The sequence below is a fragment of the Psychrobacter sp. AOP22-C1-C5 genome (assembly GCF_052378885.1).
In the GTDB taxonomy this organism is placed as follows: domain Bacteria; phylum Pseudomonadota; class Gammaproteobacteria; order Pseudomonadales; family Moraxellaceae; genus Psychrobacter.
Genome location: NZ_JBQSYC010000004.1, coordinates 230686 through 288356, shown reverse-complemented (window position 1 = coordinate 288356; position 57671 = coordinate 230686). Strand labels below are relative to the sequence as shown.

Genomic DNA, 57671 nt, shown 5'->3' with positions numbered 1-57671 from the left:
ATAAGAAGGGCTTTCTTATAATACTCAGCTTACACAGCGACTCGGTCAAAACAAGTTGTCAAGACACTATTTTACTTGCTCTATGCTGGAACATCTAATGAGACTGATATGGTCACGCTAACCGCAACACAAGATAAATATCTACCCTATGTACTCGCGGTAGCACTATTTATGCAAATCCTAGACGCCACCATTCTGAATACGTCATTACCGCAAATGGCCCAAGCACTCGGCGAATCTCCATTAAAAATGCAGTGGGCTGTGATCAGTTATGCGCTGACCTTGGCTATTTTTATTCCCATCAGTGGTTTTTTGGCTGATAAATATGGCACTCGCCGAGTATTTTTATCAGCGATTATCGTTTTTTGTATTGGCTCGCTATTGTGTGCCGCGTCCCCTACGTTAGATTTTTTAATTGGCTCACGGGTCATTCAAGGTATTGGCGGGGCAATGATGACGCCCGTTGCGCGTCTCATATTGGTCAAATCCTATCCGCGTAATAAGCTTTTGACGGTCATGAATTTTGCAGTGATACCTGCACTGGTAGCGCCCTTGGTGGGGCCAGTATTGGGCGGCTATATTGTGCAATATACCAGCTGGCATTGGATATTTTTGATCAACATACCGATGGGGTTGGTAGGCTTTATCATGGGTAAAAAACTGGTACCGGCTTTATTTGAGGATACCAAGCGTCTTGATTGGACCGGCTTCTTATTGTTTGCGGCAGCGGCTTGTGGGTTCACCCTAGCCGTAGAATTTGGCTCACAGACGGGTCGCGGACTGTATGGTTTACTACTGAGTCTTGGCGCAAGCATACTGATCGGTGCTTATATCTGGCATGCCAAGCAGCGATCGCAGGCTTTGTTCCCCTTAACTCTATTTGACGTTCGTACTTTTCGTACTGGCATCACGGGTAATCTCTTCACGCGCCTTGGTATCAGCGCAGTTCCTTTTTTGCTACCGCTCTTGTTACAAGTGGTGTTTGAGTACTCGCCATCGCAGGCAGGCTGGCTACTTGCACCCATTGCGGTGGGCGCCATCGGTATTAAACCATTTGTCAGTAAAATCATTCAGCGTTACAGTTACCGAAAGGTTTTGGTCTACAACACATCACTTATGGGTTTACTCATCCTTGTTTTGACACAGTTCGATGATCCAGCGAAGTGGCTTTGGTTCATTCCTATTTTGACTATAATGGGCGCTTGTAACTCTATGCAGTTTAGTGCGATGAACACGATTACTATTGGTGATTTGCAAGGCGCACAGACCAGTAGTGGTAATAGCTTGATGGCGGTCAATCAGCAGCTGGCTATTAGCTTTGGTATCGCTTTCGGTGCCGCTATATTAAATCTATTGCGTGAGCGCATGCAGCTCGATACGTTAACTGCATTTCAGACCACATTTTGGTTAATGGGCATTTTAACCATTCTATCAGGGCTGGTTTTCTTGCGCCTAAAACCTGAAGATGGACGCGGTTTGTACTAACTATGAAGACACTAACCATTAAAAGACCAATAAATTAACACTTAAATATTAGACATAAAAAAGCCAGCATGTGTTGGTATAGACCAAAACACATGCTGGCAAGTTTATAGCGTTGTTGCTATTCACATCACAACTAACTGCTTATAGCGCATCATCATCATTTATTTGCGATTGAATATATCGCTCTACACCCATGCTTTCGATCAGATCTTCTTGTGTCTCAAGCCAGTCTTGATACTCTTCATTACCGTCTTTTAGAGTGGTTAATAACTGACGAGAAACATAATCAGCTTGCGTCTCACACAAAGCGATAGCATCGGTGATAATAGAAAACTTTTGCTTCTCTAAGCGCAAATTGCAATCAATCACTTCTGGCACATCTTCGCCAACCAATACCTTACCCAATTCTTGTAAATTTGGTAGCCCGCCTAATAATAGGATACGCGCAATCAAATCGTCTGACCATTTCATTTCAGCGATAGACTGTTTGTATAACGAATCGTTTAGTGCTTCTAATCCCCAATGACGAGCGATACGCGCGTGCAAAAAGTACTGGTTGATGGCAATTAGCGACTGTCCAAGCACTTTGTTTAAAGCGCGGATGACCTCTTTATCCCCTTTCATTGTCTCTCTCCCTACTTATTTATTGTGTCAGCTGACGATATTGGCCAGCTATTAGTGCTAGTGTGATATTAAACAAGATTGGGAGTGACTTCAGCCATCTGGCTTTGTAGATAATTTGGCAGACCAATCATACCGATAAGGCGCAACTGTTGCTCAAGCCAATGAGCGTGATCCTCTTCAGTGTCTTTTAGCTGCTCAACCAACATCTCGCGTGTGACATAGTCGCGCTCTTCTTCACAAAGCGCAATGCCGTCTTTTAGATGCTGCTGCACTTGATACTCTAGATCAAGATCCAATTGCAACATCTCAGGTACAGTGATGCCAATCTTGATGGCGTTAACGGTCATTTTGGGCGTGCCGCTCAGCATCAAAATACGGCGAATGATCGCTTGGGCATGCAAGGTCTCATCATCCATCTCATGGTGGATGCGATCATACAATTTGCCATAATGCCATTCAGCATACATCTCTGAATGTATGAAATACTGGTCACGAGCAGCAAGTTCACCGCCCAATAAAAAATTCAAATAATCTATGACTTTCTGGCTACCTTTCATAACCCACACTCCCCTATATATATTTTACCCATTACCAGACATTTAAAATCAACCACATGATGCATGATAGCAATGTCAGTAATCTGATCCGCAAAGACTGAAATCAATAAAATATCTTACAATGTTAGACAGGTATAGTAGCATACAGGCACCATATAGCATGTAATGTTATGAACTAAGAATAAGATGCTAGTTGAGAATCATAATTAGCTAGCGTTTTGACAGGCAATAGCCATCAATGACCATGCTCAACAAGTATGGATAAAATGATACAGGTTTATATAAGATTTTATATAGAAGATTACCGATTGCCCTAGTTGCACAATAGACTAAAGGCAATGATAGAATATTGAACGTACTGTATTATATCAAAACGTGTTTAAATCGTTAGACACACAAAAAGATTAAGCTGTTAAAGCTCAAACAGCATAAGCTAAAACATCAAGTTTGGCATGGTGCTCATCTAAATAATCATTAACCATAGGCTCACAGCAGCCGCAGCAAGTCGCAACATCGAGCGTATCTTTTAGACCTTCAAGAGTATCAATGCCTGAAGCAATGGCGGCTTTGATTTGTTTTTCTTTTACGTCGTTACAGATACATACGTACATGGACTGGCTCCTCTAAATACCACTATTCGGTAACTACTTTTACTGTCTATGGATGTAAGGCGTTAATAATAAAACCACGAATAAATAAGTTGTTTTATCTCCTTACTATTCATAATCATGATTACTAATTCACTTATAATAACGATAATTATTATCATTTGCAATAGTATTTTACAATTGAATGCTAAGAAGAATGTCCTTGTATTACAGACAGTTAAATGGTGTAAGTCAACATAGTCGGGCATGTAACTGTATAGGATAAAAGGTAGTAAATTAACGATAAACTGTAATTTAGCTTATTTTTTAATCGATTTTGTGGATAACTGCTGTTATATTAAATCCCTATCAACCCCGCCTCATTGGAATTATTCTATGTCTGACAATAATTTTGCGATACGACCTATCGAGTTATTTAAAGTCTTATCAGATCCGACGCGCTTAAAAATATTTCAAATTCTATTCAAAAAAGAAGCACGCTGCGTGGGTGAACTGGTTGAAATACTGGATCAACCACAACCAACGATATCGCGTCATCTGAATCACTTGAAAAAACTGGGTATCTTAAGCTGTGTTCGTGATGGCACATGGATGTGGTATGAAGTCGCTGACGATCTACCAGAATGGTGCCAAAATATTTTAGACATCACCTATAAGCAGATATTGACCAAAGATATCGAAATGCCAGAAATGCCAGTACCTGCTTAGATGATGTAAACACTAAAATATAATGACTTCCGTTCCGATACCACTTAAAAAGAACTTCAAGCATTCTTGGATGCATAAAAAAGACCTATCACTAGTAGGTCTTTTTTATGCTTACTGATTGCACTACATGGTTTTACACCAAATCTAAAAAATCACTGATAAAGGCATTAGCTGGACGATGTATCAGATCCTCTGATGTACCTACTTGCTCTACTCGGCCTTGATTCATCACGACAATCTCATCAGACACCGCACGGGCTTCTTCTTGGTCATGAGTCACCATGATACTGGTGATACCCAACTCATGGTGGATGTTTTTTAACCAAGTGCGTAGCTCTTTACGTACTTTGGCATCCAAGGCTCCAAACGGCTCATCAAGCAGTAGCAATTTTGGTTTTACTGCGAGTGCCCGTGCCAACGCAATTCGCTGTCGCTGCCCACCTGACAACTGGTGCGGATAAGCATTGGCAACTTGTGGCAGTTGCACCAAGTCTAACAGCTCGGCGACGCGCTTATTGATTTCAGCCTTATTAGGTCGCTCGTTTTTTGGCAACAACGTCAGTCCAAAGGCGACATTGTCCGCGATATTTTTATGTCGAAACAACGCATAATGCTGAAACATAAAGCCGATATGACGTTTTTGGACAGGGGTGTTGGTCACATCTAGCTCATCAAACAATACTTGTCCAGAGTCAGCGTACTCTAAACCTGCAATGATACGCAGCAAAGTGGTTTTGCCGCAGCCTGACGGTCCTAGCAAAGTGGTCAGTTTGCCAGTAGGTACGGTGATATTGATATTGTCTAAGGCAGTGAAGTTACCAAATTTTTTATTAACGTTGCGAATCTCAATGCTCATAATGGTATCTCTTATTTTCTCTTTTAGCGTATCGTGGCAGTTCGTTTGAGCGATGATTGATTGACTAAAAATTAATGTATCAATCACTAAGTGATCAATTGCTTAAGCAATACTACTGACTCAAAAACTACTGTTTATGTCTTATCTTGGCTGGTAGGGACAGTCGCATTGGCACTCACAGGCAGCTCAGGCGCACTTGCTAACCGCTCAGACTTGGCGAATTTACGCTCTTGTAGCTTTGTCATGACTTGCTGGATAAGCAGGGTCACCAAAGCCAGCGCAGCCAGCAAGCTTGATAAGGCAAAAGCTGCGGTAAAGTTATAATCGTTATAAGCAATCTCAACCAATAGCGGCATAGTATTGGTTTCACCGCGGATGTGACCCGATACCACGCTTACCGCACCAAACTCGCCCATCGCCCGCGCATTGGTCAAAATCAAACCATAAAGCAGTGCCCATTTGATATTTGGCAATGTCACGTGCCAAAACGTCTGCCAACCTGTAGCACCTAAGGTCAGTGCTGCTTGCTCCTCACTATCACCTTGGGTCTGCATTAATGGAATCAGCTCACGTGCTACAAAGGGAAAAGTAACAAACAGCGTTGCCAAAACGATACCTGGCACCGCATAAATCACCTGAAAACCCATGCTTTCAAGCCAGCCGCCAAGAGTGGAGTTGAGACCGAACAGTAAGACAAACATCAAACCTGCCACAACAGGTGACACGGAGAAAGGTAGATCAAGCAACGTGGTAACCAGCTGCTTACCTTTGAACTGATAACGCGTGACCAACCAAGCAATCGCAATACCCATCACCATATTAATCGGTAGGACAATAGCGGCAGTAATCAACGTAAGCTTGATCGCTTCCAACGCTTCTGGATCGACAAGCGAGGCAATATACAGCTGCCAACCACTTTTAAAAGCCTCATAGAACACAGCCAGCAATGGTATCACCAACATAATCACCATAAACAGTACAGCGATGACGATAAAGGTGCGGCGTATCCATGGCGTATCTTTGGTGGCCGGATTGCTTTGGTAGTCGTAGCTATTGGATATTTGCATATTAGCGAGCTCCTACGCGGCGAGACAGCTTCCACTGTACGATGTTAATAGTCAATAGGATCACAAAGGAGATCAGAAGCATAAATAGTGCGACAGCGGAGGCACCTTGCACATCAAACTGCTCAAGCTTACTAATGATAATCAGTGGTAAAATCTCAGACTGCATCGGAATATTACCCGCGATAAAAATCACTGAGCCGTACTCGCCAGTGGCACGCGCAAACATCATACCTGCGCCCATTAACAGTGCTGGTAGCAGCTCAGGTAAAATAACCTTACGAAACGTAGTCAAACGATTGGCGCCCAATACCGCTGACGCTTCTTCAAATTCAACCGATAGCTCTGCTAATACAGGCTGGACAGCACGGACGATAAAAGGAAAACTGACGACCACTAAGGCAAGCCAAATTCCTATCGGCGTAAAAGCCACTTGAATATCAAACTTTGCAAACCACTGTCCAATCAAGCCATTCGGGGCATAAAGCGTGGCAAGCGAGATACCCGTCACTGCTGTTGGCAACGCAAAAGGCAGATCGACCAACGCATTGATTAGTGACTTACCCCAAAACTCATAACGTACCAGCACCCAAGCAACCAGTGTTCCAAACACCATATTGGTCAGCATGGCCAAAAACGACATCCATAAGCTCAGCTTAATAGCAGCGGTGACCTGCGGCTGAGTAATGGTTTCCCAAAACCCAGTCCAGCCCATCTGCGTTGTGGTATAGGCCATCATGGCAAACGGTAGCACCACCAATAACGATAAGCTAAAGACAGTAATACCCATGCTTAAACCAAAACCTGGCAACACATTGCGTTGACGCAAACGTGTCAGCCAACCTTTTTTAGGCGGTTTACTGGCAGAAGAAGATGTTGCACTCATAGTGATGTCCTATTGCCTATCTGATGGTACTTATCGTAAGACCATGTTATATCGATTTTATGGTTAGTACGTCTGTGTTAGAAAGCCTATGTTATAAAGGACATAGCGCAGAACGCCATGTCCTTTATGGTTGTTTATGACTTAATGCTCATATCTATTACATGACAAGACGTGGTCGAGTCAGCGCTAACATTGCCGTTAAACGGTAATTATTTTGGCGCTTTGATGGCCAATTGATCGAATAAACCGCCATCGCTGAAGTAAGTACTCATAATTTCATCCCATGACCCAAACGCATCATTTGGACGGAAGGTTTCAACTGGTGGCAACTTGTCACTGTTTTTATCAAGAACGCTTTTGACACTAGGACGTAGGTAGAGGTCAGCTGCCAACTGCTGAGCAGGTTCACTCCATAAATAATCAAGATAAGCCTTTGCGGCCTCAGTGGTGCCTTTTTTGTCCGTCACGGACTTCACAACTGCAACGGGGCTTTCTGATTTGATAGAATATTTCGGATAAACAATGTCGACTTTGCCTGCACCAAAGTCAGTGGCAGCAAGATTGGCTTCGTTTTCAAAAGTCACTAAGACGTCACCGATGCCGCGCTGCACAAAAGTAGTCGTGGCAGCACGTCCACCATTTTCATAAACCTTGACGTTTTTGAGCATGTCTTTTACATAGTTTTTAGCTTGTGCTTCGTCTTTATTAAAGGCATGTAAGCCATAACCGTAAGCACCCAAGAATGCATAGCGACCATTACCCGTCACTTTTGGGTTGGCCATGACAATCTCAACGCCTTCTTTGGTTAGGTCCTGCCAATCATTGATACCTTTTGGATTGCCTTTACGCACCAAAAAAACGATAGTACTGGTAAATGGCACTGCATTATCTGGGAATTTACTTTGCCAATCTGACTCAACCAACCCTTTTTTCTCAAGCAACTCAATGTCCGAGCCTTGGTTCATGGTAGCAACATCTGCTTGCAAGCCATTGGCTACAGAGAGCGCTTGCTTACTTGAACCACCATGCGACTGATTGATGTTGATGTTAGCATTTGGATTTTCTGCTTTATAATGTTCAATAAATAGCGGGTTGTAGTCTTTATAAAAGTCACGTGCCACATCATAAGAGACGTTTAACAGCTCGATATTTTGGTCTGTCGTCGCAGCCGTGCCATCAGCATTTGCTGTTGTGTTCGTCTGTTCACTGTTGCTACAGCCAACAAGGCCTAAGGTCATTGCAAAGCCTGCGATACCTAAGACTTTAAGTGAAACGTTAAATGTTTTGCTTCGTTGTTGATATCGCGCAGCGTATGTCATAAATTTCTCAAAGGTATCTGTTAAGTAATACCAGTATGCTAACAGTGCTATCTTATTATGTTTAATGATGAATATGCGTATGTTATTGCCAAAATGGAATATCACAATCGCAAGTTGTACGTTATCAAATAATTGGCAAAGTAAGTCAAATGGCTAACTGACCCGCTGTAAAATATATCATTAATACTTTTTTCTTATGTTATTGACAGCTGGTCAGTCAGGTACCTCATTACAGTCAGTCGTTACTTTACTCGTGCTAACTGATCAAAACGCGCACCATCTACAAAAAATGTGTCCATGATTTGATCCCAAGGTCCCAAAACGCTGACTGGCTCAAAGGTATTGATAGCAGGCAGAGTGTCTTTATGAGCGGCAAGAATTTGCTCATTGCTAGGACGCATGTACATCTGAGCCATAAGCTCTTGCGCTGGCGTGTCCCACAAGCCTTTTAGATACGCAGTTGCCGCCTCCGTTTTGCCTGCCTTATCGGTAACCGCTGTCACGACCGCCACTGGATTATTAATCAAGACAGAATAGCTTGGATAAACGATATCGACTTGTCCTTTGGCAAAGTCTTTGGTGGCGAGATGGGCTTCATTTTCAGTAGTGATGAGCACATCACCAAGCCCGCGCTGGGTAAAGCTGGTCGTCGCTGCTCGCGCCCCATTGTCATAAGTCACAACGTTTGCCAGCATATTTTTGATGAAGTTATCAGTTTTGACGTGACTTTCTGGGCTTTCGTTAAAGTGATGCAAACCGTAGCCATAAGCGCCCAAAAATGCATAGCGTGCGGTACCACTGGTCTTGGGGTTTGGCATGACTACCTTAATGTCATTACGTGCTAAATCTGACCAATCTTTGATGTTTTTTGGATTGCCATTACGTACGAGTAGCACCATGGTACTGGTGTAAGGCACGGCTTTGTTTGGCAGTGCTTCTCGCCATTTGTCAGAGACCAGGCCTTTTTCGACCAGCAGGTTCATGTCACTTTCTTGGTTAAAAGTCACTACATCTGCTTGCAGACCGTTGGCGACCGACAGTGCCTGCTTGCTTGAACCGCCGTGCGATTGATTGACCATTACTTTACTGCCTGGATTTTTCTTCTGATAGTCTTCACTAAACAAGCTGTTATAGTCTTTGTAAAAGTCACGCGACACATCATACGAGACATTTAATAAACCAATATTTTTTTGATCGCCTGCGGTGTTCGTTTTGGCTTCGTTTGAGCTACAGCCAGTCGCGAGCAGCGCCACTCCTAATAAACCACTCAGGCCAAGGGTACGCATCTGCACACCTTTATTATTGCTAGAATCATAGGTAGTAACGTTATGAGATACGGGTTCTTTGGCTGTTTTACTCATTTTTCTGCTCGCTGGTTGCATAAATGTTCTCAATAAAGTGAATAGAACCATTTTTTCAAAATACCGCTACAGGTATAAAACCGGTAACGACTTAAGTGCGGCTCTATGGATTATGAGAACCATGCTAGCAGTTTGTTTGATAAAGGCTTAATGATGAATCAGCTTATCGACTGATTAACTTGGCATAAGTAATCTGATTATTTATGCCAACGCAATTATTCTTAACGACCGCTTATGAAATATAGGAATAGACAAAGACTGGTAGTAATAGTGTCTTTTAATCCGTCAAGCATTTGAAGCCATAGAAAACAGCAAAAAAAGGGGTCAGATAATAAATCTGACCCCTTTTTAGTACTCAATACTGAAAACTGTTTTTATACAGCAGAGGCGCCCGTTAGCTTCACCTCAGCACGCTCCTCACGAGCGATACCAGCATAATAATCGCGTAAAATCTCTAAGACTTCTGGACGGCTAAAGTTTTCTGGTACTTCTTCATCTTCCGACAAAGCTTTGCGCAGTTTTGTACCTGAGACTTTGACATGCTCACTGGCATCATGCGGACAGGTTTTGTCCGACGCCATAGCGTTACAAGCATTACACCAAAAGGTCCAGCCAATCTTTAATGGCTGCGTAATCAAATCTTCTTTGCCAACCTGCTCAAAGATGGTTTGAGCATCAAAAGCACCATAGTAATCACCAACGCCGGCATGGTCACGGCCAACGATCAGATGACTACAGCCATAGTTTTGACGGAATACTGCATGCAATAGTGCTTCACGAGGACCAGCATAACGCATGTCTAGTGGATAACCTGCTTGGATAACCGTGTCTTTTCTAAAGTAGTTATCAATCAGCGTTTTGATCGCTTCTTGACGTACTTCGGCTGGGATGTCACCGGGTTTCAATGCGCCGAGCAATGAGTGGATTAACACCCCATCGCAAATCTCGATAGCGATCTTCGCCAGATATTCATGCGAGCGGTGCATTGGGTTACGAGTTTGGAATGCAGCAACCGTTTTCCAGCCTTTGGCATCTAAGATTTCACGCGTTTCAGCAGGCGTTTTATAAATCTCTGGGTATAGTTCTGGGAACTCCCCTTCACTTAATACTTCAACGCTACCTGCAATGTTGACCGCTCCTTGATTTAATACTTGTTGCACGCCTGGGTGTTCAGGATCGGTCGTGGTAAATACTTTTTCACACTCATATGCTTTATCGATGGTATAGGTTTCTTCAACCGTGAGAATACCCATTACTTCGCCATCTTGTGCGACCAAGGCCACTTTGTCGCCTTGATTCAAGCTGTCAGCAGTTTCTTTGGGCGCAGACAAAGTGATCGGAATTGGCCAAAACAAGCCTGCGTTGTTTCCACTTTGCAGACGCATATTATCGACCACGCCTTGCCAATCGGCTTGATTCATAAAGCCATTCAACGGAGTAAATCCGCCGATACCAAACATAATCAAGTCACCGCGCTCACGTGAGCTTAAGGTAATCGTCGGCAAAGTGCTGGCAAGTTCCAGTGCTTGGGTGCAAGCCTCGCCGTTTAATAATAGTGGCTTAAGTGCTGAGCTACCGTGTGGAGGAACGAGTTTTGATGTGGTCTGATTCTGGGTCATGGGAATATTAAAACCTTAATAAAGAAAAGAAGGATCATGAAAAGTAAGAAATAACGCAAGAAGAAGCCGAAAAGTGAGTATAGCTTGCCTGTTATCAGACATTAAATGGAGTAAGCATAGGCTACCTAACTTTCTATATGAAAATTTATGCTGTGTTTGGATATGGATATGTCTGAAAGGAATTTATGTTTATAGAGGCAAGCTTATATGATGGTAAGCTGAATTATTCATAATGCGATTGGCAATAAAACCTATTACACACGCAAATCATTTTCGTCGCTGCCTTTAAGCTTAAAAACAAAATTGAGATTACGTCATGTATCAATACAATTACGCTGACCAAACCTTGGTAGAGGAACGAGTTGCCCAGTTTCGCGACCAAACCGAACGATTTTTGGCAGGCGAGCTGCCAGAAGAGCAGTTTTTGCCACTGCGTCTACAAAACGGTCTTTATATTCAGCGTTATGCGCCCATGCTGCGTATTGCCATTCCTTATGGCTTGTTTGCCACTTATCAATTGCGTAAGTTGGCAGAAATCACGCGCAAATATGACAAAGGCTACGGGCACTTCACCACCCGTACCAATATCCAGCTGAATTGGCCAAAACTTGAGGAAGTGCCCGATATTTTGGCGGAGCTGGCCTCAGTACAGATGCATGCGATCCAAACGTCGGGCAACTGTATTCGTAATACCACAACTGACCCTTATGCTGGTATTCATCAAGAAGAGATCGCCGATCCGCGTCCTTATTGTGAGATTATTCGTCAGTGGTCAACCTTCCATCCTGAGTTTGCTTTTTTGCCGCGTAAATTTAAGATTGCAGTCGTTGGCACAGCGAATGACCGCGCTGCGACACAAGTACATGACATCGGCCTACATTTAAAAACCAATGAAGAAGGTGAGCTTGGCTTTGAGGTGTTGGTTGGTGGCGGACTTGGTCGTACGCCTGTCATTGGTAAAGTAATCAATGAGTTTTTGCCACGCCAGCACCTGCTGAGCTATTTAGATGCGATTTTACGCGTCTATAACTTGCACGGTCGCCGTGATAATAAATTTAAGGCTCGTATTAAGATATTGGTTGAAAGCATGGGTGGCCCAGCTTTTGCCAAATTGGTTGAAGCCGAATGGCAAGCACATACCAAAGACGGCCCGCTTACCTTAACCGATGACAATTTCGCGACTGCCAGCAGCTTTTTTACTGAGCCTGATTATGCGAGCTTCGACGGCTTACAAATACAGTCTGAATTACAACGACAGTTGGATGCTGATAAAGACTTTGCCAATTGGTACAACCAAAACACCGTGGCACATAAAGTTGCTGGTTACCGCGCTGTAGTAATTTCCCTAAAAGCGGGCATAGTAGACGGTCGTTATGTGCCATCAGGCGATGTGAGCGAATCGCAAATGGACGCGCTTGCGGATCTTGCTGACAAATACAGTTTTGGTGAATTGCGTGGTACGTATCAACAGAATCTGGTCTTCGCCGATGTGCAAACCAATCAGTTATATGAGTTATGGCAACAGTTATCTGAGCTGCATTTGGCACGTGCCAATATCAATACGCTCACAGATATGATCGTCTGCCCGGGCTGGGATTATTGCTCACTTGCCAATGCCACCACGCACAATATCGCTGAGCAAATCGAAAAACAGTTTGACGATCTTGACTACCTTTATGACTTGGGTGAGATTCGACTCAATATGTCAGGTTGTATGAATGCCTGCGCCCATCACCATACGGGCGATATCGGTATCCTTGGTGTCGATAAAAAGGGTGAACATTGGTATCAAATTAGCCTTGGTGGCAACTCCAGCAATGATGCCAAAATCGGTAAGATATTGGGCAAAGCTGTGCCAGCAAGCGACGTGGCAATTACCCTACAAAAAATATTGGATGTCTATCTAGAGCATCGCGTAAGCAACGACAATGACGTAGAACGCTTTGGTGATTTGGTTGATCGTGTTGGTATCGCGCCCTTTAAGGAGAAGGTCTATGGGTAATCATCATGTGCTAAACAGCGATGGGGTCGATATCAGTCAAGATGACACGTGGCTTGCGCTTCATACTGAGACGCTACCAGACGGTATTGCCTTATCTCACATATCGCTACTTGAGCTGCTGCAAAAACAAGAAAAGCTTGAGGTCATATTACCGCTGACTGACTTATTGAATGCAACAGGCAAAATGGCTGGCGGTTTATTACAAGAAGTCCGTGAGTTGGTGAGCCAACATGCCAGCCGTGTGGGCGTTTGGGTGACGTCGGATACCGATACGGGGATACTGGTTGCCTTGCCAGAGTTTTTATTACAGCAAGATTTGATTGTCATTCATGTCCCTGTCTTCACTGATGGACGCGGCTTTAGTTATGCGCAAACGCTACGTCAAATCGGCTATCAAGGAGAAATCCGTATAGCAGGCAAGTTTGGCCGTGATCAAATTGCCTACCTGTTACGTGCAGGTGTTGATAGTTTTGTGCTAAGCGAACATGACCTACAGTCCATCTCGGACATCAGTCAAGCATTTAACGCGCTTGCCAGCAGCTACGATGGTCGCCATGCAGCAGCGCTGCCCATGTTTTCGGGCGCTTGATTTTATTAAAGTTTCATTTTTTGTCAAAATCAAATTCGCTTTTTTATACCAATAACATTTTATGCTAACAACCAGTAAGGAACATATCATGAGCCAATTACATCCAAACCTAGATATCGATCAAGCAAACCAAGACTTGCAAGGCAAATCACCAGAAGAAATCGTCGCGTGGGCATTAACGCAAGCAAAAAACCCAATCATCACCACCAATTTCCGTCCTTATGAGTCAGCGATTCTGCATTTAGTTGCCAAGCAACGTCCTGATATCACAGTATTGTGGGTTGACTCAGGCTACAACACCGATGCCACTTATCAGTTTGCCAATAAAGTTATCCGTGACTTGAACTTAAATGTCGTCACCTATATTCCTAAGCAAACGGCAGCGTACCGTGATGCGACCATGAATGGTATCCCAGGCATTGACAATCCACAGCATGATGAATTCACCGATCAAGTAAAACTTGAGCCATTCCGCCGTGCTTTGGATGAGCTAAAGCCGGATGTTTGGTTTAACGCCATTCGTAAAGATCAGACTGAGTTCCGCCAAGGTCTTGATGTGCTTAGCTTATCAAAAGATGGCGTGTTAAAAGTCGCGCCATTGTTTGAAAAAACAGACGCTGATTTGGACGTCTATCTTGAAGAGCATGACTTGCCAAATGAGTTTGATTACTTCGATCCGACTAAAGTAGAAGAAAGCCGTGAGTGTGGTCTGCATACTCAGCTGTAATCTTCGATAACCACTCACAGCATTATGCAACAATAAAAAAGCCCTCTCAAAATGAGAGGGCTTTTTTATTGTTGGGAATATACGTAAGAGTGGTTCGTTGTTATTGACGCCCATGTTGACGACTATGTTGGCAACTACTAAAGTTATTTGCGACCTAGCACCCAACCGCCATCCATCAAAACGTTAGCGCCTTGCATATAGTTAGAATCATCAGATGCCAAAAATACGGCAAGTGCAGCAATCTCTTCAGGCTTACCGGCACGCTTGGCAGGAATACGCTCTAGACGCTCATCCTCAATCCCCTCAGTCATTGGTGTCTTTATAAAACCTGGCGACAATGTATTAACTTTAATACCCTGACTACCAAAATCGAAAGCCAACTGTTTCGAGAACCCCAAAATGGCATGCTTGGATGTAACATATGCTGAGCCGCCCGGTCCTGCCATTTGTGTCGCTTGCGAACCGACATTGATAATGGTGCCGCCGCCTTGCTTAATAAAATGCGGAATCACCATTTTGGAAGCCAAATAAGGCGCTTTGACATTAATCGCCATCAATTTATCGTAAAAATCTTCTTCTAGCTCAACAGCATTGTCATAAGCATCATGAATACCAGCACCGTTATACAAAATGTCAATCTGACCATAAGTCGTTAATGCTTTGTCAACAACGGCTTGAATATCGTTCTTTTCCGTCACATCAGCCTTTACAAAGATGGCGTCTTGATTGCTGTCTCTAATATCTTTAACGATTCGATTGCCCTCTTCCTCATCGCGTCCTGTGACGACTATCTTAGCGCCTTCATTAGCAAACGCTTTAGCCGTCGCTTCACCCAATCCTGAAGTGCCACCAAATACAATCGCCACTCTGTCTTGTAATTTCATAGTATGCTTACTCTTTTTAATTATTGTTAATTATCGATATAAGATTGATTATCTTAAGACATGCTAGCACAACCTAATTTGGGATATGTTAGCGTGTGTTAGATAATTTATTGATTTGAGAAAGTAATTACATCTATTCCTATTAGTAAGAAAAATATCAGTTTTTATCTCAAAAACGAATATACTAATGCCAATTCACTACGTGAGCCCGCGTCTGTGATACCTCATAATGATGACATATTTTACATTGACTGAATGACTGGTGATGCTATGAACACCTTTCCGCTATTTTTTAAATTAGAAGATCAAAAAGTACTTATCGTGGGTGGCGGTGAAGTGGCGTTACGCAAAGCCGACTTGCTGAGCCGAGCGGGTGCGCGTATTACGATTCTTGCGCCTGCTATCAGCCATGAAATACGAGAGTTGCTGAGTGATGACAAGCATGAATTGATTGAAAAAAACTATCATAAATCTTATATGTCAGGCGCTCGCATTATCATTGCCGGTACTGACGACGAGGGGCTGAATCATCAAATTCATGCCGATGCGACGGATTTAAATATCCCAGTCAATGTGGTTGATACCCCGCCGTTATGTGATTTTATTTTTCCGGCTATTGTAGACCGCAATCCCATTGTGATTGGTATCTCATCCAACGGTAAAGCGCCGGTGCTGGCACGTCTATTGCGCGCTCGTCTTGAAACCTTGATTCCGCAAGGTTATGGCAAATTGGCCAAGCTAGCAGGAGATTTTCGCGCTGAAGTAAAAGCCAAAATTCCGACCCTTACAGGACGTCGTCAGTTTTGGGAGCGCGCCTTTGAAGGTCAAGTCAGCCAGCTGATGTTTGCTGGCAACGAAAACGAAGCAATCGCTCAGTTGCAAGCCGACTTAGACAGTACAGCCGCCATTAGTAAAAAGAAAGCTATAGATACTGAGATAGAGCAGCCAACAAACGTGCCTGTTATATCAGACGTATCGACTGATTCTCAAATCCCTGACTCTCAAACTAATGTAGGGGAAGTCTATATCGTCGGTGCAGGCCCTGGTGATCCAGAACTGCTGACGTTTAAAGCGCTGCGTTTAATGCAGCAAGCGGACATTGTCTACTATGACGCTTTAGTATCGCCGCAAGTATTAGATCTGTGCCGCCGTGATGCGGACAAAGTATTTGTCGGTAAAAAACGTAGCAACCATACAGTGGCGCAGCTTGGCATCAATGAGCTGCTGGTCAATAGCGCCAAAAAAGGTCGGCGCGTGGTGCGCTTAAAGGGTGGCGATCCCTTTATCTTCGGACGTGGCGGTGAAGAGATCGAAAGTCTGCGCTCGCATGGCATTCCTTATCAAGTGGTACCGGGGATTACCGCAGCCAATGCGGCGGCCAGTTATGCTGGTATTCCGCTCACCCACCGTGACCATTCGCAATCCGTACGTTTTGTCACAGGTTTTTTAAAGGCAGGTGCGCCTAATAGTAACTTTAAGAACTTTTTGGACACCGATGAGACCGTGGTGTTTTATATGGGTCTGCATTCACTCTCGCGGTTGACTGAAGGATTGATTGAGGCTGGACGCAATACTGAAACCCCAATCGCAATCGTGTCTAACGCCAGCATGCCCAATCAACAAGTACTGACTGGCACGCTTGCGACCATCGTTGAGCAGCAGGAAAAAGCCCAACTACCTACGCCCGCTTTACTGATTATGGGCGATGTGGTCAGCTTACATGACGATTTGTCTTGGTATAATCAGTATAACCAAAACAGTGAGGACACCGCAGATAACTGGCTACGCGGTGGCATATCGAGCCTTAATAAAGACAAAAAATCGTCTGCAAGCCAGCAAGCACACGCTCTATCTATGATAGCCAATCTTGCAGAGTAATAAGATAGGGTTTGAGACAGTAGGCTAGAAAACGTTTACCATTAATTTCAAATATTTCCAAAAGCCCTACCAGATGATTGGTAGGGCTTTTTTAATACGTTGCAACAGAGCAAACCGCAATAAATCTTGTTAGAATAAAAGCCTTCTACTAAATGTCCTTAAGTCCAACTATGTCCATACCTGACGCGCCCCAATACGCATCCACAAAACCGCTAAAAATTTTGCACACCTCCGATTGGCATTTGGGGCGACGGCTGTATGGGCGATTGCGTTATAGCGAATTTGAAGCATTTTTAAGTTGGTTACAAGCCACTATTAGCGCACAGCAAGTAGATATCTTGATCGTTGCTGGTGATATCTTCGATACCATGACTCCGAGCAATAAAGCCCAAGCGCTTTATTATGAGTTTTTGGGCAAGGTCTCAAAATCATGCTGTCAACACGTAGTCATCGTTGCTGGCAATCATGATTCACCAACGTTTTTGGATGCGCCAAGCAATGTCCTTAAGTTTTTAAATGTACACGTCATCGGTACGGCTTGTGAAGACTTAGACGATGAGGTGTTAGTTTTAGAAGATGTATATAGTACACCGCATTGCATCATTGCCGCCGTACCCTATCTGCGCGACCGTGATGTACGTAGCAGTCAGGCTGGCGAGTCCGGTCAAACCAAAGACGCCAACGTCATCGCTGGTATCCGCGCCCATTATGATAAAGTGGCAAACATTGCTAAAGTGAAGCAAGCCCAATTGATCAAAACGCATCAGCAGCATATTCCAATTATTGCCACAGGACATCTATTTGCTGCGGGCGGCATGACCACTGATGATGATGGCGTGCGTGAGCTTTATGTGGGTTCGCTCGGTAAAGTCTCTGCCGATATGTTCGATGACAGCTTTGATTATGTGGCCCTTGGGCATCTGCATGTACCGCAGCGTGTTGGCGGTCGTGAGAGTATTCGTTATTCAGGCTCACCCATGGCTATGGGTTTTGGTGAGGCCAAGCAGCAAAAGCAAGTCTTGCTGATACAGTTTGGCGCAACAGCAGATATTTTTGTTGATAAAGAAGAAATAGCGTCAAACACCATCACTGAAAATGCGACAACTGCAATGATGCCGATGACAGCAACGGCTAGAAAAGCTGTGAATCAGGCAACTGCCTTTATGGATGACTTATTTGGTTTCGATGAACCAGCAGAAAGCAATGAGATGGTAAAAACTACTACCGAAGAAGGCACTATCAATCAGCGTAATGGAAATATCCAATCAATTCCTACTGATTCGGTTGTTTCTAACAGAACTTCTAACAAATTGCTGCATCAAAATAATTCAAGTCAGATGAAAGTGATATCCCTACCCGTTCCAAAGTTTCAACAATTATCACAAATCTCAGGTGATTTAGAAACGATCAATCAGAGCATCGAGAACACCATACACGCCCTTGCTGGCACAGAATCCGTGTGGTTTGAAATTATCTACACGGGTGAGGACATCATCAGTGAGTTGCGTGAGCAAATCCAAGCGATGGTAGAGGGCTTACCGTGTGAGGTATTGAAAATAAAAAACACACGCACTTATAATAAAGTCCTAAACCAACAGCAAACCTCTGAGACACTACAGGATTTGGACGAGCAGGAAGTTTTTGAGCGCTGCTTAACCGCACATAACGTCCCTGATGCACAAAAATCCACCTTGCGCGATGCGTATGAGCAGATCGTTTATGGTTTGCATCATGAAGACAAGTTGGCTGAGTGATGAAAGAAAATCAAGATTTAGAAATACTAGAAATGCAGCTTCAACCTATTATCGATTGGGCGATTACTAATGATATCGAAGAAGAAGTAATCCCAAGAGATATTGGAAAGCTTAGCCAAGTCGAAGATATTTATTTGTCGGGTTATGAGTTGTCAGCATTGCCTGATAGCATTTGTTTTTTAACACAACTTGCTATTCTTGATATTTCAGGTTGTGAAATAAAATTTTTACCTTCAAATATCGGTAAACTAACTAATTTAATAGAATTAAATATTAGTAACAACCAACTAACTTCTTTACCTATCAGTACCATAGACTTGGCTAATTTACAGTGGCTTGATGCTAGCTATAACAACCTTAATCAGCTGCCTTCGAATTTTAGAAATCTAAAAAGTCTTAACACTTTGATTTTATCTGGTAATGAATTAAGTTATATTCCTGAAGAAGTTGGTCAGCTTACTAGTAATGTAGATTTAGAGCTCTTTTTTGAGAATAATCAACTTGCCGAAGTACCTAGTTGGATTGGTGCACTAACCCATTTGAACAGACTGAGTCTCAACAATAATAAATTAGGTGAGCTACCTGATGCTATTAGTCATTTATCAAATCTTAACTATTTAAGTGTCAATAGAAATAATCTTGCCAAAATCCCAGGTTGGATAGGTAAACTTTCAAAACTATCTACCCTTAATCTAAATTCAAACTGTTTGAATAATCTATCTGATAGTATTGGTGATTTATTTCTCCTTACCTCTCTCGATATTAATAATAATAATAGAATAGTGAGATTACCTGATACTGTTGGAAACTTAAGTAAATTAATATATTTAGGTATTCACGGTAATCCAATTCATAAGATTCCTCATAGCCTCTTAAAATTAAAAAACTTGAAAAATTATGAAGAGCTTACTAAAAGTCAAAATGTAACCATCAAGAAATCTTTGGTAAATAAAATCCGTAGCTTTATTAGAAATAATCAATAATTATCTTTTTCATTAATTTTTTATCCATTTGAAATTAAATGTTCCCAAGAATAAGACCTGCCCATGCGCTTAATCGAACTTAGACTCAAAAACTTAAACTCTCTAAAAGGTGAATGGCACATTGATTTTAGCGATGCCGCCTTTCTGAATGAAGGCATTTTTGCTATTACTGGTCAAACAGGTGCTGGCAAGACCACCATACTAGACGCGATTTGTTTGGCGCTATATAGCCAAACACCAAGATTAGGTGATATTACTGGATCGGCAAATGAGATCATGACCCAAGGCATGGGCGAATGCTCAGCAGAAGTCATCATCGAGATAGACACCAAGCGTTATCAGTGCTCGTGGTATCAGCATCGCGCCCACAAAAAAGCCAAAGGCAATCTATTACCAATCAAGCATGAAATTAGTGAGGTTAAAACAGGTAAGATTTTAGAGGAAAAAAAATCCAAGACAGCTGCCTATATTCAAGACCTAATTGGTATGGATTTTAATCAATTCACTCGCTCGATCATGCTTGCTCAGGGCAGTTTTGCCGCCTTTTTGAAGTCAGATATTGGCGACAGAGCGGCCATTTTAGAAAAGATCACTGGGACAGATATCTACGCCAAAATCTCACTGAACGTTCATGAAAAAAAACGCGCCGAAGAAGAAGTGCTTGGTCAATTGCAGGCGGGTGTGAATGGCTTATCCTTGTTAACGATTGAAGATGAAACCTTATTATCAGAAGAGTTGAAAAACCTGAACCAGCAGCAAAGTAATCAGCGGCAAACGTTCAAAACTTTGGGTGAGCAAATTCAATGGCTAGAGGCTGTCCAGCAGTTGCAGCAAAACCTCTCTATCTATGAAAACGAGTTTACAGCAGCGCAGCAAGCACAGCAGGCATTTATTCCAGAAGCCAAGCGTTTAGAAGCGGCGAAACTTGCCTTAGAGATTGATAGCCAATTTCGAGAATTGAGCTATAGCCGAGACATGGTCAAGCGGTTAGAGACTGAGCAACAAGATTTATTGCATAAAATTCCAGCGCAGCAAGAAGCCATTGCTCAAGCTGAGTCCGATTTGCAAATGGCAGATATGCTCGAAAAACAAGCTACGGACGATCTGCAAACAACCTTACCAATCATTGCCAAGACACGCGCCTTAGATGCTGATATCAAACAGCAGTCTCATGCTTTGGCGGATATGAATGAGCGTAAAGACACCGTTGCCAATCTTACGCAAAGATTGGGACAAGAGATTGATCGTCACAGACAAGCAGAACAAGAAAATAAAGCGCAGCTTGCTAGTATAGAGGCATATTTTAGCGATCATCAAGAATTGAATGATCTTGATACAGATATGACGACCTTTGACAATAGCTGCCGACGCCTAAAGACGATATTGCAAAACAATACCGAACTGTTGGCAGACAAGGTTAAGCATGATAACCAAGCTCATCAGCTAAAAGACAATGTGGATCGGTTGTCTAAGCAGCAAGAAGCAGAAGCGTTGATGATAACGCAGCGACGCGAGCAACTTGCCAGCCTACAACAGCAGCAAGCAACGCTCACGCAAAAACAATCAATTGCCAATATACGTGGTGAGCAAGAGCAAGTCGATCATATCATCCATCAAATGACGCAGACGAGCTTTAAGCGAAAGCAGTTGTCTGAGCTTGCCGACCAAATTAAAAAGACTCATTTGTCGGTGCCGCTGCTGAATCAAGAACTCACAACATTGAAAAGCTTGATTGCCAGCCAGCAATCAGACATTCAAGAAGCCAAGCTCAAACGCCAAGACAAACAAGCACACTTAAACCTCCTACAAAAAGTTGCCAAACTTGAAGACTATATAGCAGAGCTTGAAGATGGTACGCCCTGCCCGCTTTGCGGTGCGCATGAGCATCCTTACGGCGAACATCATCCTTTATTAGACAATAACGATAGCAATAATAGTCAACTGTCGCAAACGCAACAAACCGAGCAGCAAATCACCGAGCTAGACAACGTGATTGACAACCTTGAGCAAATCTTATCGCAACATCATATTGACCATGCCACAAAAAAAGAGTCGCTAAACAATCAACGCCAGCAGTTATTGCCCTTACAGCAGCAATCTAAAACATTATGTGATGACATTCAAACTGAAATTTCCACGCTGTTTGACGCTGGCAACACTTATTCTGAATCGATGAATACCATTATCAGTCCACTTGCGCAGGTTAAAAATAATATTGTCGCATTTAGCCAATCATTAGATAGCCATTTTATAACGAATGAGACTAATGACAGTACAGACAATGACGACATTTTATTGAGCGCTTCGTCATTGTTCGATTGTGCCAAGGAGCGGCTGCTGAAACAGAAGCATGCTTTAAAAACCATACTAATTCAATATGACGAGCTTGCAGATACTATCTCAGCGCTAAATCACTCTATCGAAGCTGATGAAAAGCAGCAACACTCTCTTGTTAAGCAAATCAGTGACCTGATGACCGATATCAAGCTCAATCTTCAAAAAACTGAAAGTATAGAAGAGAAAATCGACGCCAATTTTTACGAATTAGTACCGATGATGACCACCGTTTTCGCTTTAGTCGATAAGTATCCAGCGAATAAATACCAAGACCATCTGCATACAGCACTTAAAATAACAGATGTTAAAGACTCACTTAAACAATTGGGTCACAGTATTGATCAAAAATCCGTACTTAGTAGCGCCGATAGTGATCGTCATATTGATAGCTTACGTCAACAGCGTAATATGCTAATTCAAGTGAAACAAGCGTTTGTAGAGAAAAGAGCGCGTCAACAACAGCTAACCAATACACTCAGTAGTTTGACTGCACAAATTGAGACCAAACAAGATCAGCTCGCTCATGAACAAACTACCTTAAAAGAGCTAACCGATCTGACAGTTGATAAAAGCAATAAAATTGTGCAGTTAGAAAGAGATAGAAAATCGCTCTTTGGAGATAAATACCCAGATATTGAAGAAAATAACTTGCGTCATGCGGTCGATGCAGCAAAAACAAAGCAAGCTCATGCACAAAGACAGCGAGACAATGCGCAGCAGGCGCTAGAGCAGCTAATTATCCGACAAGAACAGCATGCGACAGAACGACAATCTGCCACTATGACGCTAAATATGCATCAAAGTACTTTTTCTCATTTGCTATCAGAATCACAGTTTGTAGATGAAGCCGCCTTTATCGCCGCGCAACTGTCTAAAGAAGCACGTGACGCCTTACATAGCCGTAAAATCGACATTGACAATACCTTACAACAGGCTAAATTGCAGTTAGACCGTACCCAACAATCCTTAACAAAAAATCTTGCAACACCCATGACGGATCAAAGCTGGGAAGCGCTGGCAGGTCAGCATCAGCAAATCCAGACGGAAATCGATCAGTTGAGTCAAAAAATTGGCGCTATTGATCAAAAACTCAAAGACAATGACCACCAAAAAGGCGAACAAGCGGCTCAGCTCGTGACTATCGATGAGCAAAAGCAGCGATTACAAGTTTGGCAGCAGCTACATACGTTAATTGGTTCAGCAGATGGCAAAAAGTACCGCACCTTTGCTCAAGGGTTAACATTTCAGGTGATGATCAAACACGCCAACAGCCAATTGCAAAAAATGAGCGATCGCTACTTACTCATCCATGATGAAGACAGCCCGCTTGAGCTTAACGTCATTGACAATTATCAAGGCGGTGAGATTCGCAGCACCAAAAACCTGTCAGGTGGTGAAGGCTTTATCATCAGTCTGGCACTTGCGTTAGGACTGTCACAAATGGCCAGTCATAATATCCGTGTTGACTCGTTATTTTTGGATGAAGGGTTTGGCACACTTGATGAAGAATCCCTTGATATCGCGCTCGATACCTTAACCAGCTTGCAACAAGAGGGCAAACTTATTGGCATCATCTCGCACGTGCAAGCGTTAAAGGATCGCATATTGACCCAAATTAAGGTCGAAAAACTCTCAGGCGGTTTTAGCCAAATCACTGGACAAGGTTGCCAAAAAGTAACTTGATAGAATTAGCATCAATAGTATTCATAAGACAATAAAAAACCACCGTTAATCAATAACGGTGGTTTTTTTATAAACAGACAAACTTACTTGTTCACTTTTATTTAATGGCCTTCATGTAATGGTTTTTATTTGCTCACCAAACCACTAATTTCGCTCATAAGAACTGAGAGTGTTGATAGACTTACTTGACTGTCTTCATTGGCATCAAGTTTGTTCATCTCCATCTCTACAGATGCTAGCTGATCTAAATGACGCGCGCGCCACTCACCAAACGCTTGCTTCGCATCAGGTTTTGACAATACCGCATCCATGAGCAGACGCAAGCTACGTGTCAACTCATTCACTAGTGCATGGCGTGCACGGCGATCCCAATAACCCTGCTGCGGCAAGCCCGCGATATTATCCATCATCCAGTCTAGCTGCAACACTTGATAGGCTTCAAAGTATAACGTAGCAATCTCATCGACAGGACGCTCGTATTGTTCAGCAAGAAGTGCTGCATCTAGCGCATCGACATGATATGGCAACATAGCAAACAACGCCGCATCACTATTGGACAAATCTTCTTGCATCAAGCTGGTGGTATCTTCTTGTAAATATTGGGCAAACTGCTGCTCAATAAATCCACCTGACTTGGTGAGCTTTTCCACACTTTGGCTAAAGCGACTAATCATATCAGTGACTTGAAGATCTTGACCGAAGGCATTGATAAACCATACCACACCGCGTTCAAGCGCATCACGCAAACGTAGCTCAAGCGTGAGCAATAACTTAGCATCGACTTGATTGTCCAGTGCTTCAAGTGTGTTCCAAGCTTTAGACACATTAAAGACATCACGAGTGATCGCATAGCCGCGAATAATGGTTGCTAGTGACTGATCTGTCTCTTCATAGAGACGGAACAATGCTTCGATGCCCAAACGGTTAACCACACTGTTGGTCAGATACGTACTGATGATTTCGCGATGTAAGCGGTGCTCAGTCATCTCATTAAAGAAACGCGAAGCCAGTTCATCAGGGAAGTACTTGCGCAGCTCATTGATGAAGTATGGGTCATCTGGTAAGTCAGACAACAGTAAGTTGTCATAAACCCACATTTTGCCATAAGCCATGATGACCGCCAATTCAGGATTGGTCAGACCAGTATCCGCTTTTTGACGCTTGGCAATCTCTTCATCTGATGGCAGATATTCGATGGCACGGTCAAGACGACCTTCACTTTCTAGCATCTGAATGAAACGTTGATGCTCACTCAAATTCGCAGATGCCAAAATATGGCTAAGCTCAATCGCTTGTGGCTGTAGGTAGTTTTGGCGCAGTACCAGCTCTGCCACTGTATCAGTCATGCTTTCTAACAGCTCGTTACGCTGCTTCAACGTCATGTCGCCCTGCTCAACCACTTTACCAAGTAAGATCTTAATATTGACTTCATGATCTGAGCAATTTACGCCGCCTGAGTTGTCAATGGCATCAGTATAAATACGGCCACCTGTTTGTGCGTATTCGATACGGCCTTGCTGGGTAAAGCCTAAGTTACCGCCCTCGCCGACGATGGCTGCACGTAGCTCATTACCATTGATACGCAGCGAATCATTGGCACGGTCCCCGACATCAGCATGAGTTTCATTAGCGCTCTTAACATAAGTGCCGATACCGCCGTTCCAGATCAGATCAACAGGTGCTCTTAGTAAGGCGCTGATCAAATCGTTCGGTGTGAGACTGTCTGCACTAATATCAAAAATTGCTTTCATCTCTGGACTAATGGCAATGGTTTTGTCTTGACGTGAGAATATACCACCACCTTGACTGATTGACGATTTCTCATAATCTTCCCACGATGAGCGAGGTAGCTCAAACAAGCGAGCGCGCTCGGCGTATGAAGATGCCGTGTCTGGATTTGGATCGATAAAAATATGCATATGGTTGAAGGCGGCAACCAGCTTAGTATGCGTTGAGAGTAGCATACCGTTGCCAAAGACGTCCCCACTCATATCACCAATACCAATGACAGTAAAGTCATCACGATTCTGAATATCCATGCCGCGCATACGGAAGTGACGCTTGACCGATTCCCAACCACCGCGCGCAGTGATACCCATCGCTTTGTGGTCATAACCGACTGAGCCGCCAGAAGCAAAGGCATCATCCAGCCAGAAGTTGTATTCAGCAGCCAGAGCGTTAGCGATATCAGAGAAAGTCGCTGTTCCTTTGTCCGCCGCCACTACCAAATACGGATCGTCTTCATCATGACGCACGGTGTTGGCTGGCGCGACGATAGTACCATCGACAATGTTGTCTGTGATATCAAGCATACCGCGTAAGAACGTTTGATAACAGGCGATACCTTCGGCTTGAAACGCTTCACGGCCATCTGCCATCGTCTTGGTTTTGACGATAAAACCACCTTTTGAACCAACAGGGACAATCACTGCGTTTTTGACCATCTGTGCTTTGACCAGACCCAGTACTTCGGTACGGAAGTCTTCCATGCGATCTGACCAGCGCAGACCACCACGAGCCACTTTGCCGCCACGTAAATGCACGGCTTCCACACGTGGTGAGTAGACAAATATCTCAAACATTGGCTTAGGTAATGGCAGATTAGGAATGGCTGCTGCTAAGAACTTAAACGACAAACGGTCTTTACGCTGACCATTAACGTCCATTTGATAAAAGTTAGTACGAACCATGGCGTTAATTAAATCTAAGTACCAGCGTAAGATACGGTCCTCATCTAAGCTATCAACATCTGCAAGCGCTACATTAATCTGCTCTTGGAACTGAGCAGTTTTCTCACTGCGTTCGGCTTCACTATACTTAGGATTCATACGAGCATCAAACAAACTACCTAATGCCATACTAATGTCGCTATTTTTTACGACTGTTTGTTGAATGTATGTACTAGAGAACGGCGCTCGTGCTTGCATCATATAACGTGATAAGGCACGTAACACCACCACATCATAAGTATCAAGATTGGTTGTCAATACCAACTCGTTAAAAGAATCACTTTCAACTTGTCCTGCCCAAATCTGTTTGAGACTGTCTTCAAATTGACCACGTACCACTTGCATGTTGACCGTATCAACGTGCTCTAACGTCAACTCATACTCTTGCATCCAGATAGGTTGCTCTGGTAAGTCAAACTCATAAGTTTGGGCAGAGATAACCGATACCCCGAAGTTCTCAAGAATAGGCAGTACTTTAGATAAGATAACAGGCTGTTCACGACCATACAGCTTGAGGTGCAACTGATTGCTTGCATCACCCGTTGACTGATACAAGTGCCAAATCATGGGCTGCTCTGCGGTCAGTCCTGCCAAGCGTTTGGTATCTTCAACAGCAGTGCGAGCATCAAAACGCTCTTGATACGCTGCTGGAATGTAGTTTAAGAAGCGGCGGTTTAATGCATTGGCCTGCTGCTCACCCACATTGTCGAGTAGCACTTTTTGATAGCTATCACTCCATGATTGCATCAATGCAGATAACTTGGCTTCGAGTGCCTCGGTATTGACCTCATTTACCTGACCTGGCACCGTACGAACGTGAACATGAACACGTGCGTGCGCTGATTCATTAAATTCAGTAGTAAAGCCTGAAGATGTCCCGCCATAAGCTTCTTTTAAGACGTTTTGTACTTTGATGCGTAGCTCAGTGTTGAACTTATCACGTGGGATATAGACCAGACATGAAACAAATCGCTGATAATGGTCGATACGGCTGAACAGGCGCAGACTCTTTTTATCTTGTAATTGACTGATGCCAGATACGATAGGATACAGCTCTTCAACGCTGGCTTGAAACAAGTCATCGCGTGGCAATGTGTTGATCACGTGCATCAGTTTATGATGAGCGTGTCCATCACGTGGCAACTCTGCCATCTTCATAATCTTATTGGCTTTTTCACGTAACAGCGGGATTTGCTGTACGGTGAGCTGATACGCTTGCGACGTCAGTAGACCCACGAAGCGATATTCACCGACTAGCTTGCCGTTGTCATCGAACTTATGAATACCCAAAAAGTCCATATATACCGAGCGATGGATTGGTGACACACGGCTTGATTTAGAAAGCATCAATACTCGTGGCTCAGTCAGTAGCTGCTTTAATACTTTAGGCAGTTGACTGAAACTTTCTGATAACTTGTCTTCTTCTGCACCGCGTAACAAACCAAGACCGCTGTTACCAATGGCAAATAAATCTAAGTCAGTAGGCTTGGCATCAACTTCAATAGCTTGGCCACCTTCTAAACGATATTCACGGTAACCCAAGAATATAAAATGATCGTCCAATACCCAATCTAAGAATGCTTGTATCTCTTGCTGCGAATAAAACACTTCCGGCAATGGCTTGTTGGACAATTCAGTTTTAATGTCCATCAGCTGTGCGCGCATTTGCTTCCAGTCACCGACGACTGTATCTAATGTATCAATCTTGGACAGCAGCATTTGTTGTAGTGCGTCCAAGTCTTTATTGTCTTGGTAAGCAATTTCACAATGAACCAAAGACAGATGTGAAGTGGCACTTTCATGCGCGCCTTCGACATGCGTAATCTGTCCATTATCATCACGTTGAACGCTAACGATAATGTTATAGGTGCGGTGAACATCGATGCCTTCTGCTTCAAGGCTCATCAAGATGGTATCAACTAAAAATGGTCTGTCGTAAGCCACGATTTGAATGACAGTGTGTGAGCTATGGAAATGCTGCTCTTCTGCTTTTGGATTTATCACAGTCAGCTGCGGCTTACTACCATCATAAGCTTTGAGTAGCGTAAAATGATGTAGTGCCATGCCTGCCAAATCAGCATTGCTGATGGCTTTTGCCGCCTCTTGATGGAGCGGCTGATAATAACTATGAACAAAATGGTCGAACAGCGATTTGTCTTTTTGTACATAACTGGTAGCAATATCGCTTATCTGGCTGATGCGCTCTTTTGCGATACTGAGGGAGTTTGGCATGTCCTTCGTCCTTTTTTACAGGTTTGGTTTATCATTTATTTATTTGAGTTTATTAATATGTACTAGCTACTAACACCGCACGAATATATTCGATATTTCTTATGAGGCGCAGTAGTATATCCATTTATGTCACAAATTCTATTTTTTCTTAATTTTTCTCCTCTTTTTGCTCTTATATTTTAAGAATATGTAGCAACAAGGATTTAATACTATTAATCTAGTGAAGTTTAACGCACCTAGGGCGTGAGCTAAAGCCTACAACATCATTTCATGAATCAGCAACATTCCGATAACATTTACTAATAGGATGAATCGTTGTCTTATCGATGTTTCGTGGCTGGCAAGTGGATACTCATGGTAAATGTGGCAGATTTTTTGTTAGAATATGCCAGCGTATCTAATAGTGTGTGACTCACTCACTATCAACTTTGATGCTAAATTAACTTTGATGCTAAGGGTAGGATCTATGATGAATATTTTGGTGATTGGTTCAGGTGGTCGTGAACACGCACTAGCATGGCAATGTGCCAAAGATGAGAATGTAAAAAATATCTACGTCGCGCCTGGTAATGCAGGTACTGCCCTTGAATCGAAATGCCAAAACGTTGATTTAGTATCTACCGACGGCGACACTAACGAGCATAGCGCTGTTATCAAGTTTTGCCAAAATAACGCTATTGATATGGTCATCGTTGGACCAGAAGCGCCTTTGGTCACTGGTATCATTGATGCTTGTCGTGAGGCGAATATCCAAGCTTGGGGACCGACGGCATATTGTGCACAGCTTGAAGGTTCAAAAACTTTCGCTAAAGAATTTATGGAGCAGAACAATATCCCAACGGCCGCTTATCAAGGTTTTACGGACGCCGCAGCGGCCAAAGCCTATATTGATGAGCAAGGCGCGCCGATTGTGATCAAAGCAGACGGACTTGCTGCAGGTAAAGGTGTCATCGTTGCCGAAACCATTGAACAAGCGCACGAAGCAATTGATGACATGCTTGCAGACAATAAGTTTGGTGATGCTGGTAGCCGCGTGGTTATCGAGCAGTTTTTACAAGGCGAAGAAGCCAGCTTTATCTGTATGATCGATGGTGAAAACATTTTACCCATGGCAACCAGTCAAGATCACAAGCGGGCGTATGAAGGTGATACAGGACCGAATACAGGTGGTATGGGTGCCTACTCTCCTGCGCCAGTTGTTACTCAAGACGTTCACAATAAAGTCATGACTCAGGTTATCCAACCAGTGGTAGATGCGATGAAAGAGGCTGGTCATCCTTATACTGGATTTTTGTATGCAGGTCTTATGATTGATAAAGCAGGTGACCCTTACGTTATCGAATTTAACTGTCGTTTTGGTGATCCAGAGACACAACCTATTTTGATGCGGCTGCAATCTTCAATGGTAGATTTGGTGGCGCAAGGGCTGGCAGGTCAACTACCGAGCGAAGCAAAATGGGATACGCGCCCTGCTCTTGGTATCGTCGTTGCGTCAAAGGGCTATCCTGAAACCTCATCAAAAGGTGATGTGATTGCTGGCTTGCCAGAGCTCGATACTCAAAATATTAATACTGTAAAAGTATTCCATGCCGGTACTACATTTTCTGATAGTGACGATGCTATAGATAATGAGAAAGAAGTCATAACCAATGGCGGACGTGTATTGTGCGTAACAGCTTTGGCGGACAGTATTTCTGATGCTCAGCAGGCAGCACTAGCAATCACAGGCGCGATTAGCTTTGATGGCGCGCAGTATCGTCGTGACATTGGTCATCATGCCATTGCTCGTGAAAACGCTTAGTAAGTTTTTATCGATCATTCTTGTTTTACATTATTTGACCTAGCTTGATGCTAGGTCTTATTTTTTGATGCCGATTTTTATATTTTCTAATCTATTAATGAATATCTACTTACCTTCTTATGTTTTGTAAGCCAGCTGGGGCTGGTTGTCAGTCTAATCATCAAAAACCTTGTTCCCAATAATAGATATTCGACAATTATAATTTTTGATACTTCCGTATTCATAAGCACATCTCGTCTTACAAAGTAACTGTTATCATCTGTCTAAGGCTCATCAACCAAACGGGCTTTATATGATACAATTTTGTACCTGTACATCACATATCCCTTGTATTGTAGGTTTCGAACCCGCACATCAGTACCAACTGGATGAATGATTATATTTATGGCAAATGATACGTCTAAAACTTTTAGCAATAAGCAGTCAATTGATAATTTAAAAACCTCAGGATTTGAGCGTCGAATGTCAATTGCCAAAACTTCTTTGAATATCGGTCGTCGTTGGGCGGGCAATAGTGTGTCTGGTATGTTCTTAAATAAAGAAGCACGTACAGCACGCAACCAAGCGTTTATGGAGACGCAGGCAAATTATCTTGCAGCAGAACTGGGTAAGTTGAAAGGTTCAGTGGTTAAGATTGGTCAAATGCTTGCGATTTATGGTGAGCATATCTTACCGCCCGAGATTACGCGTGCGCTGCAAACACTTAATGACGACACAGCCACCTTGTCATGGCCAACGATTGAATTGACGTTACGCGAGTTGTTGGGCGAGAAATTGAACGAGCTTGACGTTAATCCGATTCCTATCGGAACAGCCTCCTTAGCCCAAGTTCATCGAGCTACCGTCATTGCGACAGGCGAACAGGTTGTATTAAAAATTCAATATCCTGGTGTAGCAGATGCTATTAATTCAGACCTTGCTTTATTTAAACGCCTGTTAAAAGTGAGTAATATCGTCCCGCAAACCCGCTCATTGGATGCCTGGTTTGAAGAAATACGCGACCTACTCCATCATGAAGTCGATTACGAAGCAGAAGCCGTGACGACAGAACGTTTCTATGAACGTCTGAGCCATGATCCGCGTTATGTGGTTCCTAAGATTAATCGTAATTATTCAAAAAAACGCTTATTGTGTATGTCTTACGAATCAGGCATTACCGTAGTGTCCGAAGCATTACAACTGCTATCTGCTGAACGTCGCAGCGCTATTGGTCAAGCTGCTATCGAAATTATGATGCAAGAAATTTTCGTTTGGGGTGAGATGCAAACGGATCCAAATTTTGGTAATTATCTGGTTCGTGTGAGTGATAATGCAGAAGAAATTGACAAGTTGGTATTGTTAGATTTTGGTGCTATCCGTCAGTTTGATAACAATTTATTGACCATTGCTCACGGTCTCTTAAAAGCTGGCTATTATCACGACCATCAAGCTATGGTGCTAGCGATGACTGGTTATGATTTCTTTGATAGTATGAGTGCCAAAGTGCGTTCTAATGTTGCTTCATTATTTTTGCTGGCTACAGAACCTTTTAGCGATCCAGCAATAAATCCTTATATTCCTGCTAATTGTTTGGATGATAGCAACCGTTATATTTGGGCAAATAGTAAATTACATTCTCGCCTGTCAACTGAAGCAACAAAAGCGATGCAGTCTTTTGAGTTCAATCTTCCACCAAAAGAGTTTATGTTTATTAGTCGTAAATTTATTGGGGCATATACTTTTTTAACGGTGTTGGATTCGCATACTGACTCTAATAAATTGGTGAAACCATATTTATAGTTCTAAACAAGGTCTAACTTTTGGACTGCCCTTTCGGGGCAGTTTTTCTTATTTTTAAGTTATTTGCTTAGGCTATTTATATAGCCTTATAAAGTTGATTTTTTAGTCATCAAACCTTGTCTTATATCCTTTTGGTTTGTGAATGTTAAGCTCCCAACACGTCTCGCCCCTTGCCAAATACTTCACTTCAAAATGCGTGCGCTGGCTGTCACTGGGTACTTTGTACCGAGTATTAGGTAAGCACCATATTTGAGTCGCTTGCTGCTCTGCATTGTCCATATATGCTTCAATATTGGTCGCAAGTACCACTTCACCATCATCTTGCAAGCGCGACAATAAAAACTCGAAGAAAGGCATATTTAACCACTGTTGATTGGGATTATGCTGTTCAGGGTTTGGATAAAGGATAAAAATTTTCGCCACACTATTGGCTGGTACGGCGTGGACAATCCAAGCAATCGCATCAGCGTGAATCGCATCTAGGTTCAATGCATTCTGCGCTGTAGCCAGTTTCGCAAAAGCGTCAAACTTATTGCGTGTGCGTTCAATAGCAATTAGATGTTTATCAGGATTTTGCTCCGCAAAGCTAAGGGCGTGTTTGCCCTTCCCTGCGCCAATTTCCACTATCAAAGGAGCGTTATATTTATTTTCTTTAATTATATTTGGAATGACAAAGTTACGTGGTGGTGAGAGCTTCTGTGGTTGAAATGCACGTGTTTGTTGATGCGAAAGCTCGTTATTGTCACTCATCTACTGTCCTTAAAGTATTTGTCTTTTGCCATTATTCGGCCGCATGCTATTATATAGCCAATCCACTTGAATAGTAATATAACGACAGCAAGTACCCATTTACCAATCGTAATTTGGACAAGAGTGGGCAGTCTGTACTAACTGTCATTTGTTAATGACCTTATTCATATCAGCAACTTCAAGGATACGCTCACTTCTATTATGACTGACTCTACCCCTAATACCTCGCCCAAGACTTATCCTTGTCCTCGCTGCGGTACTCAGACTGCATGGCAAGACAATAAATATAAGCCGTTTTGTAGCAGTCAATGCAAACTCATCGACTTAGGTGCGTGGGCAAATGAAGATTACACTTTGCCCGCGGAAACCACACCCTTCTCTGACGAACTATAACTGATACTTTTAATCCATTTACTATACCGAGGATGTTTTATATGCATGCAACTTACCTGATGCCCACTTATAACCGTCAACCAATCAGCTTTACCCGCGGTTCAGGCAGTTGGCTGTACACCAAAGACGAAACCCCTTATCTAGATGCATTAACTGGCATTGCAGTGTGCGGACTAGGACATTGTCATCCTCAAGTAACTGACGCCATTCAGCAGCAAGCAGCAACCTTGGTACATACCAGTAACTTATTCGGTATTAATTGGCAGGAGCGTGCAGGCGAAATACTTTGTACTGCCGCTCAAATGGACAGCGTCTTTTTTGCCAATAGTGGGGCAGAAGCGAATGAAGCAGCGTTAAAGCTTGCTCGTCTGTATGCACATAAACAAGGCTTTAAACGTCCTAAAGTCATTGTTATGGAGCAGTCATTTCACGGTCGTACATTGCTGTCATTATCAGCCACTGCCAATCCAAAAGCACGTGAAGGATTTTATACGTTAGATGAAGACTTTATCCGTGTGCCGTTTGGAGATATTTCAGCGATTAAACAAGCAGCGCAAGATCATGAAGAAATTTGCGCTATCTTCATAGAGCCGATTCAAGGTGAAGGTGGTCTCAATACGGCAGCCAACGGCTTTATTTATCTGGAGGAGTTGCAAGCAGAATGTGAGGCTAATAATTGGCTCTTTATGCTCGATGAGGTACAAACAGGCAATGGCCGTACGGGCAAATATTTCGCTTATCAGCACAGCAATGCTCGACCTGATGTATTGACGACGGCTAAAGGATTAGGAAATGGCTTCCCAGTAGGTGCTTGTATGGTACGTGGCCGCGCTAACGGATTATTTGGTGCAGGCAGTCACGGTTCTACTTATGGCGGCACGCCATTGGCCAGTCGCGTGGTACATAGTGTCTATGAGGTACTCGCAAACAGTGACATCATGGAAAACGCGGTCAGCGAAGGGTTATTTATCCGCGAGGCAATAGTCAATGCGCTAGGCCAATATGGTGTTAGCAGTCGCGGCGCGGGTATGATGATTGGTATTTCATTACCTGAAAACATGGACTGTAGTCAGCTGGTAGATCGTGCACGTGATGAACAAAAGATGATCATCAACGTCACTGGTGGTCACGTGGTACGTTTGCTGCCTCCACTCAATATGAGCCGTGATGAAAGCACACAAGTCGCTGAGCGTTTGATCGATTTATTGAAGCCGTCTTTTTAAGCAATTTAAAAATATAATCAGCCTTCATATTGAAAAAAGCCTATAAATATTAATTATCTATAGGCTTCTTATTATGATGTATCAAAAACCAGTAACTTATAATCGAATCATCATTTAATTTGCATGAAAATATTTTTTTAATACTTCTAAGCAACGCGTGATTTTAGCAGGTTGCTGGTCGCGATTTAGGGTAACTGCATACAGTACAAAGCTTGGCAACTGATAACCCGTCAAAACTTCGACCAAATCACCGTTTTCAAGTTCTTTCTTGATATCCATTTCCATCACTCTAACCAAACCATGGCCTTCTTTGGCCAATGTGGTTGCCATAAAGACATTATTGGTATAAATACGTGAATGCATTTTTGTGCGTGTTTTTTTACCAGTTTCAGTTTGAATCAGATCAACCTGATTAGCATCTTTCATGATTTCAATACAAATTAGCTGATGGTCCGCCAAATCTTTTGGGGTTTGCAGTTTGGTATGCTGACGCAGATATTGCGGTGAGGCAACCAGCATCTGACGTACATCGGTCAGTGGATGACTACTTAACGTAGAATCATTAATCGTTGGACTCATGCGAATCGCGATATCAATACGCTCATCGATCATGTCGATATAGTGGTTGTCTGCCAAGTACGTGATACTGAGGTCGTCATGAGCCGCCATCCATGTAGATAATGCAGGTAATATGTGATTGACGCCAAGTTCGGGAGTGGTCGCTACTCGTAAGCTACCTGCCAACTCATCACGCAACTGATTGACCTTGATGCGACCTTGTTCAGCTGCACTGACCACATCTTTTGCGGCCTCATAAAAGCTTTCACCCGCTTCTGTTAAGCTCAGCTTACGGGTTGAGCGATGCAGTAGTATCACACCCAGCTCATTTTCTAATGAACGAATTTGCTGGCTGACTGCACTCGTCGTAATACCAAGCTCACGAGCTGAGCCACTAAAAGAGCCATGTCCAACCACACTGGCGAACACAGCCATACCGCGTAAATTATCTAACATATTCTCACCTAAGCTGCATTTCAATTTTTAATATAACTTAACCATTATAACGAATTTTTAATTTGCCTTACAGTGCTTAAATGCCCTGTTCTTATTCAAATAAATTAAATATACCACCAATAAAAACAAAAATATCAAGACGATAGCATAACATCGCCTTGATATTTTCTATGATAATTATGTCTAATAACTGTATATAGTTTTAAATAATTTTAACAACGCCTTTCTAGATCTTTTAATACAGTTGAACTTTACCCATTTTTCCTTCACCCCGTTCAATCAAATACTGCATAACTGGCGTATTGAGAAGCTTGGACTCTGCTACGGTTTTGGCTTGTATCAAGCGTTTTTGTTGACGACGCTCAGGCGTTTTATCGTCAGCTTGCATGATGCTGTTGTCAATTTGCAAATTGATCTCAGCTTGAGGGAACTGTTGTTGTAGTTTTTTGGCCAACTGTTGAAAGGTAACTTGCAGATGCTTACTATCAACGCTCGTTAAAAAGGTTGCCTTACCATTACATAGTCCTGTCACCACACCTTGACGAGCAAGTGCCAATTCATCCTGAGCTAAAACTTCAGTTTCACGCGCCGTTTGTAGCCAGTAATCCCATTTTTCGGGTGTCCACTCACCTGTTAGCTCTTGAAGTGGACAACGTAGCAAAGTACGAGGATCATCAGGCTGCGTTACTAACTCGGAATCATCCGCAACCGTCTCAACAATTGGTTCAGGTTCAACAACTGGTTCAGGTTCAACAACTGGTTCAGGTTCAACAACTGGTTCAGGTTCAACAACTGGTTCAGGTTCAACAACTGGTTCAGGTTCAACAACTGGTTCAGGTTCAACAACTGGTTCAGGCTCAACAACTGGTTCAGGCTCAACAACTGGTTCAGGCTCAACAATTGATTCAGATTCAACAATTGATTCAGATTCAACAATTGATTCAGATTCAACAATTGATTCAGATTCAACAATTGATTCAGATTCAACAATTGATTCAAGCTCGGCGCTACTGTCTAGCCACTCGTTATCACTATGAATAGTATTTTGCAGATCACTATTGTTTGGCGCTTGATAATCAACATTATAAGACTCTAGTGTCGGTACTGACGATATAGCGTGTTTAGCCTGCATCGAATGAGTATTTTCTATAGCAGGAGTGTCTGAAGTCGAGCTTGGGCTATCATAGGTATTTTTTAGCACTTCATCTATAGGCAACGGGCGAAAGGCCAATAAACGCAAAATACACATTTCAAGCGCTTGCATTGGTGTACTGGCAAGCTTAACGCCTTCGCGTGCCTGCACGACAATCTCATAATAAAGCTGTAATACATCTGGGCTGATATGCTGCGCTAGTGAATTGATATCTTGTGCCTGCGCTTCATTCACATTTAAAGCAACTTCAGGCAATAACTGGGTCAAGGCTAATTGATGAAGTAACTCAGCGAGTCCATCAAACATACTGGTGGCATCGACCATCTGCGCGCGCATCTGCTCAATATGAGCTGCAACGGCAGATTTGTCATGATTATAGATATCTGTGATTAAGCTGACCAAATCAGCAGCATCAATCAGACCAAGCATCGCATTAACAGTGGCATCATCTAGCCCGCCTTGACCAAAAGCAATTGCTTGATCTGTCAGCGACAAGGCATCACGTACTGAGCCTTTAGCAGCACTTGCCAGTTGCCAAAGTGCTGGCTGAGTATACTGGACATGCTCTTGAGTAAGGATATTTGCTAGATGCTGGCTGAGTAGGGTTTGCGGCAATGGACGCAGTACGAATTGCAAACAGCGAGAGATAATCGTAATCGGTAACTTCTGCGGATCAGTAGTAGCGAGCAAAAACTTCACATGCTCCGGCGGTTCTTCAAGCGTTTTGAGTAGCGCGTTGAAGCTATGCGTCGATAGCATATGCACTTCATCAATAAGATAAACCTTGTAACGTCCTTGGCTTGGCGCATAAGGGACATTGTCCAATAGCTCACGTGTGTCTTCAACTTTGGTGCGAGAGGCCGCATCAATCTCAATGAGATCAATAAAACGCCCTTGATCGATGGCCACACAGTTATCACACACACCGCAAGGGGTGCTGGTAATACCTGTATCACAATTCAAACATTTAGATAAAATACGCGCAATCGTCGTTTTACCTACACCGCGCGTACCAGTAAAAAGGTAAGCATGATGCAGACGATTATAATCAATCGCATTGATAAGCGCTTGCGAGACATGCGTTTGCCCAATCAACTCGTGAAAGTTTTTGGGACGGTATTTGCGAGCCAAAACTTGATATTGCTGCGACATAGCTATCCATTGTGCAAGTAGTTAAAGTGCTTATTTTAAGTGTATTTTTGAATGCTTATTATAGCAAAAAGCCAGCGCATTCGTCTGGCTTCTTACCGATTCTATAATAGCTTATCCCACAAATAATAAGCCGTTTTAATTAAAGACTGACTAACTATCAGTCATGCTTACGGCGCATATGTGGAAATAAGATGACGTCCCGAATACTGGCAGAGTCAGTCAACAACATCACCAAGCGATCAATACCAATACCCTCACCTGCTGTTGGCGGTAGGCCGTAAGACAAGGCTTCGATATAGTCTTCATCGAAGTGCATTGCTTCATCATCGCCTGCGTCTTTTTCAGCAACTTGTCCACGGAAGCGTTCTGCCTGATCTGCTGGATCATTAAGCTCACTAAAGCCATTGGCCAATTCGCGACCACCGATAAACAACTCAAAACGATCGGTAATCTCAGGATTGTCATCATTGCGGCGGGCCAATGGTGAAGTTTCCGCTGGATACTCTGTAATGAACGTTGGCTGACGCAACTGATGCTCAGCCGTTTCTTCAAAAATAATCGTCTGTAATTTACCTATACCAAAGCCTTCTTTAACTTGCTGCTTTAGTACCGTTGAAGCATACTCTGCTAGGTACTCACGATCATTGATTTTTGCCATATCAAGGTTTTCTGCGTATTTTGCAATTGCATCAGGCATAGATAAACGCTCAAAAGGCGCTTTTAAACTGATGGCTTCTTCTTGATAAGTGATCTCAGTCGTACCTAGAATATCTATCGCCAACTCGTTAAATAAACGTTCGGTCAAATCCATCAGATCATGATGATCCGCATAGGCTTGATAAAACTCAATCATAGTAAATTCAGGATTGTGACGGGTTGATACACCTTCATTACGGAAGCTACGATTAATCTCGAACACTCTCTCAAAACCGCCAACGACTAAACGCTTCAAATAAAGCTCAGGAGCAATACGTAAATAAAGCGGCATATCCAAGGCATTATGATGCGTCACAAACGGACGCGCCACTGCACCACCTGGGATTGGATGCATCATTGGCGTTTCGACTTCCATAAAACGCTCATTCAGCATAAATTTGCGAATACCGCTGATGACTTGACTGCGAATCATAAAGGTATCACGCGTCGTCTCATTGGTCATCAAATCAAGATGGCGATTGCGATAACGAGCTTCCACATCTGCCAAACCATGGAATTTATTCGGCATTGGACGTAATGACTTGGTTAAAAGCTCAAGCGCTTCAATGTGCACATACAAGTCGCCTTTTCCTGAGCGACCAATATAACCCGACACACCAACGATATCACCCAAATCCAAAGATTTGATGGTAGCCAGCATTTCAGCGTCTAACTCTTTACGTGCCACATACAACTGAATGCGACCTGTCATGTCTTGAATGACAATGAATGCACCGCGGTTAAGCATCACTCGACCAGCGACATTGACCTGCGTTTTTTCACCTTTAGCTGCATTTTCTTCAATTTCTTGCTTAGAGACGCCGTCAAATGCCGTTTGCAGGTCTTTTGCATAATCAGTACGTTTAAAGGTGTTCGGATATGGCTGTTTACCCGACGCACTGATATCGTCTAGCTTGGCCTGTAGCTGTGCAATCAGCTCATTGGCGTCTTCCACTACTGGAGTTTGGTCTTGGTTCTGATTTTGATTGTTGGGCTTTGACATAACACTCTCAAATTTTGATAAGTTAAGTTTTTTATTTGGAAAATTATATGATTAATCTATGCATAAAAAACCTTTAGCAACACCGCCTTCAATGGTCTGACGACAGCCAAAAGGACTATCGTTGGCAGCACAGGTTCCCTTTACGTTTGACGTACCAGCCTCAATAGCTGTGTCTGAATTCGTACAACTGCCTTGACACTCAGAGCTATCACTACAAGATTTTCCAGCATCTGAAAATTGCATTACGCATCTATAGGCCTGTAATCTACCTTGTTTTGAGTACGTACCACCTTTTGCAAGGCATTCTTTTACAAGATTTTCAGATGAATCGGTAGATGCGTTTTGATCACTAGCAACTGGTGATGTCTGACATGCAGAAATGAAGAATAAAGACAAGAAAACCATGAGATAGACAGCTAAACGATTATTCATTATATTTCTCACATGTAAGATAGGAATTTGTTTATAGTTCAATTTACTATAACAATACTTATATTTTTCGTTTTACTTACTATTAAGACGCTACTACTCACCACCAATACTGGCCATCAAGTCAGCCTGATGCTCGCGCAACAGCGCATCAAGAATCTCATCCAAGTCACCTTCCATAATAGCATCAAGCTTATACAATGTTAGGTTGATTCGATGATCAGTCATACGGCCTTGCGGAAAATTATAAGTACGGATACGCTCTGAGCGGTCGCCACTACCAACCAAGTCACGACGTATGGTATCAGCCGCATCAACCTGCGCTTGGACTTTGACTTGCTGAATTTTGGAGATCAGCATCTTCATAGCTTGCGCACGGTTTTTATGCTGGCTACGTTCTTGTTGACACTCTACCACGGTGCCCGTTGGAATGTGCGTTAAACGTACCGCTGAATCAGTGGTGTTAACGTGCTGACCCCCGGCACCGCTTGAACGGAACGTATCAAAACGAATGTCAGCTGGGTTCAAATCGACTGTGTCATCAATTTCAACTTCAGGCATGACGGCAACAGTACAGGCTGATGTATGCACGCGGCCTTGGCTTTCAGTTTCAGGGACACGCTGGACACGGTGCACGCCTGATTCAAACTTGAGACGACCATAGACGCTATTGCCTGAAACACGAGTGATGATTTCTTTATAGCCACCGTGCTCACCCTCACTTGCCGACAATACTTCTACTGTCCAGCCTTGTGTCTGCGCGTACTTTTGGTACATACGGAACAGATCACCAGAGAAAATCGCTGCTTCATCACCGCCAGTACCTGCTCGAATCTCCAAGAATGCTGGCACTTTGTCATTGGGATCTTTTGGCAACATCATGAGATTAAGCGCTTCTTCCATCTCTACAATAGTATCACGCGCGCTATCAATCTCTTCTTGCATCATCTCTTTCATGTCAGGATCTGAGGCTTCTTTTAGCATCGTCTCTGCATCGGCCTGATCTGTTTCTGCACGCACATAGTTTTGCCATAAAGTAGTGATATCCATCAAGTCACTATGCTCAACAGACAGTTCACGGAATTTATTATTATCACTGATGACACTAGGATCTGATAATAAGGCGGTGACCTCTTCATAACGGTCTACCATCTGGTCTAAACGCAGGCGTAAGGATTCTTTCATAAAGGGACTTTTAATTGGATGATGGGAATAAGATCGTGATTATAGCAAATTTTTTGGCCTAAATTAAAACCTCTGCGTAATCTCGGCTTTATTCTAAGTAATCTTGCCATTATATTGCCAAGTGTCTCGGCTTATAGTTGGTACTCAACAAGATGGATGCGCGATATTGTAATGCGTAATTGGTACAAATTTTTCTTGCTTGCTGTATCTACGCCCATAGAGACACAAAAAATATAGGCACAAAAAAATAGCTAAGAATATTCTTAGCTATTTTGATTTTGGCTGAAGTTTAAAGTTAAAACTAAACTTTACGAACCAGTACCGAGCCAATCGAATAGCCTGCGCCAAACGAGCAGATAACACCCAAATCACCTGACGCCAAATCATCTTTATGGCGATGGAATACAATCATTGGACTGGCTGAGCTAGTATTAGCAAATTCATCGATGACGCTAGGCGCAATCGATTTGTCTGCGTCTTTGCCAACCACTGTACGTAATATCAGATCCAGCATGTTAGCATTGGCTTGGTGTAGCCACATCATTTTCAGATCATCAGATTGTAGTTCATTCTCATGTAAATGATCTGTGATGATTTGCGATACTTTTGGACAGACTTCGCGGAAAACTTTACGGCCATTTTGTAAAAACAACTTGGGTGTAACAGGCTCATTGATATCAGCGTACATCTCTGTTTGGGCCGCTAGATACTCTGATCGATCCATAAACCCGTATTCATTGGTAATATTGGTCGAAAATTCTGTAAATAGCTTGGCATTAAGGATTTCATAACCCTTAGGTGTATCCAAATCTTCAACGATAGATGCTGTGGCGACATCACCAAAGATAAAGTGGCTGTCACGGTTACGCCAGTTCAGATGCGCTGAGGTAATCTCAACGTTGACCACAGCGACGCGTTTGGCAAGACCAGAGACAATAGAACCATGCGCTTGTGATATACCAAATGTTGCTGCACTACAGGCCACGTTCATATCATAGGCAAAACCGCCAATCATACCGATTTCGTTTTGAATTTCGATGGCAACAGCAGGATAAGTACGCTGAAAGCTTGAACACGCAAGTATAATACCATCCAAGTCATTTGCTTCAAGGCCTGCATCTTTTAGAGCATCTTTAAGCGCTGCCGAACCCATTTCTGCCATGACAGATAGTTCTTCGCCTAAGTTGCGATAAGGGATAACAGGTGCCATAATTTCAGGATTTAAAATACCCTCTTTTTCCATCACATAACGTGATTTGATACCAGATACTTTTTCGATAAAAGCGGCTGATGAAGGCTGAAGCGCGGTAACAGTCTCTGCTGCTATCTCATCAGCATGCTTTGCATTATAATTCTCAACATACTGATTAAATGAATCTACTAACTCTTCATTACTGATGCTATAAGGCGGAATATACAGGCCAGTGCCTGTGATACAAGTCGTCATGATAAGCTTCCTTGTCTACTACTATTGGGATTGGGATAAGCATAAATGTAAAAAATATAACAGTCGCTTGATTTCAGTGAATAACTGTAAACTTAAAATCAGTGCCTTTATTATGCCTGAATAATATTATTTTTCTAATACTTTGTTACAAATAATCTGTTTGTCGAGAAAAATAAGCAAAGATTACCGTCATTTCAAAGTAGCTAAGCTATAATTGCCGCTATTTGGTCATTGCCAAGTCATAACTTGACCATATAGAAATTTATCTGACACAGTAAACACTCGTATCTGGAAGTATTAATGGTAGAAATTTTTAATTGGTTGTTTGGTCAATACACTGACTATGCTGCTATGTTCATTGCCCTTGAGTTGATTGCCGTGGTATTCGGTGTAGCAAGTGTCTTACTTGCCAGCAAAACCAATATCTTGGCGTTTCCTATTGGTCTTGTGAGCACCGCTATATTTGTCTATCTGCTCTGGAAATGGCAGCTATTTGGCGATATGTTTATCAACGCGTATTACACCATTATGAGTATTTACGGCTGGATCAATTGGTCAAAGAACAAAGCGAACAAAAAACCTCAAGATCATATAAATCCCACTGGGCAGCATCAAGAGGGACAATTTAATAATGCGGACGGCCACAATACAATTCAAGTTGAACATTTAAACATAAAAGACGTACCCATATTGGCAGCACTAGGTACTGCAACCGTCGCCTTTGTCGCCTCAGTTTATTACTTCCGTCCTGTGATTAATAATGGCTTCAGCTTCGATAATGTCACTCTTGGCCTGCATTTATTTACATGGGTTGATTACACCGATATGTTGACCACCGCGTTGTTTTTGATGGCGATGTGGCTCATGGCGCGACGCAAGATTGAGCATTGGCTGCTATGGATTGTTGCCGATGCGATTTCCGTTCCTTTATACTTTTATAAAGGTCTCACTTTTACCGCGCTACAATACGTGGTTTTTACTCTCATCGCAATTTGGGCTTATTATGAATGGCAGCGACGCTATCGCATACAACCTCATACAGCATACGCATAAATCCGTTATCAAGGTTGCGATATTAGGCGCAGAAAGCACTGGTAAAACCACGTTATGTCGCGACTTGGCAGCGCATTTTGGTAGTCCTTGGGTGCCAGAATACATGCGTACGTACCTACAAGTAAAATGGGATGACGAGCAACTGACCTGTACGTGGGATGACCTACTTCCTATCGCACAAGGTCAAACAGCGTTAGAAAACAAACTGACCAAACAAGCGGTGCAACTGTCAGATAAAAACCATTATTTATTTTGTGATACCAGTCTGTTTGAGCTGATGGTTTATGCCAATTGGTATTATGGAGATTGCCCTGGCGCGTTGACCAAAGCGGCATTAGCACATCGTTATGATTTGATACTATTAACGGAAGTTGACATCCCATGGGTTGCTGATGATTTGCGTGACAGCCCGCATCAGCGTGAAGAGATAAGTGAGTATTTGGCAAGTCAGTTAACCCATCATCAAAAACCATTTTGTCGCATTGGTGGTGATAGACATGCGAGGGTACAACAAGTGGTTGAATGGCTTGCTGAAATGACTAAGATATAACGTTACGAGTAGACAATCTATTACTTTATTTTTAAGAACCTTAAGAGATGTCCATGTTAAAAAACCTTGAACTCTACTTAGAAAGAACCATATTCAATAGTCGCTGGATACTAGCACCGTTTTATTTGGGGTTGGTGTTAGGGATTATCTTATTATTTATCAAATTCGTCCAAAAGCTGTGGCACATGTTTGCCGATATTATCACAGCCTCTGAAGCCAGCGTGATTGTAGATATACTGGTGTTGGTCGATATTTCGTTGGTCGCCAGTCTGTTACTCATCATTATATTCAGTGGCTACGAGATTTTTGTCTCAAAGATTAATACAGGCACTCATGATGATCGCCCTAGCTGGATGGGTAAAGTCGACTTTTCTGGTTTAAAACTAAAAGTCATCGGTGCCATTGTCGCTATTTCCGCTATTGACCTCTTAAAATCGTTTATGGACATAACAAGTAATATGAGCGAACTAGATGCTGATAAGCTGATGTGGAAAGTCATCATTCATATGACGTTCGTATTTTCTGGCTTATTGTTTGCGATAATGGACAAAGTGGTTGGCGATACCAAAAAGCACTAACGTGATTATCTACTTTAGTGCTTTTTCAACTTAGTTTTTATCTCACAATACGGCTATTCAGAGCTTTTGCCCATTCACGGCATTTATTTTCACAACGACGGCAAAGTTGATTGGGCTCCAAGATATACTCGACATGACCGCAATGCATACAAGCGTAGTGAACTCCTAACTCTATTTGTTCGACTGGTTGATACTGTTTGGGAAAAAGTGGCATGCCATAATCCGTCTTTTCTGGTGGATACAGCAATACGCTAAAGTTACCATCTGTCTCAAGCAGTCCCGTCCGCACTTGACCTAAATGCTCAACCCCTTGTTGACGCATTTCAGCAAAAAACTCATCATGGGACATTTTGCCCTTTTCAATCTTATCAAGAACCAACCTACCCTCTTCTACGATGTAAAGTGACTGTCCTTCCAACAGATTTTCAAAATGTTGGAACTTCCTCATTGCCCACGTACATAGACGATATAGCAAGATGACCGTACTCATAATAAGTACTGCTTGAATAATCGGTAGATCCTCGGTAAACATAGGATCGCCTGCGATAGAGCCCAGTGATAAGATAATGGTCAGCTCGAAGATAGACAGCTGGCGGACACCGCGCTTGCCTGTTAATCGTAGAAACGAGATAATCAGTATAAACATCACGATGACACGTATTAAAATTTCAACGGCAAATACCCAAGTTGTGTCATAAATAAAAATACCTGCCCAATCCATACCTGTGTTTCCTATTTATCATTTTTATTAGAGTTATTAAGTTTGAGATGGTTGCCAATGTTGGTTGCTATATCGTCGTCGTTTCTTCTCGTATGCCCGGCTACCTCCTACCTTCCGTTCAATTTAATAGCCATTTTCGCAGTAAATGCAATAAGACACCATTTGTTGTGAGACAATCCATAATAGGATTTTAAAAGAGACATCTGCTTAAGAAGCAGGATTTTTCTATTTTATTAAAAAATAGCTACATCATTGTAGGAATTATTTTTGAAAGCCACATTTTATACAATCATTGCACTCATTGCATTTGCCGCAAACTCTTTGTTTTGTAGAATGGCGCTAGCAGATGATCATATTGATGCATGGAGCTTCACCGCCGTTCGCTTATTGAGTGCGGCTGCTTGTTTGGGCGTAATTATGACGCTGCACACTTACCATTTACGACGTCAATTGCAAAGATTTGGCAGCACAACTGATGACACATGCTTAATCTTACACGATAGAGGCAGTTGGTTAAGTAGCATCAGCTTAGTGGTTTATGCGTTGTGCTTTTCGATTGCCTATATGGCGCTTGATACCGGTACTGGTGCCCTAATTTTATTTTCGGCAGTACAGCTTACTATGATTGGTTGGGGCATTTATAAGAAAGAGCGGTTAAGCAAACTACAGTGGATGGCATTCATCGTAGCAGTAGCAGGGTTTATTTATTTGATGTTGCCGTCCGCGGCAGTACCTTCATTATCGGCTGCGGCACTTATGACTATAAGTGGTATGGCTTGGGGGATATATAGTATACGTGGCAAATCATGCACATCACCGCTGCACGCCACTGGTTTCAATTTTATCAGAAGCCTTATTGCAGTTCCTATACTGTTGATAGTCAGTATGAATTATTTAGACACTATAGGTTTGGATAACGTTGATTTAGATACCATAACGACCAAAGGACTGCTGTTGGCGATCGTTTCAGGAACTATCGCATCTGGCGTGGGTTATAGTATTTGGTATACAGCCATGCCGCTACTAAAAAATACACAGGCAGCGGTGGTACAACTGTGCGTACCTGTACTTGCTGCCATATTAGGAATGGTGTTTTTATCTGAGCAGTTGACACTTCCATTCATTGTAGCAAGTACGGTTATTTTAGGAGCAGTATTGACATTTATTTTGAATAAGGCGCCGTCGAAGTTACCTTCTAAAAATGTACTCCCTAAAATGTAATTTTATATAAAATCCGTATCAATGATTGAGCTCCGTCATTAAACCCCGTATCGATTCAGCACTTAGGAAATAAGGATTAAAATCCACGGTTGTAGAGTATTTAAGATACAGCGCTGCGTTTTCTGTGGTTGGAGAAACAAAGTTCATTGACCATTTAGACCATTCTCTGTACTTTAGCTCGCGGGTCTCAAGCAACTGCAAATCATGATGTCGCTCATCGGCAAGCAAACTGTGTAACAACTGACTAATCTGCGCCCGCGACCCTTCAACCGTCTGCAAAAAATAATGCCTATTAAAAACTAGCATACCAGTGATGCCATTAGCAGCATTATTCTGCTGCGCCTGTCTCAAAATTTCACTGAGTTCTTTATCTGACATGTCAGGGTTGGCGCGACTAACATAAGTCATACTCACCAAAATGTGAGGTTCTAAAATAGTTTGTGTCATATCGTATTTCTCATATTTATTGTGTTCGATTCAACTGTATTATTGGAACTCAAGACTTTTGGTCCCAATTCCCCCCTTTTCTCTACGCCCTTGAATCTCCGATAAGGTTTCAATAAATCTTAAGACTTGATGGGTACTCATTAAGTAAGGATTAAAAACCGTACCCGCTGAGAACTTGCGCACATACTCTTTGTCTTGATCACTAGGGGTCAGATGTTTCATTGACCATTTATTCCAAAACCGCTCTTCAACTTCGCAGCACTCGATCACCTGCAACGAAAAATGTCGATCATCTTTGACCAGTTTTCGAAGCAATGCATTGATGACAGGCCTTGCACCCTCAATGCTTTGTAAAAAATAATCATCATTAATCACCAATGCACCAGTGATGCCGTTACGCTCGTTGTTGCGCTGCGCTTGTGCAAGGATACGCGTCACTTCAATATTTGTATTATCAGGGCTGTGACGACTCACATAAGTCAAACGTAGGATGATATGCTCACCCTGCTGCAGATTTGAATGTCTTTTTTCTAAAGGCTCAGACTGCTCCATAGGATACTCCGACTGTTTGGCTAGACTTTGATTTAACATTATAGTCAAATGATAAGCGGTGATAAAAGTAATCTATTCAACGTTTAGACTCTTTATACAACACACTCACGTAATAGATTAGATTGCCGCTCGTAGCATTCAGAGTTTATAAATTGTACTCTAAAAAGAACGCTGTCTCCCCAGTCTCACTGAATTTTTAGTCTTTATCAAGCATATTGAAGTAACACTAATAAGTATGGCCACCGATAAACACCTGACTAAACAAGTGACGTGTTTTTATATGAGGCACTTCAAACAGCGCATGACTATTTCTTATATTTAAACGACCAGCCCTCAATGCAATTGCCAATAAAGCGGCTCTCCGTACACTTCAGCGAAGTAATCAATTAATGTCCTAACATTTAAGGAGACATGGCGGGTATTTGGGTAGATGGCAGCGATATGCTGCGGCGTTGTTTTCACAGCTGCATGATAATTAGGTAATAACTTTACCAAATTGCCTTCTTTCAAATGATCGCCGATTAACCAATCAGGAAAAAGTACAATGCCCATACCTTTTAGGGCTGATACCAATAAAGACTCTGCATTATTAGACATGAGTAAAGCTGGTGCTAAGTAAGAATCCCACTCTTCATCGTTTGTTTTAAATAGCCAACGATTTGGGCCTGACGAGCCTTTGTACACCAGCCCTTTATGATGAATTAAATCGGCTGGCGTTTTTAGTTCCCCGTGCTTGTTTATATACTCGGGGGCAGCAGCAAGATGGTAAGTTTGTTCACCAAAAATACGTGCATGAAAGGCCGAGTCGTTCAGCGTTCCAATTCTAAAAATCACGTCTGTTGCATAATGATGGGGGTCAACAAAGTCATCGGTTAAGCTCAAGTCTATCTGCAGTTTAGGATACTGAATACTAAACTGCGGTAGCCATGGAGCGATGTGGCGTTGTCCAAAGAATACAGGCGCATTGATTCTCAGCAAACCACCTGGTTCTAATGTCCTATTTTGCAACTCTTCTTGAGCCGCATTCATACTTTCTGTCATCGAGAGGGCATGAGTCATAAAAACACGGCCCGCTTCGGTCGGAATAACCGCTCGCGTGTTTCGATAAAAAAGCTGTTGACCTAACGAATCCTCTAACTGTTTGATAATACGTGACACTTTAGAAGCAGACACGCCTTCTTTTCGAGCCACTACCGAAAAACTCTGAGCGTTAAAGACACCTATATAAAAAAGTAAGGTCTTGATACTAATGCTATCGACATTATTCATTTGTGCAACTTATGCAAAGGTCATTTCTATATTGTATCGTTTTTCGCACGTATAAGCTGCTGTAGAATAAGCGCCATTGCTTATTAAGGATCTTTTTCATGCAAATATTATTGATACTTATCGTTGTGTTAGGCGGCATGGGGTTATCCGTTGAAGCGGGATTGCTTGGCCCTTTAGGCGGTCAAGTTGGGGAGCTGTGGGCGACATTGAGCATTTTCGGTGTCGGTGCAGCATTGACCTTTTTCCTTATGTTGTTTTTTAGTCCACGCAATAGCCCTTCATTTTTTTCGCAACCTCCTTTGTTACTGGTTGGCGGAATTTTAGGTCCTATTTACGTGGTGGTCTTAACCGTCGTCACACCAGTCATCGGCGTTGCAATGACAATGATTGGCATACTGGCAGGCCAAGTTTCTAAAAGCTTACTCATAGACCATTACGGTTTATTCGGCACAACTGAGCGAAAAATAGACAATAAAAGAATCATTGCTTTGGTTTTCATCATTGCTGCACTGTTCTTTATGGCGAAGGGGTAAAATAGATGATGCTTATATTAATGATCGTATTGGCAATAATTGGCGGGGCTGCCTTGAGCGTTCAAGCAGCTTTAAATGGTCGTCTGGGTGGTAATGTTGGCGTATTCAAAAGCGCATTTCTCACCTTTTCTGTGGGCGCGCTAGTCACCGCTTTACTTATTTTCTTCTTTGAACCAAACCATTCAGTCACGTTAATGGACGTGCCCAAATGGCAACTACTCGGCGCGTTGTGCGGTGTGCCTTATATCGTCATTATGGTAGTTGCAGTACAGCGTATTGGTACTGCGGTAGCAACTGTTGCAGTTATTTTTGGTCAGCTTAGTATGAGCGTGCTGATCGATAATTTTGGTTGGTTAGGTAATGAAGTAATCACCCTCTCGGGTAGTCGAATTGCCGCTTTGGTTTGTTTGGCAATCGCACTTTATTTTATTTATTCTAGTAATAAGTCTGAACCCAAAGCTGCTTAGTACCCTTTGTTAAGTGCTAATTATGAGACGATAGTTGTTATAGTCAATCCAAAACAACAATGGTACATCCAGTCATAATGTTCCAATCATTTTTATTAATTGCTTGTGGTTATTGGTTTCTTGCGCTAATACTGACAATAGCCAAACTAAAAAGGATGAGCCGTTGCGGTTCATCCTTTTTAGTTTATATTATTTATTTTTGATATTGTCAATCTCTTCATCAAGCTGCACACGGCGCTGATGTGTGTAAGTGGTTAAGCAACCGTTGAGCGCCATTGAGTAAGCACTACCCCCACTAAAACCACGAGCCGAAAACTTACAAGCCTTGTCTCTAAAATCAATCCAAGCCAGTTGTGCAGTCTTCAATTGTTTTTTCTCATTGCTACTCAATAAACGCTGCAGATCACTGTATGAGCGATTGAGCTTGCTGTCTTCAGTCGACAATTGAGTTGCCGTACATTTATTAATGTCTGCCTGAGTATTGGCATTATCACAGGCACCTGCTGCCGATGCTTGAGCCGTAGCAAATAGGCCAACTGACAACAAAGCCATACCAGATACTTTTTTCAAATTATTTTTTATTAGTTGCATGTGACACCTCATGATTACGAATGGTTCAAGAATTTTAGCACAGTGATGATTTTGCCCTTACCAACTTCCTGTTAAAAAAAGTCACTTTTCTTTCTAGAAAGCAGACAATCCTTGTAAGGCGCAAGCTTACGTGTCAGTCACTATAGTCGGCCTCCAAGTCTAAGCTCAAGTTTGTTCTCTATAAGCTTACTTTTGCTCTATAAGTGCTGTTACGTATCGTTAGCACTACTTTTAGAGCGTACACTTCGATAAATATCGATGCAAAAAAGCCAACACTTCAGGTCAATTATTTACATTAAGATACTGAATAAAAGAACTTACTAGCTTAGTATCGAGTATTGATATCTTTCAATGAATAATTTTAAAAGGGCCATAAACCATGTCAAATAATTCCCCTAATAATAACGTAGAGAATGAATCACCAGAAACTCGTAAGAACAGTCCTGTAACCTCTGTAGAAGTTTTAAAAGGTGATGACGTCATTTCTGATGATGATCATTCTGATCAAGACAACCACTCTACTAAGAATAAAGACGACAAATCTAATAAAGATGATAAGTCTGATAAAGACGACAAATCTGGAAAAGATGACAAGTCTGAGAAAGATGACAAGTCTGAGAAAGATGACAAGTCTGAGAAAGATGACAAGTCTGAGAAAGATGACAAGTCTGAGAAAGATGACAAGTCTGAGAAAGATGACAAGTCTGATGAAGACGATAAAGGCATTACGATAGCCAACATCTATCAGTGGGCAACCAAACTGAAAGATGACTTTATGTCAGATAAAAGCGATAAGTCTGATGACAAAAAATCAGATAGCGATAAGTCGACTAATGATAAATCAGATACTGACAAGTCAGACAGTGATAAATCTGATAAAGATGACAAGTACAATGCAACGGTAGCCAATATTTATCAATGGGCGTCTAAGCTTAAAGAAGATATTAAAAATGAAGCTTCTGGTATGACATATGGCGCTTCTGAAAAAGCGGTTGCTATGCTACTAAACAAACTTATAGTGGGCGTAGACGCTGAGCTAGAAGCCTTTGATAAGAAAGCTGAAGACTCTGAGCAATCAGATGACACTAGCAAGGAAGAGCGTCAGAAAATTGTTGCTAAGAAAGAAAAATACCAAGGTATGATTGACCAACTAGAAAGTTAATCAGAAATTTGTCTAATCGGTACCTTAGGCATCGTTTCAGACATATAGACCCCGTGTTAAATGTTTACTTTAAACGTCTAACATGGGGTTTTTTATTGCCTACTGTTTATTATTCAAACTGTAGAAAAAGGCGGGAAAAGTGATTAGCCTACTTTATCCCATACTTTACTCAAACGTTTTGGCGATACCGCCATACGGGTTTTCATTGGCTGAGCGAATAATTGAATACGGTACTCCTCCACCATCCAACGATACTCACTGATGGCTTCTTTGTCCGCACGCCCTGCCAATCGCTCCATATGTAAATCCAGCGCATAAACACCATCGAGATCAGCTTCGAGATTGTGCTCGAGACGCTCAAGACGAATCTCCAACGCTTCAAGATAGCGTGGATACTGTTGCCAATGACTATAATCCATCCGATAAACAAAATCAGCCAAATGCAAATCTTCTAACTGATCCTCAATGTCTTCGATAGACTCACCAAATATCTCTCGATCGAGCATTAGTAGCCCTTGGCGAATACGTTGCCAGCGGGTATAGACATTTTTGAGCGTTTTTATAACGCTTTGACCTGTCAATAAGAAATTACCAGCCACCACGTCTAAAGTTTGCTCATACTCCTCTGGGGTAAAGGGTAGCTCCTCACTCAGACCCACTGCGATGCTATCAGCACTTTCAGGCAAGTCCGTACTGTGATCAAACAATACATAATGCTCCTCAAGTGCCGCATCTAAGGCGGCATCGATGATAATGGTTTTAAGTTTTTCCATATCACCAAGTGGCGCAAACGCCAATTTGAATACATTATCAATTTGGCTGGTCAGCTGTTTTTTCTTTGCGCCAAGCTTGCCTTTAATCAAAGTCAAAACACCGTTACGATGCGCCTGTAATGCGGCATTGACATCCGTATATTGATGAATCGACACGGCATCGCCTGCTCCATCAGCAGCCAAAGCAGAAAACTGCTTCATCACCACGCCTGCACTATGATGGTTTTTACTAAAAGCGAAATGCTCAGGAAATTCAGTATGAGTGCCTTTCTGTTCAGTCACGGCTTGACTGGTTTTGGATGCATGCCGAACTTGCAGCGTCTGTAAATCACGGCCCTTCTCAATGACTCGGTTTTTTTCATCGACCACGCAGATTTGTGGCTGCAAATAACGATCAATCGTAGCTGGATTAAAATTCTCTGGCGTCACTGACATGATGCCACGACGATTTAGCGCTTGGCACAATTGTTTCAGTAACCCTTGACCACCAGCGGGCTGCAATTCATCAAACAAGCTGTCGGCAGTATCAGGTATCGGGACGATTTGACGGCGGATGTCTTTTGGCAACGATTTAAGTAATTGCAGTACCAGCTCAAAGCGCCAACCAGGCACACCCCACAATAGCTCGATAGCATCCAATTGTGGTAGTGCGGCAAGTGGCACGCGAATGGTCACACCATCGTCATCACTCGCTGGGTCAAAGACATAACGTAGCGGTAATTTTAGATCGCCTAATTTCCACACCTCAGGGAAGTCGCCTGTGGTCGGTGCTTGACTGTTAAGCACATCATCATCAGTAAAGAAAAGGTGCTTGGTGTCGGTTTTTTCAACCTCAGCGCGCCAATCCTCAAAAGCTTTTCGACTAGCGATATGCGCCGGAATCTTTTTATCATAAAACTGATATAAAGTCTCTTCATCTACCAATAAATCACGGCGACGTAACTTATCCTCAATGCGTTCAATGTCAGCGATTTTATCCATATTATGCTGTAAGAACGGTGCTTGTCGACCCAAGTTACCTGTCACTAGACCATCACGGATAAATATTTCACGCGATTCGCTTAGATTGACTTGTTCATAGTTGGTCAGCTGCTTACTAATAATGATAAGACCAAATAAGCTAATCTGAGCGTAGGCTTTAACGCGCCCTGTCTTTTTTGACCAATGTGGTTCAAAGTAGTGATATTTTAGTAAATTGCCTGCTGCTGAGATAATCCATTCTGGTTCAATTTTGGCAACCGTACGCATAAAGACTTGCGAGGTTTCGACCATTTCAAACGCCATAACCCAAGGTGGTATTTGCTTAAATACCGTACTGGCTGGGAATATTTTGGTTTTTTGTTGGCGAGCCGCTAAATACTCACCGCGATTTTCCGTTTTATGAGCAATGATGGATAGTAAACCCGTTAGCAATGCTCGGTGCAAATTGGCATATTTAACCGCTCGAAGCGCTTCATCTTCAATCGCGGTAGGATCGCTTGTCACCGCTTCGATATCGACATTTTTAGTATTACCATTATCAGCAACTTTTGCATCGCTAATATCCGTAAGATTCAGCTCAGTCACCATTTGTACCAGCTGCCGATGGGTTTGGTGCCATTCACGCACACGCGGGAAGCTTAGGTAGTTTTTCTTAGCAAACTGCTTACGCTGATTACCAGACAATTTATTGCCGTCTTCATCTTTTTCAAACAAAGCTTTCCACAGACTCAAATAAAATAAGAAGTCAGAGTCATCCTGACGGAAAATAGCATGTCTTTGATCTGCTTGGGTGCGCTTGTTAGCAGGGCGCTCGCGTGGGTCTTGCACAGCAAGTGCGGCGACCACAATAAGCATTTCACGAATACAGTCAAAATCAGAGCCAGCAACCAGCATACGTGCCAGCCTTGGATCGATTGGCATACGTGCCATTTTTTGACCTGTCGCTGTCAGACGCAGGTGATCTAGACCTTTTTTCGGTTTTGACTTGTTGGTTTGATTGGCAGGAACAGATTCGCTTTTGACCGTAATCGCGCCCAATTCATCAAGCAGTTTGTGCCCGTCAGTCACCAAGCGACTATCAGGCGGCTCAATAAATTCAAAGTCGTCGACACTGCCCAGACGCAAGTTTGCCATCTGTAAAATCACAGACGCCAAATTCGTACGTAGAATCTCAGGTTCCGTGAATTCAGGACGACCGCTGAAGTCTTCTTCGCTATACAGACGAATACAAACACCTGGTGCCACACGACCACAACGACCTTTACGTTGATTGGCGGCAGCTTGCGAAATCGCTTCAATCGGTAAACGCTGTACACGTGAGCGATACGAATAACGCGAAATTCGTGCAAAACCCAAATCAATCACATAGCGAATACCGGGAACCGTCAATGCTGTCTCAGCAACGTTAGTCGCGATAACGATACGGCGACCACGGCCTGACGGCTGAAAAATACGCTGCTGCTCTTCATAAGTCTGCCGTGCAAATAGTGGCAACACTTCTGTGTGTTTGGGCCCATGACGCACAAGCACTTCTTGTAGCTCGCGGATCTCAGCTTCAGTGGCGGCAAATATTAAGATATCTGCTTGATCAGCGTGACCTTTATTTTGCGCATCATTAAAGCATTCTTCTACTGCTGTCACTACAGCACGCGGCAAATTGTCCTCAAAATCGTCGTAGCTGTCATCATCCGAACTCGTCACAGGTTCATCTGTGAGCGGACGATAACGAACTTCTACCGGAAAGCTACGTCCTTCAACATTAAAAATGGGCGCAGGTACTTGACGTTTTAGCTTGGCATCATAGCGACTAAAGTATTCACTAAAACGTTTAGTATCTAGTGTTGCCGAGGTAATAATAACTTTTAGATCAGGACGTTTGGGTAATAATTTTTTGAGATAGCCCATGATAAAATCAATATTTAAGCTACGCTCATGGGCTTCATCAATGATGATGGTATCGTATTTACTCAAGAAACGATCATGACCCAATTCAGCTAATAAAATACCGTCAGTCATCAGCTTAACGACAGATTGCGCTGTGCCTTGTTCATTAAAACGAATCTTAAAACTAACGGTATTACCTAATTGCTCACCCAACTCTTCTGCAATACGGTTTGCGACACTACGTGCTGCCAATCTGCGCGGTTGCGTGTGCCCTATCTGCCCCGTAATACCACGTCCTGCCAGCATAGCAAGCTTTGGTAACTGCGTGGTCTTGCCAGAGCCGGTCTCACCCGCCACAATGATAACCTGATTATCAATGATCGCTTGTACCAAATCTTCGGCACGTTGGCTAACAGGCAAATCAAGATTTAACTTGGCAGGCAAATCACTTGGGATGCTATCGATACGTGCTTGCACCGCTTGCTGTGAGCGGGTTTTTATTTTTTCATACTGTGCGCGTTTTTTAGTAAGTGCGTCACCTGTATTATTATTTTGCTCTGACTCCTGATTGGATTTTTTATTTTTAGACACAGCCATACGCGTAAGCTCTCGCTCTAGACGGTTCAGAAAATAGCTGTCTTTAGCAAGCACTGGTAAATTAGTAGTATCATCTATCGGAGATATTTTCTCATTACTTGTCGAAATGACTGCGTCCTCATGGTTCGAGTCTTCTAACCTTTTTGTGTTGTTAGTTTTATTTATTGTAGAGGTTTTTAAATTTGTGTTTTCAGGATTATTAGGCATATTTACTTAGGCTATTTATTATTTATAAGTGCTTAGATTATGGGGGTAATTTGGGTGTGATTCAAGTTGGTTATAGTGTTTGGCTGGCAACTATGCAGACTATTACCTATTTTGAAAACGCTCATTTAGAAAGTCTCCAAGCTCATCAGTCATAGGCTTGAATTTAAAATGCTCTGGCTCCATCTGAGCAATCAACGCATACTGATCATTTTCAATCGAGTTATTCTCACAAGAAAAATGATTAATCTCTTGACCGGTGATGGCATTAATAATATAAAAGGAGGTATCACCATCTTCGAACTGCGTTAGCTCATAATAATTATTTGGGTCTCGTATAATGATATCAGTGCTGTTAAAACGAGTCATATAATAAGCATCTTCAGTAGCTTGCTGCGCTTCTAACTTTAGATCGTTTCCCTGATTAGCAAAATAATACTTGAGCATATAACCAATATCACTATTGATCACATCCAAACGTAGATGTTCACCATCTTGTGTGATGCATTGATAGATCATAAAAGGTTCATAAACTCGTGGTTCAGTTATGACATTCTCATCCACTACACTTTCCCACTCCATTCCCATAATGGGCGCATCCAACATGAGTCCTCCCTCTTCAGTCAGTTTATAACCTGTTGGTACGTCTTGCTCGTTCACTATAGACTTAAGGCTTAACGACTCATTGTTATCTTCTTTAGCATTTTCGGCGGCCTCACTGGACACCACTGTCGTGTCGCTCGATGTGTCTCGTTTATTCTTTTTATCCCAAAATGTTATAGCCACTAGGACGATAAAAACGCCTAGCCCAAGGCCAATACCTGCGATAACCCACTTAATAAATCCTCTTATAAAATTTTTCAAACCTGCCAGCCCTATTTTATTTTTGTGAATAAATTATTTGTAAGCTCAATCGCTACTCGTATGAATAGTCTGTTGCTTAGCAGCTGCTTGCATAAAAAAGGTTTGCAAATTTTGCAGTGGTATCCTTGGAAAAGGCAGGTGTAATGAGAGTATTAACTTCTCAAACGCTAATATCTCATCTGCTAAAGCGCTGGCGATGTCAGGTTGAATCTGCGGATTTTCATAAAAATTATTAATCAACCACGTCAATTGTGGAAAGCTAGCATCTCCATGAATCTGATAAAGGGTAGGCAACATATCATCAGAGATTTGGC

At 42.6% G+C, this 57671-nt stretch carries 46 protein-coding genes (1 of these 46 running past the window's edge); 20 read left to right on the top strand and 26 right to left on the bottom strand.

Features of this window, described 5'->3' with window-relative positions; all coding sequences use genetic code 11:
* Positions 1–108: 108 nt before the first annotated feature.
* Positions 109–1485, top strand: a complete 1377-nt coding sequence (locus ACT3TH_RS08110; RefSeq protein WP_444755337.1) for a DHA2 family efflux MFS transporter permease subunit — start codon at positions 109–111, stop codon at positions 1483–1485.
* Between the two features lie 141 nt (positions 1486–1626).
* Here ACT3TH_RS08110 and bfr (ACT3TH_RS08105) read toward each other — a convergent pair whose 3' ends face one another.
* The 3 genes from bfr (ACT3TH_RS08105) to ACT3TH_RS08095 all read right to left on the bottom strand — a co-directional run bounded on the left by bfr (ACT3TH_RS08105) (position 1627) and on the right by ACT3TH_RS08095 (position 3277).
* A complete protein-coding gene (gene bfr / locus ACT3TH_RS08105; RefSeq protein ID WP_444755336.1) occupies positions 1627–2109 on the bottom strand; it encodes a bacterioferritin in 483 nt (160 codons plus the stop codon).
* A 68-nt stretch (positions 2110–2177) separates the two neighbouring features.
* Entirely contained in the window at positions 2178–2666 is a 489-nt protein-coding gene (bfr, locus tag ACT3TH_RS08100) for a bacterioferritin (protein ID WP_444755335.1), read from the bottom strand.
* A 419-nt stretch (positions 2667–3085) separates the two neighbouring features.
* Positions 3086–3277 (bottom strand): (2Fe-2S)-binding protein, encoded by a 192-nt coding sequence (locus tag ACT3TH_RS08095; protein ID WP_444755334.1) that lies wholly within the window; start codon positions 3275–3277, stop codon positions 3086–3088.
* Between the two features lie 372 nt (positions 3278–3649).
* On the opposite strand from ACT3TH_RS08095, the gene ACT3TH_RS08090 reads away from it, so the two are divergent.
* Positions 3650–3982 (top strand): ArsR/SmtB family transcription factor, encoded by a 333-nt coding sequence (locus tag ACT3TH_RS08090; RefSeq protein WP_444755333.1) that lies wholly within the window; start codon positions 3650–3652, stop codon positions 3980–3982.
* 133 nt (positions 3983–4115) lie between these two features.
* Here the strand turns inward: ACT3TH_RS08090 and ACT3TH_RS08085 are convergent, their stop codons facing one another.
* The 6 genes from ACT3TH_RS08085 to sat form a co-directional block, all read right to left on the bottom strand.
* On the bottom strand, positions 4116–4838 hold the full coding sequence (locus tag ACT3TH_RS08085; RefSeq protein WP_444755332.1) for a sulfate/molybdate ABC transporter ATP-binding protein: 723 nt from the start codon (positions 4836–4838) through the stop codon (positions 4116–4118).
* A 134-nt stretch (positions 4839–4972) separates the two neighbouring features.
* Positions 4973–5905, bottom strand: a complete 933-nt coding sequence (gene cysW, locus ACT3TH_RS08080; protein WP_444755331.1) for a sulfate ABC transporter permease subunit CysW — start codon at positions 5903–5905, stop codon at positions 4973–4975.
* A gap of 1 nt (position 5906) precedes the next feature.
* Complete coding sequence (gene cysT / locus ACT3TH_RS08075; protein ID WP_062844611.1) at positions 5907–6788, bottom strand: sulfate ABC transporter permease subunit CysT; 882 nt, start codon at positions 6786–6788, stop codon at positions 5907–5909.
* A 209-nt stretch (positions 6789–6997) separates the two neighbouring features.
* Positions 6998–8026 (bottom strand): sulfate ABC transporter substrate-binding protein, encoded by a 1029-nt coding sequence (locus tag ACT3TH_RS08070; protein WP_444755371.1) that lies wholly within the window; start codon positions 8024–8026, stop codon positions 6998–7000.
* 323 nt (positions 8027–8349) lie between these two features.
* The gene (locus ACT3TH_RS08065; RefSeq protein ID WP_444755330.1) at positions 8350–9468 is read right to left on the bottom strand and encodes a sulfate ABC transporter substrate-binding protein; all 1119 of its coding nucleotides are present in this window, start codon (positions 9466–9468) and stop codon (positions 8350–8352) included.
* Positions 9469–9842: 374 nt separating this feature from the next.
* Positions 9843–11087 carry a sulfate adenylyltransferase gene (gene sat / locus ACT3TH_RS08060; RefSeq protein WP_444755329.1) on the bottom strand — a complete coding sequence of 415 codons (1245 nt, stop codon included), beginning with the start codon at positions 11085–11087 and terminating at the stop codon, positions 9843–9845.
* Between the two features lie 316 nt (positions 11088–11403).
* Here sat and ACT3TH_RS08055 point away from each other — a divergent pair, with 316 nt between their 5' ends.
* From ACT3TH_RS08055 to ACT3TH_RS08045, 3 genes are all read left to right on the top strand, one after another.
* A complete protein-coding gene (locus tag ACT3TH_RS08055; RefSeq protein WP_444755328.1) occupies positions 11404–13089 on the top strand; it encodes a nitrite/sulfite reductase in 1686 nt (561 codons plus the stop codon).
* Complete coding sequence (locus ACT3TH_RS08050; protein WP_444755327.1) at positions 13082–13678, top strand: DUF934 domain-containing protein; 597 nt, start codon at positions 13082–13084, stop codon at positions 13676–13678. Before ACT3TH_RS08055 ends, ACT3TH_RS08050 begins: the two co-directional genes overlap by 8 nt.
* A gap of 88 nt (positions 13679–13766) precedes the next feature.
* A complete protein-coding gene (locus tag ACT3TH_RS08045; RefSeq protein WP_444755326.1) occupies positions 13767–14405 on the top strand; it encodes a phosphoadenosine phosphosulfate reductase domain-containing protein in 639 nt (212 codons plus the stop codon).
* Between the two features lie 143 nt (positions 14406–14548).
* Here ACT3TH_RS08045 and ACT3TH_RS08040 read toward each other — a convergent pair whose 3' ends face one another.
* On the bottom strand, positions 14549–15289 hold the full coding sequence (locus ACT3TH_RS08040) for an SDR family NAD(P)-dependent oxidoreductase (RefSeq protein ID WP_444755325.1): 741 nt from the start codon (positions 15287–15289) through the stop codon (positions 14549–14551).
* Between the two features lie 270 nt (positions 15290–15559).
* On the opposite strand from ACT3TH_RS08040, the gene cysG reads away from it, so the two are divergent.
* The 4 genes from cysG to ACT3TH_RS08020 all read left to right on the top strand — a co-directional run bounded on the left by cysG (position 15560) and on the right by ACT3TH_RS08020 (position 23924).
* Entirely contained in the window at positions 15560–17167 is a 1608-nt protein-coding gene (cysG, locus tag ACT3TH_RS08035) for a siroheme synthase CysG (protein ID WP_444755324.1), read from the top strand.
* Between the two features lie 170 nt (positions 17168–17337).
* The gene (locus tag ACT3TH_RS08030; RefSeq protein WP_444755323.1) at positions 17338–18921 is read left to right on the top strand and encodes an exonuclease SbcCD subunit D C-terminal domain-containing protein; all 1584 of its coding nucleotides are present in this window, start codon (positions 17338–17340) and stop codon (positions 18919–18921) included.
* On the top strand, positions 18921–19904 hold the full coding sequence (locus ACT3TH_RS08025) for a leucine-rich repeat domain-containing protein (protein WP_444755322.1): 984 nt from the start codon (positions 18921–18923) through the stop codon (positions 19902–19904). Before ACT3TH_RS08030 ends, ACT3TH_RS08025 begins: the two co-directional genes overlap by 1 nt.
* A 63-nt stretch (positions 19905–19967) precedes the next feature.
* On the top strand, positions 19968–23924 hold the full coding sequence (locus ACT3TH_RS08020) for an AAA family ATPase (RefSeq protein WP_444755321.1): 3957 nt from the start codon (positions 19968–19970) through the stop codon (positions 23922–23924).
* A gap of 125 nt (positions 23925–24049) precedes the next feature.
* Here the strand turns inward: ACT3TH_RS08020 and ACT3TH_RS08015 are convergent, their stop codons facing one another.
* Complete coding sequence (locus tag ACT3TH_RS08015; RefSeq protein ID WP_444755320.1) at positions 24050–28885, bottom strand: NAD-glutamate dehydrogenase; 4836 nt, start codon at positions 28883–28885, stop codon at positions 24050–24052.
* A gap of 469 nt (positions 28886–29354) precedes the next feature.
* On the opposite strand from ACT3TH_RS08015, the gene purD reads away from it, so the two are divergent.
* The gene (gene purD, locus ACT3TH_RS08010; RefSeq protein WP_444755370.1) at positions 29355–30686 is read left to right on the top strand and encodes a phosphoribosylamine--glycine ligase; all 1332 of its coding nucleotides are present in this window, start codon (positions 29355–29357) and stop codon (positions 30684–30686) included.
* A gap of 384 nt (positions 30687–31070) precedes the next feature.
* Complete coding sequence (locus tag ACT3TH_RS08005) at positions 31071–32465, top strand: ABC1 kinase family protein (RefSeq protein WP_444755319.1); 1395 nt, start codon at positions 31071–31073, stop codon at positions 32463–32465.
* Positions 32466–32567: 102 nt separating this feature from the next.
* Here ACT3TH_RS08005 and ACT3TH_RS08000 read toward each other — a convergent pair whose 3' ends face one another.
* Positions 32568–33215 carry an SAM-dependent methyltransferase gene (locus ACT3TH_RS08000; protein WP_444755318.1) on the bottom strand — a complete coding sequence of 216 codons (648 nt, stop codon included), beginning with the start codon at positions 33213–33215 and terminating at the stop codon, positions 32568–32570.
* 201 nt (positions 33216–33416) lie between these two features.
* Here ACT3TH_RS08000 and ACT3TH_RS07995 point away from each other — a divergent pair, with 201 nt between their 5' ends.
* Positions 33417–33608, top strand: a complete 192-nt coding sequence (locus tag ACT3TH_RS07995; RefSeq protein ID WP_193005035.1) for a DNA gyrase inhibitor YacG — start codon at positions 33417–33419, stop codon at positions 33606–33608.
* Between the two features lie 41 nt (positions 33609–33649).
* On the top strand, positions 33650–34831 hold the full coding sequence (locus tag ACT3TH_RS07990) for an aspartate aminotransferase family protein (protein ID WP_444755317.1): 1182 nt from the start codon (positions 33650–33652) through the stop codon (positions 34829–34831).
* A 114-nt stretch (positions 34832–34945) separates the two neighbouring features.
* Here the strand turns inward: ACT3TH_RS07990 and ACT3TH_RS07985 are convergent, their stop codons facing one another.
* The 6 genes from ACT3TH_RS07985 to ACT3TH_RS07960 form a co-directional block, all read right to left on the bottom strand.
* Positions 34946–35845, bottom strand: coding sequence for a LysR family transcriptional regulator (locus ACT3TH_RS07985; RefSeq protein WP_444755316.1), 900 nt, complete (start codon positions 35843–35845; stop codon positions 34946–34948).
* A 235-nt stretch (positions 35846–36080) separates the two neighbouring features.
* A complete protein-coding gene (gene dnaX, locus ACT3TH_RS07980; RefSeq protein ID WP_444755315.1) occupies positions 36081–38150 on the bottom strand; it encodes a DNA polymerase III subunit gamma/tau in 2070 nt (689 codons plus the stop codon).
* Positions 38151–38307: 157 nt separating this feature from the next.
* The gene (lysS, locus tag ACT3TH_RS07975) at positions 38308–39849 is read right to left on the bottom strand and encodes a lysine--tRNA ligase (RefSeq protein ID WP_444755314.1); all 1542 of its coding nucleotides are present in this window, start codon (positions 39847–39849) and stop codon (positions 38308–38310) included.
* 51 nt (positions 39850–39900) lie between these two features.
* Positions 39901–40281 (bottom strand): hypothetical protein, encoded by a 381-nt coding sequence (locus ACT3TH_RS07970; protein ID WP_444755313.1) that lies wholly within the window; start codon positions 40279–40281, stop codon positions 39901–39903.
* Positions 40282–40374: 93 nt separating this feature from the next.
* Positions 40375–41463, bottom strand: a complete 1089-nt coding sequence (prfA, locus tag ACT3TH_RS07965) for a peptide chain release factor 1 (RefSeq protein ID WP_444755312.1) — start codon at positions 41461–41463, stop codon at positions 40375–40377.
* A gap of 301 nt (positions 41464–41764) precedes the next feature.
* Positions 41765–42910, bottom strand: coding sequence for a beta-ketoacyl-ACP synthase III (locus ACT3TH_RS07960; protein ID WP_444755311.1), 1146 nt, complete (start codon positions 42908–42910; stop codon positions 41765–41767).
* 300 nt (positions 42911–43210) lie between these two features.
* Between ACT3TH_RS07960 and pnuC the strand changes: the two genes are divergently transcribed.
* From pnuC to ACT3TH_RS07945, 3 genes are read left to right on the top strand one after another with little or no spacing between them, the layout of a single operon-like run.
* Positions 43211–43963 carry a nicotinamide riboside transporter PnuC gene (gene pnuC / locus ACT3TH_RS07955; RefSeq protein WP_444755310.1) on the top strand — a complete coding sequence of 251 codons (753 nt, stop codon included), beginning with the start codon at positions 43211–43213 and terminating at the stop codon, positions 43961–43963.
* Positions 43914–44513 carry an AAA family ATPase gene (locus ACT3TH_RS07950; protein WP_444755309.1) on the top strand — a complete coding sequence of 200 codons (600 nt, stop codon included), beginning with the start codon at positions 43914–43916 and terminating at the stop codon, positions 44511–44513. Before pnuC ends, ACT3TH_RS07950 begins: the two co-directional genes overlap by 50 nt.
* 53 nt (positions 44514–44566) lie before the next feature.
* The gene (locus tag ACT3TH_RS07945; RefSeq protein WP_444755369.1) at positions 44567–45091 is read left to right on the top strand and encodes a TIGR00645 family protein; all 525 of its coding nucleotides are present in this window, start codon (positions 44567–44569) and stop codon (positions 45089–45091) included.
* 37 nt (positions 45092–45128) lie between these two features.
* Here the strand turns inward: ACT3TH_RS07945 and ACT3TH_RS07940 are convergent, their stop codons facing one another.
* Complete coding sequence (locus ACT3TH_RS07940) at positions 45129–45812, bottom strand: DUF421 domain-containing protein (RefSeq protein WP_444755308.1); 684 nt, start codon at positions 45810–45812, stop codon at positions 45129–45131.
* Positions 45813–46079: 267 nt separating this feature from the next.
* Here ACT3TH_RS07940 and ACT3TH_RS07935 point away from each other — a divergent pair, with 267 nt between their 5' ends.
* Positions 46080–47033, top strand: coding sequence for a DMT family transporter (locus ACT3TH_RS07935; RefSeq protein ID WP_444755307.1), 954 nt, complete (start codon positions 46080–46082; stop codon positions 47031–47033).
* A gap of 18 nt (positions 47034–47051) precedes the next feature.
* Here the strand turns inward: ACT3TH_RS07935 and ACT3TH_RS07930 are convergent, their stop codons facing one another.
* The 3 genes from ACT3TH_RS07930 to ACT3TH_RS07920 form a co-directional block, all read right to left on the bottom strand.
* A complete protein-coding gene (locus tag ACT3TH_RS07930; RefSeq protein WP_444755306.1) occupies positions 47052–47480 on the bottom strand; it encodes a BLUF domain-containing protein in 429 nt (142 codons plus the stop codon).
* 39 nt (positions 47481–47519) lie between these two features.
* Entirely contained in the window at positions 47520–48071 is a 552-nt protein-coding gene (locus tag ACT3TH_RS07925) for a BLUF domain-containing protein (RefSeq protein WP_444755305.1), read from the bottom strand.
* A 294-nt stretch (positions 48072–48365) separates the two neighbouring features.
* Complete coding sequence (locus ACT3TH_RS07920) at positions 48366–49301, bottom strand: LysR substrate-binding domain-containing protein (protein ID WP_444755304.1); 936 nt, start codon at positions 49299–49301, stop codon at positions 48366–48368.
* A 98-nt stretch (positions 49302–49399) separates the two neighbouring features.
* On the opposite strand from ACT3TH_RS07920, the gene ACT3TH_RS07915 reads away from it, so the two are divergent.
* On the top strand, positions 49400–49834 hold the full coding sequence (locus ACT3TH_RS07915; protein ID WP_444755303.1) for a DMT family transporter: 435 nt from the start codon (positions 49400–49402) through the stop codon (positions 49832–49834).
* 8 nt (positions 49835–49842) lie between these two features.
* Positions 49843–50301, top strand: a complete 459-nt coding sequence (locus tag ACT3TH_RS07910) for a DMT family transporter (RefSeq protein WP_062845914.1) — start codon at positions 49843–49845, stop codon at positions 50299–50301.
* A 189-nt stretch (positions 50302–50490) separates the two neighbouring features.
* Here ACT3TH_RS07910 and ACT3TH_RS07905 read toward each other — a convergent pair whose 3' ends face one another.
* Complete coding sequence (locus ACT3TH_RS07905; RefSeq protein WP_444755302.1) at positions 50491–50892, bottom strand: lysozyme inhibitor LprI family protein; 402 nt, start codon at positions 50890–50892, stop codon at positions 50491–50493.
* Positions 50893–51271: 379 nt separating this feature from the next.
* Here ACT3TH_RS07905 and ACT3TH_RS07900 point away from each other — a divergent pair, with 379 nt between their 5' ends.
* Entirely contained in the window at positions 51272–52054 is a 783-nt protein-coding gene (locus tag ACT3TH_RS07900; RefSeq protein ID WP_444755301.1) for a hypothetical protein, read from the top strand.
* A 143-nt stretch (positions 52055–52197) separates the two neighbouring features.
* Here the strand turns inward: ACT3TH_RS07900 and hrpA are convergent, their stop codons facing one another.
* From hrpA to ACT3TH_RS07885, 3 genes are all read right to left on the bottom strand, one after another.
* On the bottom strand, positions 52198–56367 hold the full coding sequence (gene hrpA / locus ACT3TH_RS07895) for an ATP-dependent RNA helicase HrpA (protein WP_444755368.1): 4170 nt from the start codon (positions 56365–56367) through the stop codon (positions 52198–52200).
* Between the two features lie 231 nt (positions 56368–56598).
* Positions 56599–57357, bottom strand: a complete 759-nt coding sequence (locus ACT3TH_RS07890) for a hypothetical protein (RefSeq protein WP_444755300.1) — start codon at positions 57355–57357, stop codon at positions 56599–56601.
* A gap of 45 nt (positions 57358–57402) precedes the next feature.
* Positions 57403–57671, bottom strand: the 3' portion of a protein-coding gene (locus ACT3TH_RS07885; protein WP_444755299.1) for a hypothetical protein. The gene runs 49 nt beyond the window's last position; the window shows 269 of its 318 coding nt (coding positions 50–318); the start codon falls outside the window, past its right edge; it ends in the stop codon at positions 57403–57405.

Bases quoted from the DNA above. Each gene is read 5' to 3' on its own strand.
- ACT3TH_RS08005 (WP_444755319.1), top strand. From the start codon at position 31,071: ATGGCAAATGATACGTCTAAAACTTTTAGCAATAAGCAGTCAATTGAT.
- ACT3TH_RS08065 (WP_444755330.1), bottom strand. From the start codon at position 9,468: ATGAGTAAAACAGCCAAAGAACCCGTATCTCATAACGTTACTACCTAT.
- ACT3TH_RS08070 (WP_444755371.1), bottom strand. From the start codon at position 8,026: ATGACCTTAGGCCTTGTTGGCTGTAGCAACAGTGAACAGACGAACACA.
- ACT3TH_RS07985 (WP_444755316.1), bottom strand. From the start codon at position 35,845: ATGTTAGATAATTTACGCGGTATGGCTGTGTTCGCCAGTGTGGTTGGA.
- ACT3TH_RS08045 (WP_444755326.1), top strand. From the start codon at position 13,767: ATGAGCCAATTACATCCAAACCTAGATATCGATCAAGCAAACCAAGAC.
- ACT3TH_RS07950 (WP_444755309.1), top strand. From the start codon at position 43,914: ATGAATGGCAGCGACGCTATCGCATACAACCTCATACAGCATACGCAT.
- ACT3TH_RS08015 (WP_444755320.1), bottom strand. From the start codon at position 28,885: ATGCCAAACTCCCTCAGTATCGCAAAAGAGCGCATCAGCCAGATAAGC.
- lysS (WP_444755314.1), bottom strand. From the start codon at position 39,849: ATGTCAAAGCCCAACAATCAAAATCAGAACCAAGACCAAACTCCAGTA.
- cysT (WP_062844611.1), bottom strand. From the start codon at position 6,788: ATGAGTGCAACATCTTCTTCTGCCAGTAAACCGCCTAAAAAAGGTTGG.
- ACT3TH_RS07915 (WP_444755303.1), top strand. From the start codon at position 49,400: ATGCAAATATTATTGATACTTATCGTTGTGTTAGGCGGCATGGGGTTA.
- ACT3TH_RS08020 (WP_444755321.1), top strand. From the start codon at position 19,968: ATGCGCTTAATCGAACTTAGACTCAAAAACTTAAACTCTCTAAAAGGT.
- ACT3TH_RS08050 (WP_444755327.1), top strand. From the start codon at position 13,082: ATGGGTAATCATCATGTGCTAAACAGCGATGGGGTCGATATCAGTCAA.
- ACT3TH_RS07910 (WP_062845914.1), top strand. From the start codon at position 49,843: ATGCTTATATTAATGATCGTATTGGCAATAATTGGCGGGGCTGCCTTG.
- ACT3TH_RS08000 (WP_444755318.1), bottom strand. From the start codon at position 33,215: ATGAGTGACAATAACGAGCTTTCGCATCAACAAACACGTGCATTTCAA.
- purD (WP_444755370.1), top strand. From the start codon at position 29,355: ATGAATATTTTGGTGATTGGTTCAGGTGGTCGTGAACACGCACTAGCA.
- ACT3TH_RS07930 (WP_444755306.1), bottom strand. From the start codon at position 47,480: ATGACACAAACTATTTTAGAACCTCACATTTTGGTGAGTATGACTTAT.
- ACT3TH_RS07940 (WP_444755308.1), bottom strand. From the start codon at position 45,812: ATGGATTGGGCAGGTATTTTTATTTATGACACAACTTGGGTATTTGCC.
- bfr (WP_444755336.1), bottom strand. From the start codon at position 2,109: ATGAAAGGGGATAAAGAGGTCATCCGCGCTTTAAACAAAGTGCTTGGA.
- ACT3TH_RS08085 (WP_444755332.1), bottom strand. From the start codon at position 4,838: ATGAGCATTGAGATTCGCAACGTTAATAAAAAATTTGGTAACTTCACT.
- pnuC (WP_444755310.1), top strand. From the start codon at position 43,211: ATGGTAGAAATTTTTAATTGGTTGTTTGGTCAATACACTGACTATGCT.
- bfr (WP_444755335.1), bottom strand. From the start codon at position 2,666: ATGAAAGGTAGCCAGAAAGTCATAGATTATTTGAATTTTTTATTGGGC.
- ACT3TH_RS08030 (WP_444755323.1), top strand. From the start codon at position 17,338: ATGTCCATACCTGACGCGCCCCAATACGCATCCACAAAACCGCTAAAA.
- ACT3TH_RS07900 (WP_444755301.1), top strand. From the start codon at position 51,272: ATGTCAAATAATTCCCCTAATAATAACGTAGAGAATGAATCACCAGAA.
- dnaX (WP_444755315.1), bottom strand. From the start codon at position 38,150: ATGTCGCAGCAATATCAAGTTTTGGCTCGCAAATACCGTCCCAAAAAC.
- prfA (WP_444755312.1), bottom strand. From the start codon at position 41,463: ATGAAAGAATCCTTACGCCTGCGTTTAGACCAGATGGTAGACCGTTAT.
- ACT3TH_RS08025 (WP_444755322.1), top strand. From the start codon at position 18,921: ATGAAAGAAAATCAAGATTTAGAAATACTAGAAATGCAGCTTCAACCT.
- ACT3TH_RS07960 (WP_444755311.1), bottom strand. From the start codon at position 42,910: ATGACGACTTGTATCACAGGCACTGGCCTGTATATTCCGCCTTATAGC.
- cysG (WP_444755324.1), top strand. From the start codon at position 15,560: ATGAACACCTTTCCGCTATTTTTTAAATTAGAAGATCAAAAAGTACTT.
- cysW (WP_444755331.1), bottom strand. From the start codon at position 5,905: ATGCAAATATCCAATAGCTACGACTACCAAAGCAATCCGGCCACCAAA.
- ACT3TH_RS08110 (WP_444755337.1), top strand. From the start codon at position 109: ATGGTCACGCTAACCGCAACACAAGATAAATATCTACCCTATGTACTC.
- ACT3TH_RS07990 (WP_444755317.1), top strand. From the start codon at position 33,650: ATGCATGCAACTTACCTGATGCCCACTTATAACCGTCAACCAATCAGC.
- ACT3TH_RS07920 (WP_444755304.1), bottom strand. From the start codon at position 49,301: ATGAATAATGTCGATAGCATTAGTATCAAGACCTTACTTTTTTATATA.
- sat (WP_444755329.1), bottom strand. From the start codon at position 11,087: ATGACCCAGAATCAGACCACATCAAAACTCGTTCCTCCACACGGTAGC.
- ACT3TH_RS07970 (WP_444755313.1), bottom strand. From the start codon at position 40,281: ATGAATAATCGTTTAGCTGTCTATCTCATGGTTTTCTTGTCTTTATTC.
- ACT3TH_RS07925 (WP_444755305.1), bottom strand. From the start codon at position 48,071: ATGTTAAATCAAAGTCTAGCCAAACAGTCGGAGTATCCTATGGAGCAG.
- ACT3TH_RS08090 (WP_444755333.1), top strand. From the start codon at position 3,650: ATGTCTGACAATAATTTTGCGATACGACCTATCGAGTTATTTAAAGTC.
- ACT3TH_RS08095 (WP_444755334.1), bottom strand. From the start codon at position 3,277: ATGTACGTATGTATCTGTAACGACGTAAAAGAAAAACAAATCAAAGCC.
- ACT3TH_RS07995 (WP_193005035.1), top strand. From the start codon at position 33,417: ATGACTGACTCTACCCCTAATACCTCGCCCAAGACTTATCCTTGTCCT.
- ACT3TH_RS08055 (WP_444755328.1), top strand. From the start codon at position 11,404: ATGTATCAATACAATTACGCTGACCAAACCTTGGTAGAGGAACGAGTT.
- ACT3TH_RS08040 (WP_444755325.1), bottom strand. From the start codon at position 15,289: ATGAAATTACAAGACAGAGTGGCGATTGTATTTGGTGGCACTTCAGGA.
- ACT3TH_RS07905 (WP_444755302.1), bottom strand. From the start codon at position 50,892: ATGCAACTAATAAAAAATAATTTGAAAAAAGTATCTGGTATGGCTTTG.
- ACT3TH_RS07945 (WP_444755369.1), top strand. From the start codon at position 44,567: ATGTTAAAAAACCTTGAACTCTACTTAGAAAGAACCATATTCAATAGT.